Consider the following 55,336-nt stretch of genomic DNA (forward strand, 5'->3'; position numbering starts at 1 on the left):
GTATTCGGGACTGACAACATCACGAATCGCTTCTGTCAGCTGCGCATTGTCGGACGCGTCAATGTCCTTCAACGCATCCCATTCTGCGTCGCTCAGCATCGAATAATCGAAATTCTTGACCAGAGAATCGCCCCTGCTTAAAGCGGTGCCGCTGCGCTTCCCTGGCGGGCACAAGAGGCACGACATAAACTTGGGGTGTTCACGTTGCGATCGCGGTTTGCGGGGTAAGCGTGCGCCAGAACGGAGAGCGCCATGCTCAAGATCCTCCTGTGCAAACTGAATTTGCGCCACGCCTGGCACATAGAATCCGCAGAGGATGGCAGCGGCCGCTATAGACGGTGCACACGGTGCGGTAAGTACGACCGTGACAGGGATGGCAGTGGCTTTATGCACTGAGACCCGCCCGAGTCAACGTCCTTCTCCCCTGCCGAGCCGCCGCAAGACTAGACTTCTGAAGATGTTTCCACCTGGGTTATCGATGCTTTGGGAGTCGACCGAACCACAGAGCGCGCTGAAGAACAGATTTGGCCTGGGCAGCTTCGATGAAGCGGCCGGCTGGCTCACCAAAGTTCTGGCTGAAGCCTGGGCCATTGAAGTAAAGGCCTGCGAGCGAATCATCATCAGCGACCACAACGCCATCGCCTGGATCAGCACGGATCGCGGAGCCTTGGTGGCAAAGTGGTCCCGAGATGAGGATCAGTTCGCAAAATTTGCCGGAACCGCAGATCTGCTGGATGCGCTGCACAAAGAAGGGCTGCCAGTGGCGCCCCCGCTGGCGGCCACTGATGGCAGGCACCGGGTGGTCATCGATTCCTCGTCCGTCACAGTGCAGCCTCACATAGACGGCAACCTGCTTGACATCACTGCCGACACTGCGGTCCGAAGGGCCGGGGCCTCTCTGGCCCGCCTGCATCGCGCTTTGGCAACTCAGAAGGACAGCCGGCTGACCCGGCTAGGGCGGCACACAGGTGGAACCTTGGATTTGCGGCGGCGGATAGAGACTTGGCTGCAGCATGAGGACACCGGGAGGGCGCCGGAAGCGTCCACAAGACTTCGTGACCAGATAGCCTCGCTGCCGCCGATCGACAGCCAGCCTCAACTGATCCACAACGACTACAGGGCCTCCAACGTGGTCACCTGCGGTACAGAGGTCATCGCCGTTCTCGACTTCGACGAGGTCGCCTTGGACTACTGCGTCACCGACCTTGCCAACGCATTCGTCTTGCTCGGGACCCGGTTCACCAACTGGCAACCAACACCGCCCAGCGTCCGCGAGGCTTTTCTGCACGGATACGAATCTGTGCGGCCACTTACACGGCTTGAACGCCAATGGCTGCACGCACTCGCGCTGTGGCGCGGAATCACTGCAATCCCGCCCGGCGATGACCCGGCCGGCTGGGCACGAGCTGTGTGATGTCCCTCCCGCAGTCGGCTATCGTGGTGCCATGCCGAGCCGATTAGCTGTTATTGCCATCGATGCGATCCAGCCACAGGTGGTGGCCGATTTCTGGTGTGCCGTCCTTGACTGGCATGTTGTAGACGAGGATATGGACATCATCAGTATTGGACCACAGCATGGGAGCTCGCCTTCCATTGACATCATCGCGGTACCCGAGGGCAAGACCGTCAAAAACCGGCTGCATTTCGACCTCCGGGCTGACGGCGTATCTACCGCGGAGGAGCTTGAGCGCCTGCTCGCCCTCGGCGCCCAGCGGACAGACGTGGGCCAGGGGCCGGACGTCAGTTGGGTGGTTCTCAGCGATCCCGAGGGAAACGAGTTCTGTCTGTTATCCCGATCCGTCCAGGACGTCGAAGACGAAAAATTGATGTAGTCGGCGCGACCAGTGCCAACGTCAGGGTCTGAGTACAAAAACTCCTACCGGCCCTCCAGGCCGCAACTGACGCGGACGAAACGTTCGCCACCCTCAGCACGCGTGGCGAAGGCGCATCGGACATGCTGATGCAGGTTTCGGCCGGCAAGGACAGGCTGCTCGTCTGGGCTACGAAGAGCGGCGCCTCCCTCGGCGACGATGACCAGAACGAACTGGAGAAACTCATCAACGAGGTCCTGGACAAGGCCGACGACGGTTCCTCACCGACAGCCACAAGCTCACTCACCAGCACAGCAACCGTCTCCCCCGTCCCCGACAGCGACCGGACCCGACAACACCTCCGAGCCGTCGCCGTCGGGCACAAAACTTGAGGAAGCTACCGATGACCCCACATCTACGGCCTAGGGGCGGGAGGCAGCAGCTGAGCCGATAGAGTAGGCGGATGTCAAAAGCTGTGATTTTGGGGGGAACCGGGGTTATCGGACAGGCTGCGGCACGCCGATTGCTGGCCGCCGGCTGGCAGGTCGATGTGTGCAGCCGTAACCCTGGCCGGATGCCGGCCGATCTGGCAGCCAAGGGTGCACGGCACCGGATCCTGGACAGGGCGGATGCTTCGTCACTTCGGTCAGTCTTGGGCGATGGCGCGGATCTGCTGGTCGACTGCCTTGCCTTTTCTGCCGCAGACGCCCGGCTCGTGATCCCTTTCCTTGGGTCCGTCGGGTCGACAGTGATGATCTCAAGCAAGGCTGTTTACGTCGACGGCGCCGGCCGGCACGTCAACTCTGAAGTGCGCCCGCAATTCAACGGCCCCATCTCTGAGACGAACCCGACGCTGGCTCCCGGGAGCGGCGACCACAATACGGCTGAAGGCTATGGCCCCAACAAGGTGGCTGCAGAACACACCTTCCTGGACAGCGGGCATCCGGTTACCGTCATCAGAGGCTCAAAAGTTCATGGACAGGGTGCCGCTCCCGCACGCGAATGGTACTTCGTGAAGCGGATCCTGGACGGTCGATCCGCTATTTTCCTCCGGAACGGCGGAAGGTCAATCGATCACACCAGCGCCGCCGTTAACCTCGCAGTGCTGATCGAAACTGTCGCAGGCCTTCCTGGATCCCGCGTGCTCAATGGAGCAGATCCTGATGCGCCGACTGTGCTGGAGATTGCGCGCACCGCTGCCGGGCATTTTCGGCACTCCTGGGCCGAAGTGTTTTCGGAAGGGGACTCCACGTCCGACGTCGGACGCACGCCTTGGGATACCGCCTCGCCAATCGTGCTGGACATGAGCGCTGCCGCCAAACTCGGTTATATTCCCGTGGGAACATACGCGCAAACCGTGGCCGAAACACTCGATTGGCTCGCTGGCGCCTTCCGCAAGGATGGTGCAGGAGCCCAGGACCTGCCCTTCTTTGAAGGACGCTTCGATTACGCTGCCGAAGATGAGTACCTGAAAATACTTACGCCCTGACGTCGGGATCCCGCGGGGCTGCCGTGCTCTCGCGGACCACCAGGGTCGTGGGGACAAGGATCATGCCGGGTTCGGTGGAACTACTCCGGATCTGTCGGAGGATGTCGTCCACGCAGCGGTGCCCCACCTGCGCGAAGTCCTGGTGAACTGTAGTAAGGGGCGGGCTGTAGGACGACGCTTCCGGAACGTCGTCGAATCCCACCAGACTGATGTCTTCAGGGACTGCCTTGCCCTTCTCCCGGAACGCCCGCAGGACGCCAAGGGCCATGTGATCGTTTGCAGTGAAAACAGCCGTGCAGCCCTCCTGCCCGGCGAGCCAGAGTCCGGCTTCGTAGCCCGACTCGGCCGACCAGTCTCCCCGCACCACCGGCGGGACGTCCTTTCCGTGAGCCAGCAGGGTTTCCCGCCAGGCCCGCTGTCGCCGTCCACTCGCGAATGATTCCTCCGGTCCGGCCACATGCCAGACGGTCTGATGCCCCAGGCCAAGGAGATGCTCCACTGCCTTGTGCGCGCCGTCGGCCTGGTCCGTATCCACCACGCTGTACTTCTCACCGGCATTGGAGTCCACGACGACGACCTTGACTCCCGGGGGCACCGAGACTGTAGCGGCATCCAGGAGGTGGATCTCCATAATGGCGATAACTCCGTCGACGGCCAACTCCCCCATGCGTGAGAAAGCTCCCTGCACTTCCGCCTGAGTCGGTGCTGTCACCGGGATAAGGGTGATGGCGTAGTCCTTTTTTGCGGCGTGCAGGGCGATGGCCTCCAGCGTCCTGACGTTACCGATCGAGGAGAGGGAGAAGAGAATAACGCCGATAGTGCGGAAGCTGCCGCGTTTCAGGGCACGGGCAGCGCTGTTGGGCCGGTATCCGAGTTCGTTCATGGCGGAGATGACTTGCTGGCGGGTCGCTTCAATGACATCCGGGCTGCCGTTGGAAACCCTGGAGACTGTCTGTGAAGACACACCGGCAAGCTCTGCCACATCGGCCATGGATACCCGCCGCTTCCGGTCACGAGCCGGAGATCCCTGCCGGACTTCCGCGGCAGCAGGGCGAGGTTGACCAGACTTTGTGAGCATGCCAACATCGTACCCAATCATGTTTACGTAAACACTCCATTACGGGTCGAGGGATGTTTACGTAACCAAAGCCCTGCCCCACTCGCCTGAGAACGCAAAGGATCTTTCATGACAATGGCGTCCCCCACGTTGGCCGCGCCCGCGGCTTCCGCTGCAATCCAGCGAAGACCCCGCCGGCGACCGTGGACAGGATGGTGGTTCATCGGCCCTTTCATGGCGGTGTTTGCCTTGGTATTCCTCGCGCCAATCACCTACTCGATCTACCTGAGCGTCTTCCGGAACCAGCTCATCGGCGGAAGCGCCTTCGTCGGCCTCGACAATTACGTCCGCGCCCTGACTGATCCGCAGTTCTGGTCTGCACTGGGGCGGGTCTCACTGTTCCTCACCGTCCAGGTACCGGTGATGCTCTCTATCGCACTGCTTGTGGCCCTTGCGCTGGACAGCGGCCGCTTGTACGGGAAATCCTTCTTCCGCATCTCCATCTTCCTTCCCTACGCGGTACCCGCTGTGGTGGCCGCCCTCATGTGGGGATTCATGTACGGAACCCGCTTCGGGTTGGTCGGGAACATCAACCAGGCATTCGGGCTGTCACTGCCGAGCCCGCTGTCCGCGGACCTCGTCCTTCTCTCGATCGGGAACATCGTGACGTGGGAGTTCATCGGCTACAACATGCTGATCTTCTTTTCCGCCCTTACGGTGATTCCGAAGTCGCTCTACGAGGCAGCCGAAATCGACGGGGCGGGGCAGCTCAGGATCATTACAGCCATCAAACTGCCAGCCATCCGGGGCGCCATTGTTGTTGCGACGATTTTCTCCGTCATCGGAAGCTTCCAGCTCTTCAACGAACCGAGCATCCTCAAAAGCCTGTCGCCAAACACCATTTCCACATTCTTCACCCCCAATCTGTACGCCTACTCCCTCTCCTTCTCAGGCCAGCAGTACAACTACTCCGCCACAGTTGCCATCATCATGGGCCTGCTCACGATGGCAATCGCCTTCGCCGTTCAGGTTCGCGGCATGCGAAAGGAACGCTGACCATGAGCGCCCCCACGGCCACCCGCCCTGGCACCATCCCCCCGGCTGGACGAACCGCCTCCCCAGTGCGGCTCCGGTCCTCTCGAACTGCCCCGAAGCGCCGATCGCGGAGAAGTATAGGGCTGACTCTCGCCATGGGGCTGGTTCTCCTCTACAGCCTTGCCCCGCTGTTCTGGCTGCTCGTCAACTCCACCAAAACCCAGGAAGGACTCTTCAGCTCCTTCGGCCTCTGGTTCGACGATGACTTCGCCCTGTGGGACAACATCGCCCGTACCGCCACCTATGACGACGGAATTTTCCTCCGCTGGCTCGCCAACACCCTCCTGTACGTGGTTCTCGGCGCCGGGGGCGCCACCTTCCTTGCCGTGCTTGGCGGCTACGCGCTCGCCAAGTTCGACTTCCCGGGCAAGAAGGGGGTTTTCGCCGTAGTCATTGGCGCAGTGGCAGTACCAGGTACAGCGCTGGCTGTTCCAACCTTCCTCATGTTCAGCCAAATGGGCCTAACAAACACCCCCTGGGCCGTAATCATCCCCTCCCTCATCTCCCCCTTCGGCCTCTACCTCATGTGGACGTTCGCCTCCGAAGCAATCCCCACCGAAATCCTGGAGTCCGCCCGCATTGATGGAGCCAGTGAAGCGCGTACGTTTTTCCAGGTCTGCCTACCCTTGTTGACGCCGGGCATTGTCACTGTGCTGCTGTTCACCATGGTCGCGACATGGAACAACTACTTCCTCCCGCTGATCATGCTGAAGAACCCGGACTGGTACCCGCTCACCCTTGGCCTGAACGCATGGAACGCGCAGGCCGCCACCGCCGGAGGCGAAGCGATCTTCAACCTCGTCATTACCGGATCGCTGCTCACCATCCTTCCCCTCATCGCCGCCTTCCTGCTCCTGCAGCGCTATTGGCAGTCCGGGCTGTCGGCCGGAAGCGTCAAAGAATAACGTCCTTCTCCCACCATTGGTCCGTCCCAGCGGGCTCCGCAGAACGTACTGGGCACCACCGCACTCCGCACATGCACCACTAACGCAAGTAGAAGGAAGACCATGAATAAAACCCTGACCCGTCGCGGCCTGCTGCAAGGTTCGGCAGTCGCAGCAGCACTGGCACTGAGCCTTACCGGCTGCGGGGGCGGCGCCCCGACAGCCCAGCAGACCGTCAGCAGCAGCGCCGTCGAAGAAGCCCTCCAAAAGGGCGGCAAGCTCACTGTATGGGCTTGGGAGCCGACGCTTAAGAAAGTCGTCGAGGGCTTCGAAGCCAAGTACCCCAACGTGGACGTTGAACTGGTCAACGCCGGTACGGGCAATGACCAGTACACCGCCCTTCAGAACGCCATTTCGGCAGGATCCGGCGTCCCTGACGTAGCACAGATCGAGTACTACGCACTCCCCCAGTTTTCGCTTGCCAAGTCTGTAACTGATCTCTCCCAGTTCGGCGCCTCGGAACTGAAGGACACCTTCACCCCCGGCCCATGGGCTTCGGTGCAGGCAGCAGGCGGGGTTTACGGGCTGCCTATGGACTCAGGTCCCATGGCCCTGTTCTACAACAAAGAGGTGTTCGACAAACACGGGATAGCCGTGCCCAAGACCTGGGACGAATTCCTGGAAGCCGGCCGCGCCTTGAAGAAGGCGGATCCAAACGCGTACATCGCCAACGACACGGGCGACGCGGGCTTTACGACGAGCATGATCTGGCAGGCCGGCGGAAAGCCGTACAAGGTGGAAGGCAGCAACGTTACCGTCAACTTCTCCGATGAAGGCTCCAGCAAATTCACCGAAACCTGGCAGAAGCTTATCGACGAGAAACTCCTGGCTCCCGTCGGTTCCTGGAGCGATGAGTGGTACAAGGGCCTTGGCAGCGGCACTATCGCCACTTTGCCCATCGGTGCCTGGATGCCCGGCAACCTCTCCTCTGGTGTGGCCGAAGGAGAAGGCAAATGGCGCGCGGCGCCCCTTCCCCAGTGGGAGGAAGGCGGCAAGAGCAGCTCCGAAAACGGTGGAAGCTCACTGGCCATCCCGGCCGCGGGCAGCCAGGCTGCCCTTGCCTACGGCTTCCTCGAATACTCCAATGTCGACGACGGCGTGAAGACCCGCATTGACGGCGGCTCCTTCCCCGCCACGGCAAAGGAAATCTCTTCCCCCGAGTTCCTCAACGCGGAATTCAAGTACTTCGGCGGCCAGCAGGCCAACAAGGTCTTTGCTGAGTCCGCTCAGAACGTGGTCCAGGGCTGGTCCTACCTGCCATTCCAGGTGTACGCCAACAGCATTTTCAACGACACCGTTGGCCAGGCCTACGTCTCCGATACGAAACTCACCGATGGGCTGGCCTCCTGGCAAAAGGCAACGGTCAAGTACGGCTCCGAGCAGGGCTTCACCCTAAAGGAGTAGAAGAAACACAGTGGGGGCGCGGGCACAACGCCCGCGCCCCATCATTTCTCATCAGGCACGCCGGTAATCACGCGTCGCGAAGCGCCAGGGCCGCCTGGACCAGCCAGAGGGTGAATACGGCGGCGTAGCCCAAGGCGAACACCTGGCCCGGGGCGAGGTGGAGGAAGAAGCCGGCAGAGTGCACCGCTCGTTCAGTCAATCATCCAGGAGGCAACAGAGCAGCTAGAACAGAGCCTCCGCCGGCTCGACCGGTTCCACCCGTTGGATGAGTTGCGCGGAGTCGTTGCGCACGCTTCCCACCGCGGCTCCCACCGGATCGATTCTCCAGCCCTCCGCCACTTGGTGGGCCTGGGAACGAACCAAGTGGACCAGTGCGGCCGCATCAACAGCTCCGGGGCTCAGCCATTCGTCCATGGCGGCGGTGCTCATGGCGACGGGAACCCGATCATGGAGAGCTGCCAGCTTTGGCAGGGCCGGCGCTTCCGATCCTTCCCTCGGTGAGCCTTCCGCCGTCGGGCCTTCCATGGTCGAGGACGTAGTCAGGATGGAGGTCGAGAGGATCCAGCGGCCTGGATCACCCGCCGTCCTGGAAAGGTCCCTCCACCATTCGTACACACCGGCCAAAACCATTCCGCCGTCGTCCGCCGCGCGCACGTAGTACGGCTGCTTGTTCTTGCCGGAGCCTTTCCATTCGTAGTAACCGTCAGCCGGTACCGCGCAGCGCCTGGAGGTAACAGCTTCCCGGAAGGCGGGCTTCTCCAGGATTGTTTCGCTGCGCGCGTTGATCATCTTGGCGCCGATGCCTGGATCTTTGGCCCACGGGGGAACCAATCCCCAGCGCGCCAAATGCAACTGCCGTGCCACGCCGCCGTCGACCAGCCTTTCAAGCACAACGGGAACGTCAGCGGTAGGGGCAATGTTCCACGAGGGCCGCACCGTGAGTTCCTGGTCCAGCTCAGCATCAAACCCGGCAAGCAGGTCTCCCACCGCTCTGGCCATCACGTAGCGTCCACACATCCGATCAGCATGCCATCACTGCCCGTCCGGTGTCATGTAGGGCCCCCAGAGCTAAGGAATACTGGCCTGCAGGTTACGGTTGAAACAAAGGAACCCCCTGATTGAAGGAGAAACCCGTGGACTTTACCCCCGAAGACGGCACCATCACTATGTTTTCGACCACCTGGTGCGGTTACTGCAACCGGCTGAAGAAGCAGCTTGATGGCCAAGGCATCGGCTACACCGAAATCAACATCGAGGAAGTAGCAGGCACAGCCGAACTCGTGGAGCAACTCAACGGCGGCAACCAGACGGTCCCCACCGTCCTGTTCCCGGACGGTACGGCGGCCACCAACCCCTCACTTGCAGAGGTCAAGAGCCGACTCGGGGCCTTGGCGGCACTCTAGGAAAGTGCCCGCCTGAACGTCAAGGCCGGACGTCAGGGGTGGACGCTTGCGAAGGCCCTGCAGGTCAGTTCTGTGTAACCGGCATAGGTATTGATGACTGCTGCCTCGATGGCAGGCACATCAAGGCCGGGTACCAGATCGTTCACAGCTCCCGCCGTCCGGGGATCCCAGTCGAGCCCCAGGGCGGCGTAACTGGCCGTGAGGACCTCGCGGATCGGTTTTGAATTCTCCACCACGATCACCGAGCTGAACAGCCACCCGCCCGACACAACACGCTGTGCCGTGCCGATCAGCTTGACCTGCCTGCAGGGATTATCAGCAGCTTGTCCGTGAACACTGAACTCTCCGGGGCAATACTCCCCTGGAATCTCTCCGACCGCGGCCTGCACGCCGACGCTGCGCAGAGCCTCGGCAAGTAGCTCACCAAAAAATGCAAACCTTCCCTTTGCCCCGGCAATTGCGTCCCGGTGCGGTTCCACGTGATCGATAACCAGGGTGCCCTCGTGATAGGCGGCAGCCCGCCCCCCGGCCCTGCGCACCAGCGGTTCGAATCCAAGTTTCCGGCATGCCTCAGCCGCTGCCCCGAATCCGGGAAGGTTGGCATCCCGTTGGCCGAATGCAACTGTCGGTGCGGGGCGGTAAAGCCTAAGGCTTGGGCCGATCTCCCCGGTCTTGACCTTGCCAAGGAGCTCGATGCCGAACTCCAGGTCCCGCGCGGCTCCAAGTGACTCCTCCTGCCGGAACACTGTAAGCGTCTGCGGCGGCGCGTCTGTCATGAGGTTTTGCGCAGAGTCAGGATCTGTTCCGCCCGGCCGAAGGGACCCTGGAGATCGTGCAGCACCGTTGAGGTCAGCCCAATACCATCGGCACCGAAGGAGACGGCGTTATCCAGACCCAGCCACTCACCGGACGGCTTACGGTACATATGGATCTGCAGGTCCAGATTGGGAAAGGCATAGCTACCGGCGCCCGGAGGCACCCGTGCGGCGATGCCGTTAGCTGTGTCTATCAGGCCAACCAGCCGTGCGACATCGCCGCTATTCGCTGCATCGGTCAGCGGATGGGACGTGCGAAGCCACACCTTGCCGGAGCCGGGACGATGTCCCTCCGCCGCCCGCATTTCCAGGGAAGCGATAAAACCGCCCGGCCAAACGCTGGCGCCGTCGAAAGGCTTGCAGTCCTCTAACGCCGGGATCGGAGTTTCCTCGATGGCGGCTACGGCTGAAGTATCGCTTGTCATCATCCGCCAGCCCGTCGCCCGGATTGCGACCCGGCCACCCGCCACCAGCTCCGCCTGGACCAGCTCGATGGTGCGTCCGGGGCGCAGGGTTGTTGTAACGATGCTGAATTCGCCGCCGGGAATCAGTCCCAGGATCTCGTAGCTGAGGCGGGCCATCCTCAATCCGGTCCGCGGCTCGTGACGTTCCAGGCATTCCGCCATCAGCCCGGACGCCGGAGCCATGTGCTGTTCATGCTCATTCCAGGCCCCTTGGGCGTGAACGGTAGAGCGGAAGCGTCCGCCACCCAAGGACTGGTAGTAGAAGTTGCCTTCGGCAAGTTCCGGGAGAGCAGCAGTCAACGGTGACCCTTTCGCCTCGCTGTTGCAGATTCCAGAACACACTATCTCTTTCCGCGGCGTCCTTCCGCCGTCGGCGCCCGACGGGACCGCCGGGACCGCCGAGACGGGCCTTGGACACCCGGACGCGCTGAAGACATTTCCGGCACGCACGCTTTCGACTGGGTAGACTCGGTGACTGGTTTCCTATCCAACTTCCCTCCGAAGAGGTGCTCACCCTGATACGAGTCATCAGCTACAACCTCCGGAAGCACAAGGCCAGCGGTGAACTGCTCAACCTGACCCGGGACTTCGAGATCGACATCCTCTGCCTGCAGGAGTGCGATACGACGGACCTGCCTGAAACCCTGGGCCCTCTGCATCTGGCCGACGCAACCAAGGGCAACCGCCTTGGCCTTGCCATCTACTACAGAATGGACCGCTTCGCCTCCCATGAAACGAAGACGTTTGCGCTGAAGAAGTCCCTTCACGACCTCGTGCTGTCGCCTGCCCACGAGCGGCTGATCGGCATCCGCGTCACGGACAAGGACACGGACCACGAATTGGTTATCGGCTCCTTCCACGCCGCTCCCCTGACTGCGACTAACTCCCTGCGGCGCAACCAGATCCGCGCTGCCCATGCTGAACTGCTCAGTATGGGGGCGGGCCTGATGACCCTGATGGTCGGCGATTTCAACTACCCGTTCTTCACGAAGAACCTCACCGAACACATGAAGAACTCCGGGTATGAGTTGTCACTGAGTGACCGCAGAACGTACACGCGGTACAAGGTCTTCAAGGGTCACTTCGACTTCGCGACGTCACTGGGGCTCAACATCGAAAGCGTTGAGACCCTGCCCCGGGGCGCTTCGGATCACCTGCCCATCCTCGTCACGGCGCAGTACGGCGAAGACTACGGGCCCATCCAGGGGATTACTGAGTCCTGACAGGCTACGGCTGACGGTTTAGCCCCCGTCCTCCAGCAGCCTCATCCGAAGTTCAGGCCAGGATGAAGCGAAGCCCGGGTGAAGTTCCTTTTGGTGGACCGTGTCGAGTGGAACCCATTCCAGGGCAATACTCTCGGGATCGTTGATGGCGGGTTCGAAGGGCTCCAGCACGCGGGCCACCACAGTTGTGTAGGACCAGTAGCCTACGTCGAGCACTGATGTGAACAGAACCTTCACACCGTCAGGGGGAACGGCGGCTTCCTCGAACGCCTCACGGAGCGCACCCTCCACCGCATCCTCGCCTTGATGCAGGGCTCCCCCGGGCAGGCCCCAGGTACCGCCACGGTCACTCCAGACGGCCCTGTGCTGGAGCAGGATGCCGCGCGCAACGTCATGGACCAGCACTCCGGCAGCACCGAAGCGGCCCCAATACCTGCCGTGCTCCCCTTCCACCCAGGCGTCGCCGGGATCACGGGGACCAGGACGCCGGGGCGGACCTTCTGATGGCTGGTGAATGGATGCGCTCATTCAGCGGGTGGCTGTTTACGGTCGACGACGAAATCCCCTCCGGGAAAGACGATAGTCTCGTGACCGTCGTCGAACCTGACCTGGTACGGCGGGGCGCCGTCTGCCCCCCGGACTTCGATGATTTGGCCGTGCCGGTCCGCTGACTCGACGGTCTTGCCACGGATGGTAATGCGGTCGCCTTGGGTTGCTTTCATGGCAATTTACCTCCCAGCCATAGAGTACTTCGCGCCCACGTGCCGGGGGAACAGGGTGCTGGCAGGGAATCGAAACCCGTGAAACGATGCCCTATGACCGCCCGGCTTTTGTTGGTTTCAGACACGCATGTCCCCGTCCGCGCACGCAAGCTTCCCGACCAGATTTGGGCTGCTGTAGCCTCCGCCGACGTGGTTTTTCATGCCGGCGATTGGGTGTCAGTGGAGTTGTTGGACGAGTTTGAGCAGCGCAGCCGCCGGCTCGTTGGCGTCTACGGCAACAACGACGGCGACGACCTCCGCCTCAGGCTCCCGGAAACCGCAGCCGTCACTCTTGAGGGCGTCCGCTTCGCCATGATCCACGAAACGGGACAGGCGGCGGGCCGTGAGCAGAGATGCGAAGCGCTGTTCCCGGAAGCGGATGTCCTCGTATTCGGACACAGCCACATTCCTTGGGACAGCACCTCGCGGCATGGCCTTCGCCTGCTGAATCCCGGGTCGCCGACAGACCGTCGTCGACAACCCGTGTGCACCTACATGACCGCAACCGTGGCGGACGGCGCACTGTTGAACGTTGAACTGGTGGAAGTGCAGCGGCCCTGATTTCCACCTTTTTTGGGGTGAAGTACTGAGCATAAGATGTGCGCATGGAAAAGCTGCAGTTTTCAACCAGGATCAATGCGCCCGTCCAGACCGTATGGAGCACCATGCTCGATGATGCGACTTACCGAGACTGGACCAGTGCATTCCACGAGGGTTCCTACTACGAGGGCGATTGGAACCAGGGCAGTGAAATACGCTTCCTGGGCCCTGACGGAAACGGCTCGCTGGGAGGAATGCTCGCCACGGTGGAGGAAAGCCGCCCCCACGAGTTCGTTTCCCTCCGCTATCTGGGTCAGATCGTTGAGGGGGTAAATGACACCACCAGTGACGAAGCGAAGAGCTTCGCCGGAACGCACGAGAACTACACGTTCAGGCAGGCCGACGGGATGACTGCGCTCGACGTTGAGATCGAAGTGGACGCGGACAGCGACGACGAGTTCGTTCAGATGTTCAACGACCTGTGGCCTAAGGCTTTGGACAAGCTCAAGGCAATGTGCGAACGGGAAGCCACCAGCTAGTCCTGCAATTGGCTGCGGCGAAACCGCAATTCACGCTGGGCACCACGCAGCGGGGATCCGGAAAAGGGCAAGGACTCCAGATTGATGGCAGTCGCGGCCACCATCGCCAGACGGTTGGCTGACGCAGCCGCCTTGTCCGGCAAGCCGATGGATGCAGCAAACTCCGCCCAGTGCTTGGCCTTAAGGTTCTTCGTCTTCCCTGCGACCGGAAGGGCAAGGCTGTCATCCCCATAAACCAAGGTGCAGGGGATGTCATAGATGGGAGCCATCACAAAGCCCCTGCTTCCGCCCAGGATGGCGAGGTTCTTGGCGTGGAGATCTCCGTTGCCTGTGAGCCAGGCGAAGACGAACTGCAGATACAGGTTACGTCCCGCCACCATCGGTGCCTGGCAGATCCGCATCAGGGCCCGTGCCAGGTCTTCGGAGTTGACGGCGTACTTGGAAGCGGGCGGGAGGCCTAAAACCTGGGTTCCGTCCTCAAACGGCAACCGGACCCAGCTCCCGTCCGCACTCTTGACCCTGTCAAAGCGTTGCACGAGCAAACCCGGAAGCCCGTTCCTGTCCGAGATCACCGAGCTCACGGCCACCGGAATCTTCAGTGCCCTCGCGGCCGACAGGTGCGTTGACTCGTTCACCACCAGATGCGGATGTTCCGGCGGATCAAGCTTGAGCAGATATCGCTGGCCCCTCAAAGCCAGTGGCGTGGTGAGCATGGAGGCACTGGTCTTCCGCTGCACCCCTGGGAGTCCGTGAAGATCCACAACGTCCGCCAGAGCCGAGAAGTCGAGCTCCTCGGGGCGGGTGGTGTCGGCCAGGGGTGGAGGTTCCTCCGGCAATGCACCGGCCGGAACCACCTGCACATCGCCGGGGACATCTGCCCCTACCGCAAGCAGGAGGGTCAGTTCGTCGTCGAAGCTGGTCTTGGCGGCGTTCTTCAGCACGGTCAGCCGGTGCCCTTCAGGCAGCAGGCCCGCGAAGAAGGGAGGCAGGGCGCCGGCAGGGGTTTCCACAGGCGTTTCCGACAATGGCAACGAAATGGCAATGGGCAGTCCCTGTCCGTCCAGGTACTTCCGCTCATAGGAGAATCTCACGCCGCCGTGATCAGTCCTTGCGAGTTGACCGGCAAGGACGCCATTCTTGTAGACATCGGCCGTCCTGACGAACTTGAGCCGCTGCAGATCCTGGGGCATCAGCGGCGCTGTCATTCTGCAGCCAGATGGAGACCAAGCACATTGGCGATCGCCACGACAGCCCGCAATGACGGGTTTCCCGTTGCCGTTTCCAGGCCACGCACGGTCCGTTCAGACGTTCCAGCAAGATGCGCGAGGTCTTCCTGAGTGAGGCCGGCTTCTTTCCGTGCAGCACGAATGCTTGACGCGATCGACTGAACGTCCTCCATGGGGTTTCGCTCCTCAAAGGCCTCCGATAGGGGCAGAATTTTGCCGGTTGGGGCATCTTCTACTCCTATCCTTCCCTAAAGAGAGCATTTCGGCAATATTTTGCCGAATCAGTGGCAAAACCGGCACTGGAGCATGCCCGCAGAGCTGATCGGCAGGATACTACCGGTCACTCCTGCTGTTCAGCTTGAGGCGTCCTTCTCGATCTCCTCGGCGAGATCATCCACGTCTTCGGGGCGCATCTCTATGCCTGCCTCATCCAGGCGCTCTTCAAGAACGTGGCTGACGTCGTCCTGTACGTGGCCCAGCCTGACGTCGTCGCGAATATCCTCAGCGATTCTTTCCACGGCTTCAGCGGTGTCTTCACGAGCAGGGCGGACGGGATTCTCGACATCCAGGCCCTCTGTTACGCCTGAAGGGACGTCTCCGGTATCGGGTGCAGAATCACTCATACCTCATGGTGGCCGGACACCGGAGCAGGGTCAAGAAGCCGCCGGCAGGAGGATCAATCGTCGTGGAACGAGAATTCAAGTCCCGGTCCGTTTTTCGCCGTTTCCCCGACAACACGTGAGATAGCCGCCCTGACTGCCAGTCCGCCGTCGGACGCCTTAGAGTGTTCGAGCGCCAGGTTAGCCCTCCGGACAAAGGTGGTCCAGCTTTCCGCGCTCTGCCGAAGCTCACGAAGTTGGGACAGAACGGATGCCCGCCTCAGCCATTCGTCCGGGTCCCGTGCCCAGCGGTCCAGGACACTGTCAGCCCGAAGGCGACCCAGCACGTCCAGGTCCGTCACCAACGGGCCAACCACGTCGATTGCTAGCGGGTCCACCAATTCCGGCAGATGCGAGTCCCGCACAAAGCCCTCAAGCCGTGTCAGATCGGTATTCTTCAGGAGTCGGATATTGGACTGCAGGAGGACTATTGCAGCCAGCCGGCGCTCGAAGACCGGGACATCCCACAGTTCGGAGCTCAGCGCAGTGATGTCGTCATGGGACAGGCCAGGGTATCGGCGGGAAGCATCGCGGATGGCGCCTCGGACAGCGCCAACAGAGGCGCCATAGAAACGCAGGTCACTACCTAAGCGGTCCTGTGCATCCTGCGCGCGGGACCACGAGCCCTCCCGCTGCAGGGCTGCATCCACGAATTCGCCTGGATTTGTCACCGGTCCATTCTCGCTTCTTGGCAGAGCCATGGCACACTCGGATCCATGCGTGAATTCGTCGTCCTGGGCACGGCCTCCCAAGTGCCCACCCGGACCCGCAACCATAACGGCTACCTGCTGCTGTGGGATGGCGAGGGCCTGCTCTTCGATCCTGGCGAGGGCACGCAGCGCCAGATGATGCTCGCCGGCGTGTCGGCCAGCCAAATCACCCGTATCTGCATCACCCATGTCCACGGTGACCACTGCTACGGTCTGCCCGGTGTGCTTTCCCGCATGGTTCTGGACGGTGTGCAGCACCCGGTCCATCTGCACTTTCCCGCTTCCGGCGAGGACGTGGTCCGGGCGCTCGTTTCCCTCGCCTCCCCCGGCCTCGACCTTCGGCTGCACCCGCACGGGGTCGGCGGAATGGTAGCTCCCGGCCTGGAGGTGCGGCCGCTCAACCACAGGATTGAGACATACGGCTACCGGCTGGTGGAACCAGACGGCCGCACTCTGCTTCCTGAGCGCCTGGCCGCTGCCGGGATTTCCGGACCCGACGTCGGCCGGCTCCAACGGGAAGGACGCCTGGCTGGTGTGCGCCTGGAAGACGTCAGCGTTCTGCGGCCCGGGCAGCGCTTTGCTTTTGTCATGGACACGGCGGCCTGCACTGGGGCGGAGGAGCTTGCCGACGGCGTCGATCTGTTGGTGGCGGAGTGCACGTTCAGCGACGACGACGCCGCGCTCGCTGAGCAATACCGTCACCTCACAGCCGGCCAGGCGGGTGACCTGGCGGCCGGCGGGGACGTTGGCACTCTCATTTTGACGCACTTCTCAGCCCGCTACGAGGACGTTGAATTTCTGGCCGCGCAGGTAAAGGCTCGCGCCGGCGGGACCATCGTGCTCGCTGCGAACGACCTTGACCGGATCCCGTTCCCCAAGCGGCAGCGCATGGCGGGTTAGCGGAGCTGGATCAGTCCCGCATTCGTAGGGCGGAAACCGCAGGCCTCGAAGTAGAAGCTCTTGTGATGATCGTCGAAGTCAACATGGAGCCATTCACAGCCGGCCGCCCTGGCTTGCTCGGTTGCCACGGAGACGAGTTTCTTCCCGATGCCTTGGCGGCGCGCTCGATCCGCTACCAAGGTGTCTTCAATGAATGCATGCACCTGTCCGTCCCAGATCACGTTGACGAAACCCACCAGACCCTGCGCGTCGCGTGCTGCAACCCAACCCAGACTGAAGCGTGAGAGCAGGCCATTCCAATCGTCGTCGCCCGGTTCATGGTTGAAGCCCTCTGCGTGCAGTTGGTTGATTTCTTCGTTCTCAAAAGTGCCGCGCCATTCCAAGGTGGTGGTCATGCTGAACAGCATTGCAGATCGATGCTTGCTCGCGTACCGTTGCAACAAGTTCGTGAACGTTCACGTTTCGCCTGACGGTGGGGTTAGAAAGCAACCCGATCCCAACTGCCAGTGAAACCGCCAGCCGAAAAGAAGAATCGAACCCTATGTCACTTGCTCCGCTTCTGGATCAGCTCCCGACCAAGGCCATCCGTCATGCCCGTCTTGGGGTCAATGTACTGTTCTTCACCAACGGCGCCATCTTCGCCAGCCTTCTGCCGAGATATCCGGAGATCAAAGCCGATCTCGGGCTGACAAACGCTGCCTTTGGCTTCGCCATTGCTGCCTTTCCCGTGGGCGCGGTCCTTGCTGGCCTGAGTGCAGGCCCGCTGGTTCGCCGGTTTCGTTCCTCCAGAGTGGCAATCGTCGCAACAGTGTTGTCCTCGCTGGGGATCCTCCTCGCGGGAAACGCTCCAGCCTGGGCTGCCCTTGCCGTCGGTCTTTTCGTCGCCGGCGCGATGGATTCAATCACGGATGTTGCACAGAACTCCCACGGCCTTCGGGTCCAGAGGCTCTACGGCAGATCGATTCTTAACTCCTTCCACGCGGTCTGGAGTGTTGGGGCTGTTATGGGAGGCCTCCTGGGCGCCGCTGCAGCAGGGATGGCCTTACCCCGTCCCCTTCACCTCAGCCTGGCGGCCGTGATTTTCAGCCTCATGGCTGTCCTTTCCTACCGGCTGTTGCTTCCCGGGCAGGAACCAGCTGAGCCTGCCGCCGAAGGGGATGACCGCCAAGACCGGCATGGCGTGGACGTGAAGCGATCGGGTGATGCCTCAGGTCAATCCATGGCCAAGTATGGACTGCTTCTTGCCCTGGTGATGATAGCTTCAGCCGGGGCGCTCGTCGAGGATTCGGGCAGTACCTGGTCCGCCATTTACCTCGCGGGTCCCCTTGAAGCCTCTGCCTTTATGGCGGGCGCTGGTTTTGTGGCCTTGCAAGGAATGCAGTTTGTGGGGCGGATACTGGGTGACCGGATGGTGGACCGCTTCGGTCAGCGCGCCGTTGCGCGCACCGGGGGCTTCATCGTTCTGCTGGGAATGGGTTTTGCTCTCATGTTCCCCACAGTAATTGGGAGCGTCATAGGATTCGGCCTCGCGGGTTTCGGCGTTGCCACCCTTATCCCGGCGGCCATGCACGCTGCGGACGGACTGCCCGGGTTCCGTCCCGGGGCGGGGCTCACCATCGTCAGCTGGTTGCTCCGTCTCGGTTTCCTCTTTGCACCTCCCCTCGTCGGTGCCATTGCAGATTCCTCTTCCCTGCGCCTAGGCCTGGTCGTTGTCCCCGTCGCCGGCCTGCTGGTTATGGTGTTCGCTCGAGTCCTTGCGCCAAAGGCCATGCCTACGGATTAGCCAGGGAAGGGCCGGGGTCCGGCCCGGTTCAGGTTCCGCAGAAGGTCCGGTAGGCGCCGAAGTCCTCCGGCGCGGGGGCTGCGTAGCGCTCAAGACCAGGCCGCTCATCGTAAGGGTTGGTTACCGCAACCAGGAGCTTTTCGAGCGGCGCCAAGTCGCCCAGCGTCGCTGCGCCAAGCGCCTCCTCAACCAGATGGTTACGGGGAATATAGACAGGATTGACCCGGTCCATCGCGTCCGCGTCCGGGTCCAGAGCATGCCAACGGTCAACCCAGGCATCGAATGCCGCGAGATCCAGAACCATACCCCGTGCCGGCTCAGCGTCGCCGCGGGGGCTCTTGCCGAGGTTCCGGAAAAACGATGTGTAGTCGACGTGCCCCTCCTGAAGGAGAGCCAGGAGCTCATCGACGAGAGGCGACGTCACGTCGTCGTCTGTGTCTTTGTGTAGGCCTAACTTGGCCTTCATACCCGCCAACCAGGCGGCACTGTACTGTGAGCGGAAAGCCTCCAGTGACTCCACCGCCAGGGCGACAGCCTGCTCCTGATCGTCGTGCAGAAGGGGCAGCAGGGCCTCCGCGAGCCGGGCCAGGTTCCACTCGGCCACCAGCGGCTGGTTGCCGTAGGCGTAGCGTCCGGTCTGGTCGATGGAACTGTAAACAGTGGCGGGGTCAAAACCCTCCAGGAAGGCGCAAGGGCCGTAGTCGATGGTCTCACCGGAGATTGTCATGTTGTCGGTGTTCATCACTCCATGGATGAAACCCACGAGCATCCACTGGGCTACGAGGGACGCCTGTGCCGCTGTCACGTCTTGGAACAGCGCGAGATAAGGGTTCTCGGCTTCAGCGGCCCCGGGGTAATGACGGGCAATGGCATGGTCGGCCAGGCGGCGGAGCAGGTGGACGTCGTCCCTGGCGCGGGCATACTGGAAGCTGCCCACGCGCAAGTGACTGCTCGCTACCCGTGTGAGCAAAGCTCCTGGCAACTGCGTTTCGCGCTGCACCGGCCGTCCGGTTGCCACCACGGCGAGGGACCGGGTTGTGGGGATTCCAATGGCGTTCACGGCCTCACTCACGACGTACTCGCGCAACATGGGACCGACTGCTGCCAATCCGTCGCCACCGCGGGCAAACGGTGTGCGCCCGGAGCCTTTGAGGTGGAGGTCACGAAGCCGGCCCTCGGTGTCCACCACCTCACCGAGCAGGAGCGCCCGTCCGTCGCCGAGACGCGGGCTGTACCCGCCGAACTGGTGGCCTGCATACGCCTGCGCCACGGGAGTGGCACCCTCGGGAATGCTGTTACCGATCAGCAGAAGCAACCCCTCGGAAGTCCGCAGGGAGATCGGATCCAGACCCAGCTCGATGGCCAGCGGCTCGTTGAGCACGAGCAACCGCGGATCCGGGGCCCCGTCCGCCTGCCAGGGAATAGCCATTTCGGGCAGCTCTCGGGCGAAGCGACCGTCAAAAGCGACGTTTGTCTGGGCTGGAGAACTCATATATCCAGACTACCTTCGGCGTCCTGAGACCTCGACGACGGCGTCTGTCATTGATGCGGGACCGGCGGGGCGTCGTTCCCTGCATAACGGGACCGGCTTATAGGCGTCGCTGGACACCTTGTGCCCATGAACGAACCGCAGGGCCTCACTGGTGAGGACGTTCAAGTAGGTAGGGTGCTGTCACACAGGACATGCCGGCACTAGGTTGTTGACTCCCAGCAGGAGCTCGTGTGGGCAATCCTCGGACGGGCCGTCCGGTGCGCGAGGAATCCAGAAAAGTCTGGTGTAGTCTCGGCGGAACAAGAGCCTGAGGGGGAGGGCATGAATCGACACACGTTTCCACTGATTGCGGTAGTGCTTGCTGCAGGAGTCCTGCTTGGCGGCTGCACTGCCCAATCAGGAATCAAGGCATTAGATCGGCAGGTCAGTGCCGAGGACAGAATGCCGGAGGTCATCGGGTTTGCCGGGACCCAGGTTAAAGATGAAAACGCCCGTTTACTCGCCCAGAATGACGGCGTCAAATACTTTGCAGCTAAGGCCGATGCCACTAACGAGGCGTGTGTGGTCATCGTTCCGGACACGAACCCGTCACTGTGGGTGTCAGGTTGCGGAAGTCTGATGAACAGTGGCCGCGAGGTGGTCACGGTCAACAACGCAACCGGAGAATCGGCAGTCCTCGTTGAGGATGGAATCGACACGAAACAGTGGGAGTCAGAGGGCTGGACGAAGGTGCATGACAACGTGCTCATCCGCGGCGGCTAACCATCTGCCGCTCGCGATGTCGTCTGCAGGCGGCGTGGAGGACAACATGATCGTTAGACACTCTCGCCGCTCGGATTGGCACGCGATTGATTCCTGCCGCATAACGCTGGGCATATGGCTCTGCCTGGGCAGCTCAAGATAGCCTCCTCCCCCCCCCAAAGTCTTTCGGTCTTCGGGAGCGCTCAGGCCATGCTGCCAGCTCAGGGAAAGGCCAAGAAGACTGCGTCCGAGTCCCTGATCCCACTCTCCAGACTTGCCTACCAGCGGATCAGATGCCCGACCCGTGGAACGTGGGCCCGCCATATCCGGCACCGCCGGGGCCCGGTCCAGCTAACCCGGGTGCACCAAAACCACTCACGCCAGGGTTCTCGGAACTGTCGCCTGCTCCGCTTCCCAAGAGGCTCCGGGTAAGTGCTTCGCCGTCCTCCATCAGACCGTCCACAGCGAGGCTCAGGTGTCTATCATCAACGGGGATCCCCTCCGACGCGGCAGCAAGAACGGCACGCCGGACCAGTTCCCGGGCAAAGGAGGCGGTCGTTCCTTCGGCGCGAGATGCGGCATCTTCAACAGCGTCACTACTGAAGGGAATCCCGCGGGCGTAAAGTTTTACGAGATTAATGCGCTCCCCCAAGGCCGGGAGCGGGATCTCTACTGCCAGATCAACTCGGCCCGGACGCTGCGCCAAAGCACGTTCGAGCGTGTCGACGCGGTTGGTCGTGAGGACGAAAGCCACGTCTGCATCTCTGTCGAGGCCGTCCATGGCGTCCAGCACTTCGAACAGCAGCGGTTGCGGTCCGTGCCCGAAGCTACGGTCCTCGGCAACCAGATCGCAGTCTTCGAGAACAACGATGGAAGGCTGCAGCGCCCTGGCCATGGTAGCGGCCTCTGCAATTCTGGCCAGCGATCCGCCCGACAGGAGGATGGCAGTGGTTCCCACGCTCTGGCTCAGCAGATAGCGCACAGTATGGGTTTTGCCCGTTCCCGGCTTCCCGTAGAGAAGGATGCCCCGCTTGAGGTGTTGCCCGTATTGGCTAAGCGACTCTCGATGTTCGGCGATGCCGAGCGCATGGCCTGACACTTTCTGAAGTAACCCATCCGGCAGAATAACCTCGGGCGCTGTCAGGGAGGGCCTGGCGTGGAAGGTGACGCCCGCGGCGCTGGGACCGTACTCGCCCATAACCAGTGAAATGACCTGACCCTTGAGGACGCTCCGGTGCTGCAGTCGCCGACGGAACTCTGAGAGGAATTCCGCCGCGCTGCCGGTGTCACCGGCCAGGACCTCGAGGGAGGCTGACGGCCGCCCAAACCGCGGGTTTGCGTCCCGCTGCCAGACGGCAACCGGGCGGTTTCCCTGTCTGAACAGCCACAGGCCCATGGCGACGGCCTGACGTTGGTCATCAGGCCCGATAGCCAGGTTCTTATAATCGGGCTGCGACAGAGGGAATTGCGGGAAGAAAAGAGACTGTTGCAGTATGTCGCTTAGTGTGTGGTGATGGCGCTGGTCCCCGCCGCCGATGCCCAGTAGCCGGTAGTCCTCGCTCTCGGCGGCAAGTTCGGCCATAAGGATGTCGGCATCCACGAACCGGTGCAGGGGTATCTCCTCCACGACCACTGACAGCGTTTCAGCTGGAACACCGAGATGTTCAGTGAGAGTGGTCAGTAGTTGCGTTCCGGTCTGCACCCGCTGGTGACCGGACTGCGCAAGCTGCACCAGTTGAGCAAAATCGTCGATGAACTTCCCCAGGTTTTCATCCATGCGCAGACCCTACCAGCATCGGTAGTCTACGCCGGGGACACTTCGCCCTCGTGAAACATCGGAAAAGGGCACATCGAGGCGTGACACCGAATGATTTAGGGTTGGACGCCTTTTCCCATTCCTGCGAGGAAACCGAAGCTGACTCCCGGACCACCCGAGGAGTCGAGGACCTTCACGTCTTGGTGTAACAGCTGCGTGGGCGTAACGAGCCGCTTTGCCCGCCCAGTTTCGCGGTCGAAAGTAAAGGAGCCGAAAATGCTCTTGTCTTTCTGGTGACGAAGGATGAGTACGGTGTCGTTGTCATGATCCTCTACCGATATTGGATGGTACTGATCACGCTCCCGACCCCAAATCCGAAGAGACAGCGGGAAAGCCAACTTGACCGATTCCGGGAAAGAGCTCGGGATCCTGTCAAGACTTAGCTGCCTTGACTCCTCGCCGTCATGTAAGGACAGCGTGTTCGGATCGAAGGACTCGATTCGCCCTGTCCCAAGGCTCCTGGCTGACCAGTAGAACGTTCCCGGAATCACGACGATGGCCCACTGCTCGATGACATTCCCGTACTGACTTCTTGATGTCGCCTCGAACTGGTGAGGGCCGCCCCCATCTATCGCGGCACCGATAGCCATAGCCAGATACTCGGAAGAACTCAGCGTCATTGCTTCATCCTTGCATAGCGCGTCTGCAGGTGAGCATCCTCTGCTTCACCTATGGCCGCGCATGTGGAATAGTTCCGTCAATAATCGGGGGGTAGAAGTGACGAAACGCAGACGTTCATTCGACATCGCTGTAGCGACTTTTCTTTTGGCGGGCCCACTCACGGGATGTGCGGCCCAAGGGCACCCAACTGGCGAAAACCTACTAACGTTCAGCTCCATCGATGAGGCCTACACAGCCGTTGATGAGATCCTGGGATGCGAGTCAGATCCCGGTGGCGACCCAATTGTCCCTATGGGTAATGGCGGCCGGTTGACGTCAGCGCAGAAACTGTGCTTTGAAAATGTCCAGTTGGACCTTTACGCGGATCAGAACGCCCTCCAGGAAAGCTACCGCATGTTGTCCGACTCGAGTCAGGGCAAAGTCCCTCTCGTACATGGCAAGAATTGGATGGTTGTGGACTTCAGCCAAATGGCCACCGGCCAACCATCGACGTCGAATATTCAACGCCTGGCGAAGGAACTGAACGGCGAATACTCCGTTGTCGGTGGATAGCTTGAGCGAATCCCGGCCGCTCCAGGGGGCTTATGACTAAGCAGCTGCGTGTGAGCGGTCGGCTCGTGCCATGGAACCTCACGCTCAGTGTATTGTGCTGGCTCCTTCCAAGTGTGTAGTCCGGCCTTGGCACGCTGATCCCATCCCTATTCGTCCCGCCCCATTTGCCGTAATTGTCCTTGCTGCCCCTTCCACAGAGCCGATGTGGGCTTTTATCCCCGTCGTGCTCGGGACGGTATTGATGTGGCTTCCACCATCGAGTCAATTCCTCCGTAAGCGCATCATTGTTGGAAACGGTTCTGTGCTGTGAGCAAGACTGCAGGGCAGGAAAACGGCGCTGGGCAAAGGATGCTAGAAGTTTGCCGGCCAGGATAGATGCACGTGTGCTTCGCTGGCGTCAGCTCGCCCGTCCCCGCCTGAGGTATTCCAGGAGTCGGTGACGAGGGCGTTATTTGCGACGTCCTCCAGGGTCACCGATATTCCCTTGCTGGCCAGTCCGGCTTGCAGTTCCTGACGGGCCTTGATGATCGCCTGGTCGCGTGTATGGGGTGCCCCCGTTGCATCAGAATAAGGAACCGTAACTGTCCAATATGCGATCATGGCCCTTACTTTGACAGCCGGTCGATCAAAACTCAACACCCTGATGGTGGCCGAACTTGTGGTTGGCCGAACACCTCAGACGTACCTGCCGAACCAAGCCAGAGTGTCGTTCCAAGCGGCAGTTGCCTGCTCCTCGTTGTAGCGATCGGAGGTGTCATTGTGAAAGGCGTGGTCGGCGCCCGGATAGACCTTGAGATCGTGGCGGACGTCGGTGGCGGCCAGGGCATCCCGAAGCGCCGGCATTGCTCCGGTGATCCGTCTATCGCGTTCGGCATAGACGCCAAAGACCGCAGGCTTGATGTCCCGGACCTTCTCCAGATCGGGAGCAGGCCCGTAAAACGCAGACGTTGCCTTCAGTCCAGGCAGTTCCGTCGCTGCGTCCCAAGTGATGCCTCCGCCAAAGCCGGTCATGGCGATCCGCTCAGGATCAACGAACTCCTGCGAGCGCAGGTAATCGAACGCTGCCGAGAAGTCGGTGACATGGCGTTGAGTCCCGGCACGGGTCAGCGCTCCGGAGCCAGCGTCCGGGTCGAGGCTGGCGGTACCTCCCTCCCTGCTGAGAAGGTCCGGTGCCAGAGCAACGTATCCGGCCTTCGCGAAGCGGCGGGCCACGTCTTCAATATGTGGGGTCAGTCCGCGGTTCTCGTGGCAGATCAGCACCGCCGGTCCGGCGGCCCCCGCCTCTGGATGGGCAAGATAGCCACTGACATCGGATCCACTGGAAGGAAACCGTACCGTCGTCGTAATAAGGCCCGGGGAACCCTCAGGGACGGACAACGGGCTTTTCGCTGCCGGCACCGCCCCGGCAGCAGCGGTACCGCTCCCCCGGAGCGATGAGGAGGGTTCCGGCGTCGGCATGGGGTCTGTGCCCTGCGGAACTTCATCCGGGGTGCACCCGACCAGCAGCATTGCCGCCGAAGCTGCCGCCATACTTCCCGTGATGAATGCCACGCGCCGCGTAAAAGTCTGCTGGGTCATGGCACCGGCGCGGTAGTCATCGAGAAACTCCTCGATGAGGTACTTTTCAAACTTGCCAAGCTGGAGTATTTGAAACCTCCCGGAGTTGCCGCATATCCTCCTCCGAAGTACCTTCTACGGCAAGGGGATGCCTCAACCGGAGAAAGCGTGAATCAATGCGTCTCGAACGGCGCTGACACTTGCCTTTTGCAGCGCTGAAGAGCGGGCAATGGCAACGATGCTGCGGTGTGAGTTACCGGGAAGTGTGGCGACGGGGCTGTCTGTGGGACGCAAGCCCATCATGAGCGGCGTGGCCAGCGTAATGCCCCCGCCGGATTCTGCCAGAGCGATCGAAACGGCAGTGTCCGTCACCGTATGCTGCACTTTTGGCTCTATGCCGGCTTCCGCACAGGCGAAGCGGCATGCCCTGCCGAAATATGTCTCGACCGGCGGGAGCACCCAGTCCGTGGCGTTGGCGTAATCCACCAGCGCGCCGCGGTTATTGGCAATGTCCCTGGCTTCGGGAGGAAGCACCATCAAAAACGGTTCGTGATGGAGTACTTCCACCATCACGCCGCGGAGAGGTGGTTGGGGCGCGTTCTGATAGCTCAGGCCCAAGGCTATGTCGATCTGGTAGTCGAGGATCGCCTGCGGCATTATTTCGACGTCGACTTCCGTGGCCTGGATGACGACGTTCGGGGACGTAGTTCGCAGACGCTCAATGGCGGGGCCGATGGCCGAGACCGCTGCGGACCCAAAGACTCCGACCGAAACCACGGTTCTCTGCTCGGACTGGGGTCCGCTCAGGGCAATTGCAGCCCTTCGTTCATCCTCAAGAAGGACGCGGGTGTACCGAAGCAGAGTCACGCCTGCGTCGGTAAGGGTGACCCGCCGGCCATCGCGGGCAAAGATGGAATGCTGGAGGCCTGCCTGAAGTGCCGCCATCTGCTGGGACACAGCTCCGGGAGTCAATCCCAGTGCTTCGGCCGCTGAAGTCATGGTGCCCAACTCAGCCACCACTTTGAAGGTCTTCAGCTGCTCGAACGTCCACTTCATATAGCGATTCTATACAAATCGTTGACAATCTATCCATTGACCTAAACAGCAGTCACGCCGAAGCTGGACCAAGGGAACAGCGGAAGGATCACTATGGAGGTAAAGCACGTGGACAATGTCGTTCCCCTTGTGAGGTCCCCCGCATGCCCACTACCTTCAGCAGGAGATGTGGTTATTCTCGGCGGCGGAATCATGGGAGCCAGCATCGCCTTTCATCTGGCTGAGGCTGGAGTAAACAACATCGTCCTGGTCGAGCGTCACGCGCTCGGATCGGGATCTTCTGCGAAGCCGCTTGGCGGAGTGCGGGCAACCTTCTCAGATCCCGGTAACATCAAACTTGGCCAACGCAGCCTTGAAGCTTATGAACGGTTCGGAGACAAGTTCAAAACCGACATCGGTCTCCGTCAGGTGGGCTATCTCTTCCTCTGCCGGAATGAAGCTGAGCTTCTGCAGGTGGAAGACAGCACCCATATCCAAAACCATCTTGGCGGCTCAAGCCGGATGGTTTCCCCTTACGAAGCTCATCAAATCAATCCCTTCATTGATCCACAGGCGCTGGTCGCCGCCTCTTACTCCCCGCGGGACGGGTTTGCTCAGCCTTCCAAGGTGGTCCGCGCCTATGGGGAAGCCGCCCAGCAACTCGGAGTGACGATCTGCCAGGATACAGAAGTCCTGGACATCGACGCCTCAGGTGGTGAGGTAAGGGCTGTTCATACCAACCGGGGCTCGATCCTGACTTCCACAGTCATCTGCGCGGCCGGTGCCTGGTCAACCAGGCTGGGAGCGATGGCCGGCGTTCATCTGCCAATTGAGCCGGTCCGGCGCCAGATCGGAATGACTCCGCAGGGGGCCAAAGCACTCCCCACCGTTCCCTTCACCCTTGACCTCTCCACGACGCTCTATTTCCACAACTACCTGAACGGAATGCTCTTGGGGATTTCGAACCAGGACCAGGAACCGGGTTTCTGTCGGGAGTTCGACTACCAATGGCTGCCGGCCTTCAACACCGCCGCGGAAGTTGTGGCACCGTCCCTGGCAAACCGGGAACTGGAAGTCGGCTGGGCCGGACTGTACGAAAACACCCCGGACCACAATGCAATGATCGGCAGTTCTGACACCGTTGCCGGATTCATGTACGCCACAGGGTTCTCAGGCCATGGTTTCCTGCAGGGGCCGGCGGTGGGCGAACTCATCCGGGACGTCTATCTGGGGAGGGAGTCGTTCATGGACCCGGCCCATTTCAGCGCCGCAAGGTTTGCCGGCGAACTGTCCCGACTCAGGGAATTACACATCATTTGAGCCGCTCAGGCAAAGGCGGCACCAGAAAGGACAAAAAGCCCATGCCAACAAAAACCAAGCTGCAGCTGTGGGAACTGCGTGCCGAATTCGCCCTTCGCCTGGCCACGCTCTATGGCAACGAAGTTCCGGCCTACAACACCCTCGTTGACGTCTCCCGGGAGGTCAACGAGGACTTCATTAGCAAAAACGGGAAGGAAGCGGAACGGCTGGGGAGCATCCAGAGGGTTACTGCAGAACGCCATGGCGCCATCCGCGTCGGGTCAGCCAAGGAACTCGCCCAGGCAGCCCGGCTCTTCGCAGCCTTTGGAATGTATCCGGTCGGCTTCTATGACCTGCGGGACGCGTCCAAAAGCTCAGTTCCTGTTGTATCCACTGCGTTCCGTCCTGTCGACGCCGGAGAGCTGGCCAAGAACCCGTTCCGGGTGTTCACCTCAATGCTCACTCACGACGACCGGCGGTTCTTCGATGAGGAAACCCAGAAGCTGATTGAGTCTTTCATTGAAGCCCGCACGCTGTTCAGCGACGAGCTTCTTGCACTCGCGGACAAGGCGAGAGCACAGAAGGAATTGGGACTGGTGCAGGCCACTCGCCTCCTGGATCTGGCCACTGCGGCCTTCGAACTGTCCCGGAAGCCTGTTGACCATGACTGGTACTTCAGACTCGAACGCATCTCCGCGGTGGCGGCGGATATCGGCGGCGTACCCTCCACCCACATCAACCACCTCACGCCCCGTGTCCTGGACATTGATGACCTCTACGCCCGGATGGAAGCCCGCGGAATCGCCATGATCGACGAAATTCAGGGCCCGCCGAACTGGGAAGGACCCGATGTCCTGCTCCGCCAGACATCCTTCCGCGCCCTTGCCGAGGAACGGAACTTCCGCTATCCCGACGGCGGCATCCGCCCCGGATCGCTCCGCGTGCGCTTCGGTGAGGTAGAGCAGCGCGGCATCGCTTTAACCCGGCATGGCAGGGACATCTACGACCGGATGGTGGCCGACGTCGACACTCGCCTCGCCGAGGCCCCGCCGGGGGCAACCCGGGTAGAGGTGGCTGAGCAGGTGTGGCGCAAGAATCTTCCGGACAGTGAAAAGGAGCTGGCTCTTCAGGGGGTGGGATATTTCACCTACCGAGTGGCCGCTCCGCGACAATCCATTGCACAGCCATCCGCTTCCCTGCGTGAGCTCGTGGAGGCAGGTGTCCTGATCCCCGAGCCCATCGTCTACGAAGACTTCCTGCCGCGCTCGGCGGCCGGGATCTTCCAGTCGAACCTCAGTGACGACGGCTCACGTGACGACGAACAACTGGGCACCCCCTACGACATCGACCGCCTGTCGGAAGTTCTGGGAAGCAAAATCTTTGATCCCAATGATCTCTACGCGGCGCAGCAATCTGAGTCCCTCAAAGAGGCCGGGCGCCAACTCCGCATCACCATTACCTCCTGACCCCCTACCGAAAGAAGGCAACCATGACCACCCTCACCTCCTCCCTCCCGGCGACTGCTGAAATCGCCGAAGAAGTTCGCAAGAGCCTCGAGGCAATCGGAGTCGATCCGGTCTCGCTCATCGGGACGCACGAGACCCGCTCCCCCATTACGGGAGAAGTCATCCTGCACACCAAAATCCATAACGACGCCGAGATCGAATCAGCCATCGCGCAGGCCGCAGAAGCCTTCAAGACCTGGCGCAATGTCCCGGCTCCTGTGCGCGGGGCGCTGATTAAGCGCTGGGGTCAACTGCTGACCGAGCACAAGGAAGATGTCGCCACCCTCATCACCGCCGAAGTGGGGAAGATCCGTTCCGAGGCCCTCGGCGAAGTCCAGGAAATGATCGACATCGCCGATCTTGCCGTAGGGCAGTCCCGTCAGTTGTACGGCAAGACCATGCCCTCTGAGCGGCCAGGTCACCGTCTGGCTGAAACCTGGCACCCGCTCGGCGTCGTCGGCATTATCTCGGCCTTCAACTTCCCTGTGGCCGTTTACGCGTGGAACACCGCCCTCGCCCTGGTTGCCGGAGACACGGTTGTGTGGAAGCCTGCAGACGCCACACGCCTGTCCGCCCTTGCTGTCGACGCCCTTCTGGCATGGGCAGTCAAGGATGTTGGAGCGCCGGAAGGCATCCACCAGCTGATCCTGACCGACCGTGTGGGCGGACAGAAACTGGTTGAAGATCCGCGCATCGCACTCGTCTCAGCCACTGGTTCAGTGCGCATGGGCAAGGAAATCGCGCCGATTATCGCCGGACGCTTCGGCCGTATCCTGCTGGAACTTGGCGGCAACAACGGGGCGATCGTGGCGCCCTCGGCGGATCTCGAGCTTGCCCTGCGCGGTATTGTGTTCTCCGCTGCCGGTACTGCGGGCCAGCGCTGCACGTCACTCCGCAGGCTCATCGTTCACTCATCGATCGCCGACACTCTCGTCAGCAGGATCGTTGATGCTTACCGCACGCTGAACATTGGCAGTCCCACCCAGGAAGAAACCCTGGTAGGACCGCTCATCAACGCCGGCAGCTTCCAGGCCCAGCAAGCCGCGCTGGCCCAGGCAGTGGCCGAAGGCGGCGAGGTGGTTTACGGCGGCAACCGCGTCCTGGCCGAAGACCAGCCCGGGGCCTTCTACGTCAAACCGGCGGTCGTACGCATGCCGGCCCAAACCGCCGTCGTGCACGACGAAACCTTCGCTCCGATCCTGTACGTCATGACGTATGACTCCCTGGATGAGGCGATAGAGATCCACAACGGTGTTCCCCAGGGCCTTTCTTCGGCAATCTTCACCCAGGATCAGGGCGAAGCCGAACAGTTCCTTTCGGCCAGCGGATCCGACTGCGGGATCGCCAACGTCAACATTGGAACGTCCGGAGCCGAAATTGGGGGCGCCTTCGGCGGCGAAAAGGAAACCGGAGGCGGACGCGAGTCCGGCTCCGATTCCTGGAAGGTGTACATGCGCCAGGCCACCAACACCATCAACTTCTCCGGGGAATTGCCGCTCGCCCAGGGCGTGAAGTTCCTCTAGCGCTGTTGTGGGGCAATCTGTTGATTGGGAACAGAGAACTGGCGGAATCGCGCGAAGACCGGATCCTGCCGGACCCGCTCCCAGTACCAGTCAGCGGTGCTCGGTTCTCCAGGTGCACATCAGGGCTGCGGTGCCGCGGGTGCTGTCGCCAACGGAATCCGCGCCGCAAGTGATTCCGAATGTGACGGATCCGAAAGGTACGTCCATGCCGGCTGAATGTCCGGAGCCTTCATCGGCAGTCGGAGGGGCAACTGGGGTGACATGAACTGTTCGGTTCAGCACCGGTACTGTCTGGCACCCAGTCAGAAGCAGCGCCCCCGCTGCCAGGAGAAGGGCTGCTGCTCTCCGTGCGGACGGGTTTTTCCTCAGTGAGCTGGGGCTCGAAATCAGCCCCCGTACTGTCAACACAACTGCGGGAACCTGGGTTCGGGACAGGTGTCCACACCGAATGGTTGGAGTGAACTTCGCATATGCAAAAGCTGTGTAGGACGCATTTCTGAAGCTTATGGGAAGGGACTGACAATAAGCCGGGGATTATGCCCCACCGGGGCGGGCGCCGAGTTCGGAGCTGCTGACATCCTGGTGGGCGAGGCGCCGCAGCGCCGCGAGAATCGGTTCGTAGAGGGCTGTGCCGAGCACGGCGTACTGGATGGCAGCCTTTGCGTCGCCGGAAGGAACCTGAGCAATATCAATCTGCGCAATGGCACGCAGGTGCTCACCATAGCCTCGCAGCCTTTCCGCGCTCATTGGCATCCCTACAGACTCGGCAGCAGCGAGGGCGCGCTCGAGCTGGGCAACAGCGGGATACGAGGGGTCGTAGAGCCAACCGAGCGTCTCGATCGCCGATCGCGCCCTCGCTAGGTCTTCGACGTCGTCCTGGGCATAGGGCGGAAGCGCCGCAACGGCCTCCCCAAGCGTTACATACAGGTCGGTCCGTGGGGAGTCGATGAGGCCCAGCACCACTTTGGTCTTCGCGACGCTCAGCCCCACGACGTCTGTCAATGCCCGGATCAAGGCGAGTCGACGGACGTGGTCCTCTCCATAGAGCGCCGACGTCGCGCCGGTCGACTCGCCCGGAGGCAGCAAACCCTCACGCAGGTAGTACTTCACGGTTGCCACTGGCACGCCGGACCGTTCGACTATCTCTGACATGCGCAAAGTGTTCCCCTTGATTAGATAGTTCTAATATCCAATACTGGATACTATGACTATCCAACCACAAACTGTCCTGCTTATTGGAGTCCTGCTGCTGTTCCTTGTGACCGTGGAGTCGGGCGGATACTTCCTCACGAAGGTTGTACGCCAGCACGTTCCGGCGAACGACTTGCAGAAGGGCTTCTTCCGCGCGGGCCACGCCCACGCGGCGGTGCTGCTGATGCTGAGCATCTTGATCCTGCTGGTCTTGGACCAGGTTCAACCAGTGACGCCGCTGGAACTCGTCGCGCGCAACGGTGTGCCCCTCGCGGCGATCCTCATGCCTGCGGGCTTCTTCCTCTCCGTGACGGGCAAGGATCCACAGCGGCCCAACAGACTTATAGCCCTGTTGTGGCTTGGTGCTGCCAGCCTCACGGCAGGCCTGCTCGCTGCCGGGATCAGCCTGGTGATAGCCGGAGCCAGCGGACTTCAGGGCGTGGCCTCTTGACGCCGTGAGCTAGTGGCTTTTCTGCCCCACACGTTCCGCTTCCCCACCGGCGGGGCCTTCAGCTACGTGGGAGGCGATGACCCGCCAGGCCGGGCCGACAAGCTGCACGGATCTAGGGTTCTCTACAACCCGAACCCACCCCGGTCACCAGGCACATGTGGACGACACCACCCGTTCGCAACGGTTGTCGAGGCATCGACCGACCGCGCGCTTAGCCCTTGACCGCCCCGGACAACGCGAACGATCCGCCGGCCCCGCGCGCGACCAGAACGTACAGGACCAGGACCGGCACCGAATAAAGGATGGAGAATGCGGCCAGCTGGCCGTAGGCGATGGCTCCATGCTGGCCGAAGAAGCTGAAGATCGATACGGACGCAGGCTGTTTCGACGGGGACAGCAGGAGTATGAAGGGCACGAAGAAGTTGCCCCAGGTCTGGATGAAAACGAAGATGAATACTACGCCCAGCCCCTGGCGCATTAGGGGCAGCACCACGGTGCGCAGGGCCGTCAGCCCGGAGGCACCGTCCATCCAGGCGGCTTCCTCCAGCGAGACGGGAACCGTGTCCATGAAGTTCTTGGTCATCCAGATAGCCATTGGCAGCGCCGTTGCCGCCATAAAGAGAGCGGTTGACGGCACGGAGTCCAGCAGCCGCAACTGGACGAACAGGCCGTAGACCGGAACCATGATCGCGGTGATGGGCAGGCAGGTCCCGCACAGGATCGAATATAGGAACGGCTTGTTGAACCTGGACTGGAACCGGGAAAGCGGGTAGGCGGCCAGCACGGCAGCCGCCACGGTCACCGTTGCCGTCCCTCCGGAGAGCAGCAGGCTGTTCCATAGCGGCCTGAGCAGCAACTCCGGCGTGAGGACCGCCGCAAAGTTGGTGAGCGAGGGGTTGGCGGGCAACTGTGTCTGGTAACCGGCGTTGGTATCCAGCGAAGCGAAAACCAGCCACAGTAACGGCAGCAGAAAGCAGGCGCCGATCAGCAGCAGCGCGGCATCTGCCGGAGCACTGGACCGGCGGCGTTCCGGCGGGGTTAACCTCCGGTTAGCGGTCCGCCGGACCGCCTGTTCCGCCGTCGTCATCGATTGGCCCCCTTGAGCAGCCGGACGTATGCAATCCCGAACACCAGGCCCAGGACAATGAGCACGGAGGCGATGGCGGTGCCGTAGCCTATGTCGCCGAACTTGAAGGCCTCCTGATAGGCAAGGACCGGCAAAGTGGTGCTGGCATTGGACGGTCCGCCGGCCGTCATCACCCAGATCAGGGTGAAGACCGCCAACGTCTGGAGGGTCACGAGCATCAGGTTGGTGGCAATGCTGGACCGGATCAATGGCAGCGTGATGAACACCAGCCGCTGCCGGTTGGATGCGCCGTCCATGAGGGCGGCTTCGGAGATGTCCTGCGGCACGTCGGCGAGGGCCGCCCGGTAAACCAGCATAGAGAAAGCGGTGCCGCGCCAGATGTTGGCGAGCACCACGGCCACCATGGGGAACGCGTACAGCCAGTCGGCACCGGCCCAGCCCGCACCCGCGAGCAGCTGGTTGAGCGTCCCGTCCTTGCTGAAATAGGCGTAAGCGGCGAAAGCAGCAACAATCTCGGGAAGCACCCAGGCCGCCACCACGGCGGTTCCCACGACGGCGGAAACAGGCTTCCGGGCACGCGTCATCAGTCCGGCAATCAGCAGTCCCAGCAGGTTCTGGCCTACTATCGCGGACGCCACCACGAAGACGATCGTCAGGACAGCTGAGGCCGGGAACGCGGAGTCGGTCAGCAGCCGCGCGTAGTTGTCGACGCCGGTCCAGGCCGGATTCCTGGCGTTCCGGCCGGTAAGGGCCGCATTCGTGAAGGAGGCGTGGAAGGACCACAGGACGGGCGCCGCGAGGAAAAGAAGGAGCAGCAGGACGGACGGCACAACCGGCAGCAGCCGGAGCTGCTGCCGGATGGACTTGCGTGCACTCATGCGTTATTTCTGCAGAACCTTGGCGTCACCCACCAGGTCCCTGACTGTCTTGTCGTATTGCTCGGCTGCCTCCCGCGGCGAGAGCGTACCCGTGATCACTGCTTCAGTGGCAACCTGCACGGCCGCGGAGATCCGTGGGTAGTCCGCTGTTGCGGGCCGGTAGTGGGTGACGGAAACGAGTTCTGACACGTCCTTGACGAACGGGTTGGCCGCCAGATAGTCGGGTTCGGCGGCAACGTCTGACCGGACTGCGATTTGGGAACTCGCAATGGTGAACGCCAGTGAGTTCTTCTTGCTCAGGGCCGTGGCAAGGAACTGGAACGCCTGGTCCGGATTCTTGGAGTCAGCACCGACGGCCAGGGTCCAGCCGCCCGACATGCTGACGCCGCCCGGCTCCTGGCCGCGCTGGGTGGGGAACTTAGCCACGCCCATATCTTCGGCGTAGCCTGCCCACTCGTAACTGCCGCCCTTCTGCCAGAACGACGGCGAGTAGGAACCTTCCACGACGGCCCCCATTTTGCCCTGCGGCAACCATTCGCCGAAGACCTTCTTCCAGACATTCGCGTCGAGCGCCTCGGCAGGCGTAACAGCCAGTTTTTCGTCGTAGAGGGTTTTCAGGAAGGCCAGCGAATCGGTGAAGCCCTGCGAACCGACCACCCACTTCTTCTCCTGCCGGTCATACAGCTCACTGTCCGTGCCATACAACAGCTCGTAGAAGCTTTGCATCACGCTACCTTCACCGGACGCCTTGCCGGCGTACATGTTGAAGGGAACCACGGACGGATCCGCAGCCTTCATTTTGCGGGCAGCGTCGAGGATTTCACCCCAGGTCCGAGGCTGCCAGGGCACGGCGATCCCTGCCTTTTGCAGGACCTTCTTGTTGTACCAGATGCCGCGGGTGTCAGTGCCCAGCGGGACAGCGTAGATTCCGCCGTCGTCACCGGTGCCGGCAGCTTTGACGGCTTCACTGTAGGCCTCCCAGTCGTCCCACTTCTCGAGGTAACTGTCCAGCTTCAGGAGGTATCCGGCGTCGACGTCCGATCGCACTTTGAAGGTGTCCTCATAAAAGACGTCAGGTGCGGTTTCCGGGGACCTCAGGGCCAGTGCAAGCTTGGTGCCATAGTCGTCGTCGTTCGCCTCGATGGGCTGCAGCTCAACGGTGGTGCCTTGATTGACAGCTTCAAAATCCTTCTTGGCATCCTTGAACAGGGTGTCGAGGGCGGTAAAGGAGTCTGTCTTTTGGTAGACGATCTTCAATGTCCGGTTTTCTGCGGCCGGCTGTTCCGGGGAACAGGCCGATGATGCCAGCAGCACTGCCGCAGACAACAGTGCCACGAGTAATCTGGCAGGGCGGTGCACGACGCTCCAATCTTCGAGCGGCTGCAGCCCCCAATATCCTCCAGCTGGCCCCCGCCCGTATTGCAATTTCAGTTGAATATCACCCACAAACAAAGCGGCGGGAGCCGGTCCTCAGCCTTCAAGCACTCAGATAAAAAGAATAGACCGGGAAGAACCTGGGAATCATCGATTCTCTCGCGCCGGAACCCGTGTCCTCCAGCGCATGGCCGTTGTTCGGACCCGAACTCTCGCGGAGTTCATTTGGTTCCAGCTCCGGAACGATGTCCGGGAACCTGTCCCCTGAGTCGTTCCCGGTTTGACTGTCATGGACATTCCCGCACTACTTGGCACCAGCTGGCCCCCTCTAGCCTTCAGCCGGGAACCGTCCCAGGGCCTCTCTGACAAGTAGGCCTTTCGGGTCAGTTTGCGGCCGCCCCTGGAAGTCCAAGCAGCAAACGCGCCCCGAAGTAGGACGTAAAGCGGTGCTCAAAGTGGCCAATCGAATAAGCTGGCCAAGTTAGTTGGCCGCGCCAATCAAAGAAACACAAGCTCGAGGGTAGCTACGATCCTCTGCCTCAGTCCATGCGAGGATCCCCCTTCCCCAGGCTGGCCATCATCGCATCGGTACTAAAGCCGGCACGACTGGCGGGTACAGTCGCGAGCAACCAGCCCTCACATCTTCAGCCTTGCGAGTCCTGCCTGTTTGCGAACTCCGCCAATGAGCGCAGGGTTGGCACCACGATACGATGCCGCAGTGCCAACTGCTGCGTCTTATTGCCCCGAGCTAACAGGGGAACTAGAAGTCCCAGTCCTCGTCTTCAGTGTTAACAGCCTTGCCGATCACATATGAGGATCCGGACCCAGAGAAGAAGTCATGGTTCTCATCAGCGTTCGGGGACAGAGCCGAGAGGATGGCCGGGTTCACGTCGGTAACGGAAGCAGGGAACATCGCTTCGTAGCCCAGGTTCATCAGCGCCTTGTTCGCGTTGTAGTGCAGGAACTTCTTGACGTCCTCGGCCAGGCCAACGGAGTCGTAGAGGTCGTGCGTGTACTGGACTTCGTTCTCATACAGCTCGAAGAGCAGCTCGAACGTGTAGTCCTTGATCTCCTGCTTGCGCTCCTCGGACAGACCTTCCAGGCCCTTCTGGAACTTGTAGCCAATGTAGTAGCCATGAACAGCCTCGTCGCGGATGATGAGGCGGATCAGGTCAGCCGTGTTCGTCAGCTTGGCCCGTGAGGACCAGTACATGGGCAGGTAGAAGCCCGAGTAGAACAGGAAGCTCTCCAGCAGAGTGGAGGCCACTTTCCGCTTCAGCGGGTCATCGCCCTGGTAGTAGTCCATAACGATCTGAGCCTTCTTCTGAAGGTTCTCATTCTCTGTAGACCAGCGGAACGCCTCGTCGATCTCCTTGGTGGAGGCCAGCGTGGAGAAGATAGAGGAATAGCTCTTGGCGTGAACGGACTCCATAAACGCGATGTTGGTGTAGACGGCCTCTTCGTGCGGAGTGAGGGCATCCGGAATCAGCGAAACAGCGCCGACAGTTCCCTGGATGGTGTCCAGGAGGGTCAGCCCGGTGAAAACGCGCATGGTGAGCTGCTGCTCGTCCGGGGTGAGGGTTGCCCAGGACTGAATGTCGTTGGACAGCGGCACCTTCTCCGGCAGCCAGAAGTTGTTGACCAGGCGGTTCCAGACGTCAACGTCCTTGTCGTCCTGAATACGGTTCCAGTTGATGGCTTCGACGTGCGTCAGCAGCTTGACCTTCTCGGTCATTTCGTCCCCTAATGGTTGGGTTTCTTCTTAAGGTAAAGCGTACGACGGCGGGCGGTGGCCCGCCGTCGTACTCAACCGATTTCGGTTACAACATGCACGAGACGCAGTTTTCCACCTCAGTCCCCTCCAGCGCGAGCTGGCGGAGACGGATGTAGTAGATGGTCTTGATGCCCTTGCGCCATGCGTAGATCTGGGCCTTGTTGATGTCGCGGGTGGTGGCGGTGTCCTTGAAGAACAGCGTCAGGCTCAGGCCCTGATCCACGTGCTGGGTGGCGGCGGCGTAGGTGTCGATGACCTTCTCGTAGCCGATCTCATACGCGTCCTGGTAGTACTCCAGGTTGTCGTTGGTGAGGTAGGGCGCCGGGTAGTACACGCGGCCCAGCTTGCCTTCCTTGCGGATCTCGATCTTGGACGCCACCGGGTGGATCGAGGAGGTGGAGTTGTTGATGTAGCTGATCGAGCCCGTCGGCGGAACGGCCTGCAGGTTCTGGTTGTAGATGCCGTGCTCCATGACCGAAGCCTTCAGCTCGCGCCAGTCATCCTGAGTGGGAATATGGACGTTCTTGAAGAGCTCCTTGACCTTCTCGGTCTTCGGAACCCATTCCTGCTCGGTGTACTTGTCGAAGTACTCGCCGGTTGCATACTTGGATTTCTCGAAGCCGCCGAAGGTCTGGCCGGTCTGGATGGCCAGCTTATTGGACGCGCGAACGGCGTGGTAAACCACCGAGTAGAAGTAGATGTTGGTGAAGTCCAGCCCCTCTTCGGAACCGTAGTGAACCCGTTCGCGGGCAAGGTAACCGTGCAGGTTCATCTGGCCCAGGCCGATGGCGTGCGACTGGTCATTGCCCTTCGCGATGGAGGGAACCGAGGTGATGTTGGACATGTCCGATACGGCTGAGAGTGACCGGATGGCCGTCTCGATGGTCAGGCCGAAGTCCGGCGAATCCATGGTCTTCGCGATGTTCAGCGAGCCCAGGTTGCAGGAGATATCCTTGCCGGTCTCCGCATAGGAGAGGTCATCGTTGTACGTGGTGGGCTGGGAAACCTGGAGGATCTCCGAGCACAGGTTGGACATGATGATCTTGCCGTCTATCGGGTTGGCCCGGTTCACGGTGTCCTCGAACATGATGTACGGGTAGCCGGATTCGAACTGAATCTCGGCGAGGGTCTGGAAGAACTCACGCGCCTTGATCTTGGTCTTCTTGATCCGGGAATCGTCCACCATCTCGTAGTACTTCTCGGTGACCGAAACGTCGGAGAACGGCATCCCATAGACACGTTCAACGTCGTACGGCGAGAACAGGTACATGTCCTCGTCCTTCTTGGCCAGCTCGAAGGTGATGTCCGGAATCACGACCCCGAGGGAGAGGGTCTTGATGCGGATCTTCTCGTCTGCGTTCTCCCGCTTGGTGTCCAGGAACCGGTAGATGTCCGGGTGATGAGCGTGCAGGTACACGGCTCCGGCGCCCTGGCGGGCACCGAGCTGGTTGGCGTAGGAGAAGCTGTCCTCGAGGAGCTTCATCACGGGGATGACACCGGAAGACTGGTTCTCGATCTGCTTGATGGGCGCGCCGACTTCGCGGATGTTGGTCAGCGCAAAGGCCACGCCACCGCCGCGCTTGGACAGCTGGAGAGCCGAGTTGATGGAGCGGCCGATCGATTCCATGTTGTCTTCGATGCGGAGCAGGAAGCAGGACACCAGCTCGCCGCGCTGGCGCTTGCCGGCGTTAAGGAAGGTGGGAGTGGCGGGCTGAAAACGCCCCTCAATGATCTCGTCCACCATCTGCAGGGCAAGCTGCTCATCGCCGCGGGCAAGGTGCAGGGCCACCATGCAGACGCGGTCCTCGTAGCGCTCCAGGAAACGCTTGCCGTCGAACGTCTTCAGCGTGTACGAGGTATAGAACTTGAACGCGCCGAGGAAGGTTTCAAAGCGGAACTTCTTCTGGTAGGCCCGCTTGTAGAGTTCGCGGATGAAGTTCATCGTGTACTGGTCGAGAGTTTCGCGCTCGTAGTACTGGTTCTTCACCAGGTAGTCGAGCTTCTCCTCAAGGTCATGGAAGAAGACCGTGTTGTTGTTCACGTGCTGCAGGAAGTACTGGTGCGCCGCTTCACGATCCGCCTCGAACTGGATCTCTCCGTTGGGACCGTAGAGGTTCAGCATCGCGTTCAGTTCGTGATAGCCAAGGCCCTTGTACGCAGCCGGCAGGGCCTTCTTCTCGGGGGCGACGGCGGTTACTTCTGTATCTGCGACAGTCGTGTCCAAAACTTGTCCAATCCTTGGTTGACCAGGCGGACGTCGTCTGGCGTCCCCATAAGTTCAAATCGATAGAGGTGTGGGACCTTGCACTTGGCGGCGACGATGTCGCCGGCCATGCAGTAGTTGTCCCCGAAATTCGTGTTTCCGGCGCCGATGACACCGCGGATCAGCTTCCTGTTCTGCGGATTGTTGAGGAAACGGATAACCTGCTTGGGAACCGAGCCCTCTCCCCCGGTTCCACCGTACGTTGGCAGCACCAGCACAAAGGGCTCAGTAGCGACCAAAGGACTCTCACTCGCGTAGAGCGGGATCCGCGCCGAGTCCCTTCCAAGCTTGTCGACGAAGCGCTTGGTGTTCTCCGACGTGGAGGAAAAATAGATCAATGCGCTGTGGGTGGTGTTGATGGCCTGAGCCTCCAGCGGAGCATCGGCCACTGCCAGTGCTGCCATGGGAGTCACCTCACCTGTGCTCGTTTCGGGCGCTTGAGCCCGTGCTATGCGACGGAGGAAGTGGCCAGCATGGCCAGTTCCTCGATCTTGTCCGGACGGAAGCCGGACCAGTGATCCTGGTCGGTGACCACAACTGGTGCCTGCATGTAGCCGAGGGCCTTCAGGCGCTCGAGTGCATCCGCATCCTGCGAGATGTCAACGCTCTGGTATGTGATGCCCTTCTTGTCCAGCGCGCGGTAAGTCGCGTTGCACTGAACACAGGCCGGTTTCGTGTAAACCGTAACGGTCATGGTCCCTGTCCCCTTTGTTGAACTCTTAGCTCTTCGTTATCCGTAGGCCGCAACCGGAACTGGGATTCCTTGTCCGTTACTGCCCCTGGTTCAAGCTGCCTGAGCCACACTGAACCAGTTTTGTTGTCTTCGCTGATTCCCCGATCAATCAGTAACTCGATACTACATGTAGTGCACGTTGCTCTGTGGAACCCCAAGATGATGTATTACAAGTATGTCATTTAATGCACCGTTAATCCACAGGCAAGGTCCTTCAAAATGTCCGGATTTCTCCTGTTTTGGCGGACTTAATCCACACCCTGTGGAGTACTTAGCCACATTTAAACCCCAGCGTGTCGCTTCGTGGACGGCGTGTCGCGGCACTCCCTGAAAGCGCTGGACGCCACTCTTGCCCTGACCTAGGGTCGAGCCACCTGCACAAGCCTGCAGCGGACAAGCCTGCAGCAAATAAGGAAGGCCGAGTGGCCATGGCGAAACTGATTTATAGCGGGATCACCTCCCTCGACGGCTACATAGCGGACCGCAAGGGCAACTTCGACTGGAGCGCTCCCGACGAAGAAGTCCACACGTTCATCAACCGGAATGAAGGGCTCCTTGGCACGTTCCTCCTGGGACGCCACATGTATGACGTGATGGTCTGGTGGGAAACTCTTCCGCTTGCCGACGAATCCCCTGCCATGCAGGATTTCGCCCGGATCTGGAAGGAGGCGGACAAGGTGGTCTACTCCACTACACTCGACGCCGTATCCAGCACCAGGACCAGAATCGAGCGGAGTTTCGACCCCGAGGCAGTCCGGCAGCTGAAGGAAACAGCTGACCGGGATATTTCTGTGGCCGGCCCGGTTCTTGCTTCCCATGCCATCAAGGCAGGGCTGGTGGATGAATTCCATGTTTACGTCATGCCGATGATTGTGGGAGGGGGCAAACAATTCCTTCCCGACGACGTCCGCCTCAGGGTCGAACTGCTCGAGGAGCGCCGCTTTGCCAGCGGCGTCGTCTATCTCAGATACCGCAACAGGTCCTGAAGCGAACGCTTTTTCACATTCGGCAGGTGACCCACCTCGCCGGACCGCTCCTTTCCCCAAGCCCTTCCTACATGCCTGCAGCCAGCATTACCCCTTGACGTAATTCCCGTCACGTTTTATGTTGGTAAACAGTAAACGGTTAACCGTAAACCGAGCGCCAAGCCAAGTGCGATCGAGGAAGTAGTCAACGATGACGAGCCTGCTTTTTACCAATGGGGAACGCTCCATATCCCAAGCAGAAGGCCTGGGCGCCCAGGTGGTTTCACAATTGCGCCAGGCAATCGTGGCAAGCGAAATCCCTCCCGGAACTCATCTGGTTGAGTCGCAAGTGTCCGCCAGCTTCGGCGTGAGCCGCGGCCCCGTCCGCGATGCATTCCGTCAGCTCGAAGCGGAAGGACTGGTTGAGAGCCGGCGGCGGGGTGTCTTTGCCGTTGGCCTGCGTGCCTCCGATGTTGAGGAGCTCTACGAGCTGCGGGAGCTTCTGGAGGTCAAAGCGCTGGAACTGGCCCACGCACACTCCGAGGATGCCGATTGGGAACCAGTGCTGCAAAGCCTGGCGGCCATGAAGGACCGTGCACAGGCGAAGGATTCTCTTGGATTCGCACGGGCCGACCTCAGCTTCCACTCGGCGTTTTACACAGTTGGCGGCACCAAGCGATTGGAGACTATGTGGAAGCAATACGAACCCACGTTCTCGGTGATGCTTCAGCTCACCAATGCTGAAGAGCGGGACCTTGAACCCATTTATCAGGACCACCTCGATCTCTACACGACGCTGCGCGAGGGCGAGTTGCAAAAGGCTGTAGACATGCTTCGACTCCATTTGCAGGGTTCCCGCGACCGTCTTACCAAGGCCTTCAGCCGGCTCCATAACGAATCCTGAAACACCGGCTCTCAGAGCCAAGCACCACCCGCACCGCAACAACAAGGAAGTTGGATCATGAAAAAGTCTCGCAGTCTCACCTTAGCCAGCGTTTTTTCCGCTGCTGCCCTTGCGCTCACAGCATGCCAGGGAGGAGGTGGCGGAACCGGTGGCGCACCCGCTGCTGATAACTATCCGGAAAAGGACATCACCTTCATCGTCCAGGCTGCGGCTGGTGGCGGGTCCGACCTTGCCTCCCGCGCCCTCGCCGCCGAGCTTGAGAAGGACCTCGGTGTGTCCGTAATCGTGGAAAACCGTCCAGGTGCCTCGGGCTCAACAGCTATGCAGTATGTGGCCGATGCCAAGCCGGACGGTTACACCATCGGCTTCGTCCCGGTGGAAATCTCCATGCTCGGCCATCAGGGCTTCGACGTCGATCCCGCGAACTATGACTTCCTCGGACAGATCATGCTCGCCCCCGGTGTCGTCTCCGTACCGGTGGACAGCCCGATTAAAACAATGGACGACCTGGTCGCTGCCGGCAAGAAAGAGCCCCTGAATATGGCTAACTCAGGCCCGGGCTCCATTTGGGAAGCAGCAGAGCGGGGCATCGCCGACGCCACCGGCGCCCAGATAGTTCCCGTACCGTTCGACGGCGGTGCTCCCGCCGTGGCAGCTGTCATCGGCAAACAAGTAGACGGGGCAGTAGGTGGAACCTCTGAATCACAGGCTGCACACAATGCTGGCCAGATCCGTGCCCTTGCCGTGCTCCACAACGAGCGCCACCCCCTGATCAAGGACGTTCCCACCGCGAAGGAACTCGGCTACGACCTTGAATTCGGCGGCTGGGGCGGCGTTTATGCTCCCAAGGACCTGCCCGCTGAAGTCCGTGACCGCCTTGCCAGTGCAATTGAGAAGTCTGCCAAATCTGAAGGTTTCATCAACACGATCTCCAAGGGCGGGGCCCTGCCGGTCTACAAGTCGCCTGAGGACTTCACCTCCTTCATTGACAGCGAGTACGAGCGCTTCGGCAAGCTTCTGAAGAAGAGCTGATCATGAACGCCAGTCCCCTCAATCGCCGGGACCGTAAGGCGGAAGCGCCGGTGCGTAACGACGTCGAGCCGGCTGGTATGAATGCCGCTCCGGGCGAGGAGGCAGACGCACCGGCTGCTTCTGCCTCCGCCAACCCCTCAAAGTGGCTTGAAATCGCCGTAGCCACGGCCGCCGTCGCGCTCACCGCCGCGGTGTACCTGCTTGGCGGAGAAATCCAGCTCAGGGCTGAACAGCCGGGCATGACTCCGCGGTCCTGGCCGCAGTTGCTCGGCGGACTGGGACTTGCTCTCTCCATCATTCTGCTGCTCATTGCGGTACTCCGCCCGCCACAGCCGCGATCCGATCTCGAAGCCTCTACCCGGCCAGGATGGCTTCGGCTGCTCCTCACAGTAGCCGCCACCATCGCGTTCCTCGCGGCATGGCCCCTTCTCGGCTTCGTCTTTACGGCCCCGGTGTTCATTGCCGTGGTGACCGCCATCGGGGGCGGACGGGGATTCCGTGCGCTGCTCATCTACCCCGTTGTGATGGCCGCTCTGATCTACGCGCTGTTCAACCTACTCCTGAAAGTGCCGCTATGAATTCACTGGAAGCAGGACTGAGCGCAGTCACGGATCCGATAACCCTCCTATGTCTGATCATCGGCCTCGCGGTTGGAACGCTCGTGGGCGTATTCCCCGGTGTCACCGGATCAATGGCAGTTGCACTGGCATCCGGGTTCACCTTGACTCTGGAACCCGTGCAGGGTCTGGCCGTACTCCTCAGCATCTACGTCGGAGCCAACTATGGGGACCGCGTCCCGTCCATCCTGGTCAACACCCCGGGAACTCCGGCGGCCATAGCCACCACCTTCGACGGCTATCCCATGGCCAAGGACGGGCGCGCCGGCCTTGCTCTCGTCATCTCATCGATCGCTTCGACGGTGGCAATCCTGGCGTCGATCGTGGTTTTCATTCTGGCGGCTCAGCCTGTGGCATCTTTGGCACTGAACTTTGGCCCGCCGGAGATGTTCGCCCTGGTGGTCTTCGGTTTGACCATCATGGTCTCCATCTCCTCGAAGTCCCTGGTCAAGGGTCTTCTTGCCGGCATCGTCGGCCTGGTGCTAGGAACCATTGGACGGGACCCCATCACCGGGGACCGCCGTTTCACTTTCGGCGTCAATGACCTTGCCGGCGGACTGGACTTCATCGCCATCATCATCGGCCTGTTCGGCATTGCGGAGCTTTTCGACCAGCTCCTGACGCACCATGAGCACAAGATCAAGCCCATATCCTCTTTGGGCAGGTGGTGGCCGAGCAAGGCCGAGTACAAGCAGATGGGCAAGCCCATGGCCCTGGGCACGGGAATCGGGATTTTCACCGGAGTCGTGCCGGCAGCCGGCGGCGACATCGCAGGCTTGATCGGATGGGACCGGGCTCGGGCAATATCCAAGGAAAAGGATAAGTTCGGCAAAGGCTCCATTGAAGGGATCACGGCGGCGGACAGCGCCTCCAGCGGAACGCTCGGCGGCTCCCTCACCACCACTATGGCACTGGGCATCCCGGGCGATTCAGTGATGGCGGTGATGATTGGATCCATGGTCATCTGGGGCCTCCAGCCCGGCCCGCAGCTCTTCACCAACAACCCCGAACTCGTGGTGTCGATCGCCGCGATCATGATCATTGCCACGGTGGTCTCTCTGGTCGTGAGCCTCGTGCGCATGCGGGGAATGGTCAAGCTCATGGATCTGCCAAACCACTATATTTGGTCAGCTATCCTGATTTTCTGCCTCGTAGGCACCTACACGGTCACCAACAACATGTACACAGTCATCGTCATGCTCATAGCCGGCGTGATTGGCCTGGTCATGAAGCGGACCGGATTCCCGGCGGGCCCGGTCGTGCTGGGGCTGCTCCTCGGTCCTCTGGCCGAATCAAACCTGCGCCGTGCACTCCTGATCGACGGGCCGGCCATCCTCGTCACCCACCCCATTTCTCTGGTGCTGCTGTTGCTTGCCGCTGTCTCGCTTGCTCTGCCCATCATCGCCAAGGTACGCAGTGCGCGCCTGGGCGAGGGCGGCGCAGCCTCCCTTGAGGAGCGCCTCGCAGAGCGGACGCGGCGGGAGGCAGCCAGCCCGGTGAAGGAACCGAAATGAGTTCCTCCGCCATCACCCAGGGTGTGTCGCGTGAGTGGGTTGCTTCTCCCCACCACGCGTTCGGGCGGCTCTGGCACCAGTGCCATGCGTCCACCGTGCTCGCCCTTGGGGATGGGCTGTTGTGCGCCTGGTTCGCGGGAACTGAAGAAGGCACGGCCGACAACCGGATCTGGAGCTCCAAGCGGGACACTGACGGGGTCTGGAGCTCCCCGCGCATCATCGCCGGAACAACGCACGTTGCCCATTGGAATCCAGTGCTTGCCCACGCCCCTAACGGCGAGGTCTGGCTCTTCCACAAGCGCGGGGATCGCATCTCGTCCTGGAGCACATGGGTGTGCACAAGCCCCGATGAAGGCGCCACCTGGACCGAGGCCCGTGAACTCGTTCCCGGTGATACCGGTGGGCGCGGCCCGGTTAAGAACCCTCCCATCCAAATAGAGGACGGCGCTTGGCTGGCACCGGGCTCCACAGAGAAGTGGGATCCGGACGGTGCTGTATGGGAATGCTTCGTTGACCGCTCCACCGACGGAGGCTCGACGTGGGCCTCCTCGCCGATACCACTCCCCCGCAACGGGGTGACAGGTGCAGGCATCATCCAGCCCGCGCTCTGGGCCAATGGCAGCTCAGTCGGTGCCCTGATGCGATCCACGGAGGGCCGGGCCTACGTCTCGTTCTCGGACGACGACGGACGGACCTTCTCGTTTGCAGAACCGAGCACACTGCCCAACAACAACAGCGGCCTCACGGTCGCCCAGCTGCCTGACGGCACCCTCGCCTGCGTTCACAACCCCACCACCGCAAACTGGGGCTCCCGGTGCCCGCTTGCTGTCTCCGTCTCATCAGACGGGCGCAACTGGCGTTCCGCCGTCGTCGTCGAAGATGGCCTGACGCCTTTGGACGGCTTCGAACCCAGCCTCCCCGCCGAATCCGTCACCGGCTTCCAGCCTAGGGACGAAGGGGTACGCACGGACGGCACCGGCGAGTACTCCTACCCCGCCGCAGTGGTGCTCGACGACGATCTGGTCATCACCTACACCTGGCAGCGTAGGGCCATCGCCTGCGCGACAGTTCCCCTGGATCTGCTCGCCCTTCCTGAAACACACCATCCTGAAACACACCGAGAGGCTTCCTCATGACCGCGCAGATTATCAGCGCCCTCCCCGTTCCCTTCACTACTGAAGGCAGCATCGAGTGGGACAGCTACGACGCCCTGCTGCAACGCATTTCCCCGCATGTGCACGGAGCCCTGGTTGCCGGCACCACCGGCGAGTTCCCGGCTCTCGACGACGACGAACGGCTCGAAGCCTTCCGCCGCGCCTGCCTCGTCCTCGGGACCGAACGCGTGATCGCCCACATCGGCCACCCCAGCCCCCGCCAAGTGGTCCGGCTCGGCAAGGCCGCCGCGGCGCTCGGGATTACCCGAATGGCAACCCTCAGCCCCTATTACCTGCCTGCCGATGACGCAGCCGTCGTCGAATTCTTCCGCGGCGTCACAGCTTCCCTCCCCGGGATCGATCATTACGTCTACCTCTTCCCCGAGCGCACGGGCATCACCGTCTCCACTGGTGCGTTCCGGGAAATCATGGCACTGCCGGGGGTTCGCGGCACAAAGCTCTCTGGAGCCGCCACGTTGGACCTGGTGGCCTATTCCGCTGAGCTTCAACCTGGCCAGGAGGTATATTCCGGAGACGATTCCACTCTGCCGCAGGTCCTTGAAAACGGTGGCACCGGAGTTGTGTCCGGCGTTTCCGCAGCTTTCCCGGAGACCTTCGCCCGCCTGGCGGCTGCGCTTGACACTTCGCCGCAGAAGGGTGAGGGAATCAGCGACGAAGCGCAATCCCTGCAGAAGACTGTAGTGGAACTGGTCCGTCTGGCGGGGCCGTCCATCATCCGCCTGAAGGAGGCAGTTTCGGTAAACGTCGACGGCCAATGGGCTTCGCGCATGCCGATGCCGGCAATCGATGACTCTCTGCGCAGCGAGCTCCACCAGGCCGCTGCCCTCAATTCCTGAACCCTGCGAGCGCCTAAACCGTTCCAAACCCGAGGAGATTTACGTGACCACTTACGCATTCCCCGAGCAGCTCCAGTTGCCGGACCTTCTGGAAAAGACCGTCTACACGGTAGCCAGCGGGGACCTCCGCCTCAGCGCCAACACGGCCGGCTGGCCCACCCAGCAGAAGCTGGAAGCGGACTTCGCCGCCGCCGTCGAACGCTTCGGTTTCCAGGTCCACCGGGCACACGAAGTGGATCCTGAGACCGGCCACGGTTTTATCGACAGCCAGCGCGCCGGACTGGAGGTTTTCCGGAACGTTCCCGCCACGGCTCCCCTTGTGGTGGTTGATGCCGTGTGGCAGTACAGCCATCATGTATTGGCCGGGCTGCGCACACACCAGGGCCCCATCCTGATCGTGGCCAACTGGGCCGGCGATTTCCCGGGCTTGGTCGGCCTGCTGAACCTGGCTGCTTCGCTAACCAAGGCGGGTGTGCCTTACTCCTCGCTGTGGAGCAAAGACTTCACAGACGAGTGGGCAACGGAAAAAGTGGGCGAGTGGCTTGAAACAGGCACTATCCGGCACGACGTCAGCCACGTTCGTGATCTGGCAGGACTGCCGGACACGGACGAGGCACGGTTGGGCCAGGCGCTGGCACAGCAGCTGCGACAGGAGAAAGCCATCATCGGTGTTTTCGATGAAGGCTGCATGGGTATGTACAACGCAATCATCGACGACGAGCTGCTGAACCCGCTGGGTATTTACAAGGAACGCCTTTCACAGTCGGGGCTGGTGGCCGAAATGCAGAAGGTTGCCGACGATGAGGCGCAGAAAATCCGTGCCTGGCTGGACGATGCGGGATTCACTTTCCACTTCGGCAGTGACGACGCCACTGAGCTCACCGAAGCCCAGGTACATGAACAGCTGAAGATGTACATCGCGGCAATGAGGATTGCCGACGACTTCGGTGTTGACGCGATTGGCATCCAGTACCAACAGGGCCTCAAAGACATGACCCCGGCTTCGGACCTGGTGGAAGGGTTGCTCAACAACGTTTCCCGCCCGCCTGTGATTTCCCGGGACGGAGCCCGGGAACTATACGAGGGCGCGGCGCTGCCTCACTTCAACGAAGTGGACGAGGGCGTGGCGGTGGATGCGCTGATCACCAACCGCATCTGGACGGCCATGGGCCTGGATCCTGCGACGACCCTTCATGACATCCGCTGGGGCGAGGACTACGACGGCGAATTCGTATGGGTCTTTGAGATCTCCGGTTCGGTGCCTGCCTCACACAACGGCGGCTATGACAAGTCCCACGGCCTCAGGCAACCCGCCATGTTTTTCCCCAAGGGCGGTTCCACTCTGTCCGGAACCTCGAAACCCGGCGAGATTGTCTGGTCCCGGGTTTTTATCATGGACGGGGCACTCCATGTGGACCTTGGCCGGGGACACGCGATTGAGCTGCCCGACGAGGAAACCCAACGCCGGCTCAATGCCACAAACAAGGAATGGCCCATCATGCACGCCGTGCTGCATGGCGTCTCGCGCGACCAGCTCATGGCTCGGCACAAGGCCAACCACGTCCAGGTTGTTTATGCACCGGACGCCGAGACGGCCGACCGGGCCCTGGTGGCCAAGGCCGCACTCTTCCGGGAACTGGGCGTCCGCGTGCACCTTTGCGGCGACGTAAACCTTTAGGGCATCCGTCATGGCGGATGTAGTACTCGGCGTCGATATCGGCACTTCCAGCAGCAAAGGCGTGCTGGTCGACCTTGCCGGCAATGTGCTGCGGAGTGAGACCCTGGAGCACCGCGTCGACCGGCCGCAACCAGGCTGGGTTGAAATGGACGCACGCGTGTGGTGGGAGGAGTTCGTGGCGATCACCCGCAGCGTCGTCACGCCCGAGGACTCTGTTATCGCCGTCGGCGTCAGCGGGATGGGGCCGTGTGTCCTTTTGGCCGACGCCGGCGGCACTCCCCTGCGTCCTGCGATTCTCTACGGGGTGGACACACGGGCCACTGCCCAGATCGCGGAGCTGACGGAACGCCTCGGCGGCGCCCACAAGATCCTGGACAGGTGCGGTTCCGTGTTGTCCACGCAGGCCGTAGGGCCCAAAATCGCCTGGATTGAAGACCACGAGCCGGAGGTTGCCGGGGAAGCACGGTTGCTATTCATGCCGGCTTCCTGGTTGGCTTACAAGTTGACCGGTAAATACGTGCTTGATCACCACTCAGCCAGCCAGTGCACGCCGCTTTACGATGCCGGAGCCCTCGACTGGTACCAACCTTGGGTCAAGGAGATTGCACCGCGCCTTGCCCTGCCGCCGTTGCGCTGGCCTTCGGAAACGGCCGGACAAGTGACGGAGAAGGCGGCTGCACGAACCGGGCTGCCCCAGGGAATTCCGGTGATAACCGGGACCATCGATGCCTGGACGGAATCGGTCAGTGTTGGAGCGCAGGAACCGGGTGACCTCATGCTGATGTATGGCACCACGATGTTCCTCGTCCACACCACGGCCAAACGCATCTCCGTCCCTGAGTTGTGGGGAACGGTGGGCGCTTATGAGGGAACCCGTTCCCTTGCCGGCGGGATGGCGACGTCGGGAGCAATCACCAGCTGGCTAAAAGAACTTTTCAGTGCCGTGGATTACCCGCAGCTGCTTGCTGAAGCACAAGAGTCCGGACCAGGTGCGAAGGGTCTACTTATGCTGCCCTACTTCGCAGGGGAGCGGACGCCCATCGCCGACCCCGAAGCGCGCGGGGTTGTGGCCGGGCTGACGTTGTCCCATGGTCGCGGAGATCTCTACCGCGCAGCGCTGGAGGCCACGGCCATGGGCGTACGCCACAACATCGACAGAATGGAGGAGGCCGGGGCATCAATTACCCGCGTGGTAGCCGTTGGCGGTGGCACCCAGGGCGGCCTGTGGACCCAGATTGTCTCCGACGTCACGGGACGCGAGCAGGTTGTTCCAGCCAAAACCATCGGTGCAAGTTACGGTGCAGCTTTCCTCGCAGCCCAGGCCGTCGCAGGACGGTCTTTCACGGGCACCGCCGGTGAGGCTGGAACCGCCGCTTCGATCGCTGAATGGAACCCCGCGTCCCATGTTGTGTACCCGCAGCCTGCACTCAGGCAGAACTACGACGAGCTCTATGCCCTGTACCGTGAACTGTATCCGGCAACCCGTGAGCTCCAGCACCGCCTGGCGGAGCGCCAGCAGCGCCTGTCCAGCAATCGCGAAGCCCACCATGCAGCGGCCAGCCAAGCACCACTAGGGGGAAACAAGCTATGACAATGTCAAACGGAACCGTTGCCGTTGTCGGCTCCATCAACATCGACCTTCTGCTGATGGTGGACCGCCTTCCTGCAGCGGGCGAAACCGTCTTGGGAACTGGCGGGACGCTTTCACCAGGCGGGAAAGGCGCCAACCAGGCGGTTGCTGCTGCCCGCCAAGGGGCCACGGTGCTGATGGTGGGCGCAGTGGGCAGTGATGCCCACGCGTCCGAAGCAACGAGGCTGCTTCAGGACAGCGGAGTAAGCCTTGACCTGGTTGCTGCCGTTGAAGGCCCCACCGGGTTGGCGGTAGTAAGCGTGGACAGCAACGCAGAGAACAGCATCGTGGTGATTCCCGGGGCGAATAACCACGTGGATTCCAACATGGTAGCGGCCGATCTTCCCCGCCTGCGATCCTGTGGCGTTGTGGTGCTCCAAGGCGAACTGCCTCTGGCCACGACGGATTTCACGGTCCGGGAATTGCGGGACTCGGAAGTCCTGGTTGTTTTGAATCTTGCTCCGGTGATCCCACTCTCAGCCGAAAGCATCCGGTCGGCTGACGTCCTGATCGTTAATGAACATGAGGCCATCGAAGCCCTGCGGTTGCTCTCCAAGGAGCCGCAACCCCAGGTGGGGCCTGAAATGCACGACGCCGACACCGTGCGGAGCGCGTTGGCCCTGGCGGACTCGCTGGTTTCCGCCGGCGTTCAATCCGCCGTCATCACGCTGGGCGCCTGCGGAGCAGTCGTCGGCGAAACAAGGGGCTCCGTACACGTTCCGCCGGTAGCCGTTGATGCCGTTGACACGACCGGCGCAGGCGATGCCTTTGTAGGCGCCGTTGCTGCAGGACTGGCAGAAGGTCTGAGCCTGCACGCAGCTGCGGAATTGGCCGTTGCCGTCGCCGCGCAGTCGGTTATTTCGTATGGCGCCCAGGAGTCCTACCCTTGGCGGACGGGAAGCTCACCGGCTCTGAGCTAACGCGCCGCGTCTTTGAACTAGGATGATCGGACGGCGCGTTGCATCAGCATGTCTGGTGCAAGCAGGTCGCTAAGGAAAGGACTTCTGATGGTCAACCCGGTCCACCTCCGCACCTTGGTCGAAGTGGTTCGGCTGGGATCTTTTGCGGCGGCCGCCACCCGCCTGGGCTACACGGCGTCCGCCGTCTCCCAGCAAATGTCCGCCCTGGAGCGCGACACAGGGGTGGACCTGTTCCATCGTTCAGCCAAGAGCATCCTACCCACCGAGGCTGCAGTGGTCATGACCCGGCATGCTTCCAAAGTGCTGACCGACATTGAAGCCCTCATGGCGGCAGCCACCAGGACGCACGATGTCACGAGCCAGGAACTGAGGCTGGGCATCTTTCCCAGCCTGGCCACCTACGTTCTTCCCAAGATCCTGCAGAAGCCGGCCTGGAAAGACCTCGGCATCGATCTGCGCGTCTCGGTGGCAGAACCGTCGCAGACTATCCAGGGCCTGCGGACCGGCGGCGAGCTGGACCTTGCCCTCGTCTATCAGGTGGGTCAGTCCGGGCTGGCCTGGCCCCACACTTTGAACCGCCAATGGATCGGTGACGACAACTTCAGGGTTGTGCTCCCTGCCGCCTGGGGAATCCGCACGGACGCGAAAATGGCCGCCGACCACCTGTCGGAGATGCCTTGGATCGTGCACCACCCTGGAACCAGCGACGCCACGGTCATCGAGCGGCTGTTCGCCAGCTGCAACCTGCATCCGAGAGTGGTGGCCTACAGCGACGATTTCCATGCCAGCCTGGAGATGGCCGCTGCCGGTCTTGGTGCCGCGCTGGTTCCGGAGCTCGCCCTCCTGCGCCGGCCGCCGGGTGTGGTCGTGCTGGACGTCCCCGAAATCCGGCTGGCCCGGAACGTCTTTGCCCTGTTGTTCAACGAAAAGAAGACCGCCCGCGTCCAGCTCTTCGTGGATCTTCTGGCCGAAACACTCAGCAACCTGGGCTCGAAGGGGAAATAATCCCGGATGCTGGAAATACGGGGCTTTTGAGGACTATGTTGAACTCATGAACAAGGTAGCGAGCCAGCACTTTGGTGAGATTGAACTCAATCACGGCCGGGATCACAACATCGCGGCCAGACACGAGCTGGCGGGTCAGACCCTTGAGCTGGACCTGAACATCAACGCCCATGACCATTTCGACGAAGCCGCCATGCACAAGGTGGACTACCGGCTGCGTTTCCTTCCCGAGCTCGTAGACGAGGTGCGGGACATGATCGCCATCGAACTTGAGCAAGAGGGAACCAGCCCCCAGGAATACCTCCGCTTCCACAGCAACGCACTCAAACAGGAGCACCTCCAGAAAGTGTTCGGCGTCTCGGATAAGAGCGAGCTCACCAACGCCGTTTTCCTCAAGGCGCTGAAATTGGGCCACGTGGGGATCTACCCTGGGCAGCCCGAGCGGTATTTCGTCCTCGATTTCACCCTCGGCCAGCACTTCACTGATGAGGTCCTGGTTGCCTCGGCGGATGAAGACGGCGTGGTGGACGACGAGATCGTCTGGGAGTCCTGACCTCAACCAGTCACGTTGAAGTACGACGCCGGCCGGTCACCGTGTGAGGTGACCGGCCGGCGTCGTACATAGTCAGTTACTACTTGGCGGTTTCCAGCAGCTCGGCGCGAACGGTCCTGGTGGCCTCAACCAGGTTGCGCAGGGACTCTTCGGTCTCGGCATAGCCACGGGTCTTCAGGCCGCAGTCCGGGTTGACCCAGAGCTGGCGGGACGGGACGTGCTTGACGGCGGTGGTGAGGAGTTCGGTGACTTCCTGCTTGCCCGGAACGCGGGGCGAGTGGATGTCGTAAACGCCCGGGCCAACGCCGCGGCCGAAGCCGTGGGACTCGAGGTCGTGGACGACCTCCATGCGTGAGCGGGCAGCCTCGATGGAGGTGACGTCTGCGTCCAGCCCGTCGATGGCATCAATGATGGCGCCGAACTCCGAGTAGCACAGGTGGGTGTGGATCTGCGTCGCATCCGCAGCGCCGGCAGTGGACAGGCGGAACGAGTTCACGGACCAGTCAAGGTAGGCGGCCTGGTCTGCCTTCCGCAGCGGCAGGAGCTCACGCAGGGCGGGCTCGTCCACCTGGATGACCTTGATGCCTGCGGCTTCGAGGTCGGCGATCTCGTCGCGGAGTGCCAGGCCAACCTGGTTGGCGGTCTCACCCAAGGTCTGGTCATCGCGAACGAAGGACCAGGCCAGGATGGTGACCGGACCGGTGAGCATGCCCTTCATCGGCTTGCTGGTCAATGACTGGGCGTACTTGGCCCATTCCACCGTGATGGGGGCGCTGCGGGTGACGTCACCCCACAGGATGGACGGACGCGTGCAGCGTGAGCCGTAGGACTGGACCCAGCCGTGGACGGTCACGTCGAAGCCTTCGAGGTTCTCGGCGAAGTACTGGACCATGTCGTTGCGCTCGGGCTCGCCGTGCACCAGGACGTCGTAGCCGAGCTCTTCCTGGAGCTCCACAACGCGCTTGATCTCGTCCTTCATAAGCGTCTCGTACTGCTCGTTGGTGAGGTCGCCCTTGTTGTTGCGGGCACGGGCGGATCGGATTTCGGACGTCTGCGGGAAGGAACCGATGGTGGTGGTGGGCAGCGGCGGCAGGTGCAGGGCCTCTTCCTGGGCTGCTTCGCGGACCGGATACTCGGAGCGGTTGAAGTCAGCGGCGGTCAGGGCTGCAGTGCGCGCACGGACGTCGGCCCGGCGGACGCCTTCGGCCTCGGCGCGGGAAGCAATGATGCGGGTGGCTTCGTCGATGGCGGGCTGAACAGCGGCGGCGTCGGTCAGGAAGCCGGCGAGGGTAACAACCTCTACTGCCTTCTGGTCGGCGAATGCCAGCCAGCTGCGGAGCTGTTCGGACAGCTGGGCCTCTTCCTCGACGTCGTGCGGGACGTGCTGGGTGGAGGTAGAGGTGCTGATGGTTAGCTTGGCCACGGACTTCTTCAGCTCGGCGATCTTGTCTGCGGAGGCCTGAAGGTCATTGCGCCAGATGTTGTGGCCGTCAACGACGCCGGCAACGAGGGTCTTGCCGCCCAGGGCGGCGAGCTCTTCAGCGGACGGAACAGCGCCCTTGAAGGCGTCAATGTGCAAGGCGTCGATCCCGGTGGCCGCAAGCGTTGCGAACTGGCCGTTGAGGGCACCGTACGGGGTGGAAACGAACAGTTGCGGGCGGTTGGCCGCCGCGGAAAGGACCTCGTAGGAGCGGGTGACGGCGGCCTGGATCTCCTCGGCCGAGGTGTCCTGATCCACCACCAGGGCGGGCTCGTCGAGCTGGATCCAGCTGGCGCCGGCAGCAGCCAGCTT

General features: G+C 61.5%; 59 protein-coding genes (1 of these 59 only partly in view). 31 read left to right on the forward strand and 28 right to left on the reverse strand.

Features of this window, described 5'->3' with window-relative positions; genetic code table 11:
• Positions 1-291: hypothetical protein (locus tag RIN13_RS00050; RefSeq protein ID WP_309105300.1), on the reverse strand; the 291-nt coding region annotated here is incomplete at its 3' end.
• A 166-nt stretch (positions 292-457) separates the two neighbouring features.
• Between RIN13_RS00050 and RIN13_RS00055 the strand changes: the two genes are divergently transcribed.
• From RIN13_RS00055 to RIN13_RS00070, 4 genes are all read left to right on the forward strand, one after another.
• Complete coding sequence (locus RIN13_RS00055) at positions 458-1,414, forward strand: phosphotransferase (protein ID WP_309105301.1); 957 nt, start codon at positions 458-460, stop codon at positions 1,412-1,414.
• Positions 1,415-1,445: 31 nt separating this feature from the next.
• Positions 1,446-1,832 (forward strand): VOC family protein, encoded by a 387-nt coding sequence (locus RIN13_RS00060; RefSeq protein WP_309105302.1) that lies wholly within the window; start codon positions 1,446-1,448, stop codon positions 1,830-1,832.
• A gap of 122 nt (positions 1,833-1,954) precedes the next feature.
• A complete protein-coding gene (locus tag RIN13_RS00065; RefSeq protein WP_309105303.1) occupies positions 1,955-2,203 on the forward strand; it encodes a hypothetical protein in 249 nt (82 codons plus the stop codon).
• 71 nt (positions 2,204-2,274) lie between these two features.
• Entirely contained in the window at positions 2,275-3,300 is a 1,026-nt protein-coding gene (locus RIN13_RS00070) for an NAD-dependent epimerase/dehydratase family protein (protein ID WP_309105304.1), read from the forward strand.
• Here RIN13_RS00070 and RIN13_RS00075 read toward each other — a convergent pair.
• Positions 3,290-4,378, reverse strand: a complete 1,089-nt coding sequence (locus RIN13_RS00075) for a LacI family DNA-binding transcriptional regulator (RefSeq protein ID WP_309105305.1) — start codon at positions 4,376-4,378, stop codon at positions 3,290-3,292. The two genes, RIN13_RS00070 and RIN13_RS00075, sit on opposite strands and share 11 nt — an antisense overlap.
• Positions 4,379-4,486: 108 nt before the next feature.
• Between RIN13_RS00075 and RIN13_RS00080 the strand changes: the two genes are divergently transcribed.
• The 3 genes from RIN13_RS00080 (at position 4,487) to RIN13_RS00090 (ending at position 7,800) form a co-directional block, all read left to right on the forward strand.
• Entirely contained in the window at positions 4,487-5,413 is a 927-nt protein-coding gene (locus RIN13_RS00080; RefSeq protein WP_375164628.1) for a carbohydrate ABC transporter permease, read from the forward strand.
• Between the two features lie 2 nt (positions 5,414-5,415).
• Complete coding sequence (locus RIN13_RS00085) at positions 5,416-6,357, forward strand: carbohydrate ABC transporter permease (protein WP_309105306.1); 942 nt, start codon at positions 5,416-5,418, stop codon at positions 6,355-6,357.
• A gap of 102 nt (positions 6,358-6,459) precedes the next feature.
• The gene (locus RIN13_RS00090) at positions 6,460-7,800 is read left to right on the forward strand and encodes a sugar ABC transporter substrate-binding protein (RefSeq protein WP_309105307.1); all 1,341 of its coding nucleotides are present in this window, start codon (positions 6,460-6,462) and stop codon (positions 7,798-7,800) included.
• Positions 7,801-7,867: 67 nt separating this feature from the next.
• On the opposite strand, the gene RIN13_RS00095 is transcribed toward RIN13_RS00090, so the two are convergent.
• On the reverse strand, positions 7,868-7,999 hold the full coding sequence (locus tag RIN13_RS00095; RefSeq protein WP_309105308.1) for a hypothetical protein: 132 nt from the start codon (positions 7,997-7,999) through the stop codon (positions 7,868-7,870).
• Between the two features lie 23 nt (positions 8,000-8,022).
• Positions 8,023-8,817 (reverse strand): SOS response-associated peptidase, encoded by a 795-nt coding sequence (locus RIN13_RS00100; RefSeq protein WP_309105309.1) that lies wholly within the window; start codon positions 8,815-8,817, stop codon positions 8,023-8,025.
• Between the two features lie 116 nt (positions 8,818-8,933).
• Between RIN13_RS00100 and RIN13_RS00105 the strand changes: the two genes are divergently transcribed.
• The gene (locus tag RIN13_RS00105) at positions 8,934-9,203 is read left to right on the forward strand and encodes a mycoredoxin (RefSeq protein WP_309105310.1); all 270 of its coding nucleotides are present in this window, start codon (positions 8,934-8,936) and stop codon (positions 9,201-9,203) included.
• 32 nt (positions 9,204-9,235) lie between these two features.
• Here the strand turns inward: RIN13_RS00105 and RIN13_RS00110 are convergent, their stop codons facing one another.
• On the reverse strand, positions 9,236-9,979 hold the full coding sequence (locus tag RIN13_RS00110; RefSeq protein WP_309105311.1) for a lipoate--protein ligase family protein: 744 nt from the start codon (positions 9,977-9,979) through the stop codon (positions 9,236-9,238).
• On the reverse strand, positions 9,976-10,782 hold the full coding sequence (locus RIN13_RS00115) for a thioesterase family protein (RefSeq protein WP_309105312.1): 807 nt from the start codon (positions 10,780-10,782) through the stop codon (positions 9,976-9,978). The genes RIN13_RS00110 and RIN13_RS00115 overlap by 4 nt, the downstream gene beginning before the upstream one ends.
• 218 nt (positions 10,783-11,000) lie before the next feature.
• Between RIN13_RS00115 and RIN13_RS00120 the strand changes: the two genes are divergently transcribed.
• Entirely contained in the window at positions 11,001-11,705 is a 705-nt protein-coding gene (locus tag RIN13_RS00120; protein ID WP_309105491.1) for an endonuclease/exonuclease/phosphatase family protein, read from the forward strand.
• An 18-nt stretch (positions 11,706-11,723) separates the two neighbouring features.
• Here the strand turns inward: RIN13_RS00120 and RIN13_RS00125 are convergent, their stop codons facing one another.
• Both RIN13_RS00125 and RIN13_RS00130 read right to left on the reverse strand, forming a co-directional pair.
• Entirely contained in the window at positions 11,724-12,233 is a 510-nt protein-coding gene (locus RIN13_RS00125) for an NUDIX hydrolase (RefSeq protein WP_309105313.1), read from the reverse strand.
• Positions 12,230-12,427: a DUF1918 domain-containing protein gene (locus RIN13_RS00130; RefSeq protein WP_309105314.1), complete on the reverse strand. Its 198-nt coding sequence runs from the start codon at positions 12,425-12,427 to the stop codon at positions 12,230-12,232. The genes RIN13_RS00125 and RIN13_RS00130 overlap by 4 nt, the downstream gene beginning before the upstream one ends.
• Positions 12,428-12,520: 93 nt before the next feature.
• Here RIN13_RS00130 and RIN13_RS00135 point away from each other — a divergent pair, with 93 nt between their 5' ends.
• A complete protein-coding gene (locus tag RIN13_RS00135; RefSeq protein ID WP_309105315.1) occupies positions 12,521-13,027 on the forward strand; it encodes a metallophosphoesterase in 507 nt (168 codons plus the stop codon).
• A gap of 44 nt (positions 13,028-13,071) precedes the next feature.
• Complete coding sequence (locus RIN13_RS00140) at positions 13,072-13,545, forward strand: SRPBCC domain-containing protein (RefSeq protein WP_309105316.1); 474 nt, start codon at positions 13,072-13,074, stop codon at positions 13,543-13,545.
• Here RIN13_RS00140 and RIN13_RS00145 read toward each other — a convergent pair.
• From RIN13_RS00145 to RIN13_RS00160, 4 genes are all read right to left on the reverse strand, one after another.
• Complete coding sequence (locus RIN13_RS00145; RefSeq protein WP_309105317.1) at positions 13,542-14,735, reverse strand: HipA domain-containing protein; 1,194 nt, start codon at positions 14,733-14,735, stop codon at positions 13,542-13,544. The two genes, RIN13_RS00140 and RIN13_RS00145, sit on opposite strands and share 4 nt — an antisense overlap.
• 11 nt (positions 14,736-14,746) lie before the next feature.
• Positions 14,747-14,944, reverse strand: a complete 198-nt coding sequence (locus RIN13_RS00150; protein WP_309105318.1) for a helix-turn-helix transcriptional regulator — start codon at positions 14,942-14,944, stop codon at positions 14,747-14,749.
• A 180-nt stretch (positions 14,945-15,124) separates the two neighbouring features.
• Positions 15,125-15,394: a hypothetical protein gene (locus tag RIN13_RS00155; protein ID WP_309105319.1), complete on the reverse strand. Its 270-nt coding sequence runs from the start codon at positions 15,392-15,394 to the stop codon at positions 15,125-15,127.
• Between the two features lie 53 nt (positions 15,395-15,447).
• Positions 15,448-16,101 carry a DNA alkylation repair protein gene (locus RIN13_RS00160; protein ID WP_309105320.1) on the reverse strand — a complete coding sequence of 218 codons (654 nt, stop codon included), beginning with the start codon at positions 16,099-16,101 and terminating at the stop codon, positions 15,448-15,450.
• Between the two features lie 45 nt (positions 16,102-16,146).
• Here RIN13_RS00160 and RIN13_RS00165 point away from each other — a divergent pair, with 45 nt between their 5' ends.
• Entirely contained in the window at positions 16,147-17,040 is an 894-nt protein-coding gene (locus RIN13_RS00165; protein ID WP_309105321.1) for a ribonuclease Z, read from the forward strand.
• Here RIN13_RS00165 and RIN13_RS00170 read toward each other — a convergent pair.
• Positions 17,037-17,435, reverse strand: coding sequence for a GNAT family N-acetyltransferase (locus RIN13_RS00170; protein ID WP_309105322.1), 399 nt, complete (start codon positions 17,433-17,435; stop codon positions 17,037-17,039). The two genes, RIN13_RS00165 and RIN13_RS00170, sit on opposite strands and share 4 nt — an antisense overlap.
• A 146-nt stretch (positions 17,436-17,581) precedes the next feature.
• On the opposite strand from RIN13_RS00170, the gene RIN13_RS00175 reads away from it, so the two are divergent.
• Entirely contained in the window at positions 17,582-18,823 is a 1,242-nt protein-coding gene (locus RIN13_RS00175) for an MFS transporter (protein WP_309105323.1), read from the forward strand.
• Between the two features lie 28 nt (positions 18,824-18,851).
• On the opposite strand, the gene RIN13_RS00180 is transcribed toward RIN13_RS00175, so the two are convergent.
• Positions 18,852-20,315, reverse strand: coding sequence for a protein adenylyltransferase SelO family protein (locus tag RIN13_RS00180; protein ID WP_309105324.1), 1,464 nt, complete (start codon positions 20,313-20,315; stop codon positions 18,852-18,854).
• Positions 20,316-20,636: 321 nt separating this feature from the next.
• Between RIN13_RS00180 and RIN13_RS00185 the strand changes: the two genes are divergently transcribed.
• Positions 20,637-21,077: a hypothetical protein gene (locus RIN13_RS00185; protein ID WP_309105325.1), complete on the forward strand. Its 441-nt coding sequence runs from the start codon at positions 20,637-20,639 to the stop codon at positions 21,075-21,077.
• A gap of 268 nt (positions 21,078-21,345) precedes the next feature.
• Here RIN13_RS00185 and RIN13_RS00190 read toward each other — a convergent pair whose 3' ends face one another.
• Positions 21,346-22,833: an ATP-binding protein gene (locus tag RIN13_RS00190; protein WP_309105326.1), complete on the reverse strand. Its 1,488-nt coding sequence runs from the start codon at positions 22,831-22,833 to the stop codon at positions 21,346-21,348.
• 95 nt (positions 22,834-22,928) lie between these two features.
• Complete coding sequence (locus tag RIN13_RS00195; RefSeq protein WP_309105327.1) at positions 22,929-23,492, reverse strand: hypothetical protein; 564 nt, start codon at positions 23,490-23,492, stop codon at positions 22,929-22,931.
• Between the two features lie 97 nt (positions 23,493-23,589).
• Here RIN13_RS00195 and RIN13_RS00200 point away from each other — a divergent pair, with 97 nt between their 5' ends.
• Complete coding sequence (locus RIN13_RS00200; RefSeq protein ID WP_309105328.1) at positions 23,590-24,045, forward strand: hypothetical protein; 456 nt, start codon at positions 23,590-23,592, stop codon at positions 24,043-24,045.
• A 351-nt stretch (positions 24,046-24,396) separates the two neighbouring features.
• On the opposite strand, the gene RIN13_RS00205 is transcribed toward RIN13_RS00200, so the two are convergent.
• The 3 genes from RIN13_RS00205 to RIN13_RS00215 all read right to left on the reverse strand — a co-directional run bounded on the left by RIN13_RS00205 (position 24,397) and on the right by RIN13_RS00215 (position 26,658).
• On the reverse strand, positions 24,397-24,645 hold the full coding sequence (locus RIN13_RS00205; RefSeq protein ID WP_247045912.1) for a hypothetical protein: 249 nt from the start codon (positions 24,643-24,645) through the stop codon (positions 24,397-24,399).
• Between the two features lie 75 nt (positions 24,646-24,720).
• Positions 24,721-25,623 (reverse strand): dienelactone hydrolase family protein, encoded by a 903-nt coding sequence (locus RIN13_RS00210; protein ID WP_309105329.1) that lies wholly within the window; start codon positions 25,621-25,623, stop codon positions 24,721-24,723.
• A 132-nt stretch (positions 25,624-25,755) separates the two neighbouring features.
• Positions 25,756-26,658: a LysR family transcriptional regulator gene (locus RIN13_RS00215; protein WP_309105330.1), complete on the reverse strand. Its 903-nt coding sequence runs from the start codon at positions 26,656-26,658 to the stop codon at positions 25,756-25,758.
• A gap of 168 nt (positions 26,659-26,826) precedes the next feature.
• On the opposite strand from RIN13_RS00215, the gene RIN13_RS00220 reads away from it, so the two are divergent.
• From RIN13_RS00220 to RIN13_RS00230, 3 genes are read left to right on the forward strand one after another with little or no spacing between them, the layout of a single operon-like run.
• Positions 26,827-27,957: an FAD-binding oxidoreductase gene (locus RIN13_RS00220; protein ID WP_309105331.1), complete on the forward strand. Its 1,131-nt coding sequence runs from the start codon at positions 26,827-26,829 to the stop codon at positions 27,955-27,957.
• A 41-nt stretch (positions 27,958-27,998) separates the two neighbouring features.
• The gene (locus tag RIN13_RS00225) at positions 27,999-29,402 is read left to right on the forward strand and encodes a VOC family protein (protein ID WP_309105332.1); all 1,404 of its coding nucleotides are present in this window, start codon (positions 27,999-28,001) and stop codon (positions 29,400-29,402) included.
• A gap of 23 nt (positions 29,403-29,425) precedes the next feature.
• The gene (locus tag RIN13_RS00230; RefSeq protein WP_309105333.1) at positions 29,426-30,964 is read left to right on the forward strand and encodes an aldehyde dehydrogenase family protein; all 1,539 of its coding nucleotides are present in this window, start codon (positions 29,426-29,428) and stop codon (positions 30,962-30,964) included.
• 534 nt (positions 30,965-31,498) lie between these two features.
• On the opposite strand, the gene RIN13_RS00235 is transcribed toward RIN13_RS00230, so the two are convergent.
• Positions 31,499-32,116 (reverse strand): MerR family transcriptional regulator, encoded by a 618-nt coding sequence (locus tag RIN13_RS00235; RefSeq protein ID WP_309105334.1) that lies wholly within the window; start codon positions 32,114-32,116, stop codon positions 31,499-31,501.
• 52 nt (positions 32,117-32,168) lie between these two features.
• Here RIN13_RS00235 and RIN13_RS00240 point away from each other — a divergent pair, with 52 nt between their 5' ends.
• Complete coding sequence (locus RIN13_RS00240) at positions 32,169-32,606, forward strand: hypothetical protein (protein WP_309105335.1); 438 nt, start codon at positions 32,169-32,171, stop codon at positions 32,604-32,606.
• A gap of 211 nt (positions 32,607-32,817) precedes the next feature.
• Here RIN13_RS00240 and RIN13_RS00245 read toward each other — a convergent pair whose 3' ends face one another.
• The 7 genes from RIN13_RS00245 to nrdH all read right to left on the reverse strand — a co-directional run bounded on the left by RIN13_RS00245 (position 32,818) and on the right by nrdH (position 40,676).
• Positions 32,818-33,693: a carbohydrate ABC transporter permease gene (locus RIN13_RS00245; RefSeq protein WP_309105336.1), complete on the reverse strand. Its 876-nt coding sequence runs from the start codon at positions 33,691-33,693 to the stop codon at positions 32,818-32,820.
• Complete coding sequence (locus RIN13_RS00250; protein ID WP_309105337.1) at positions 33,690-34,571, reverse strand: sugar ABC transporter permease; 882 nt, start codon at positions 34,569-34,571, stop codon at positions 33,690-33,692. The genes RIN13_RS00245 and RIN13_RS00250 overlap by 4 nt, the downstream gene beginning before the upstream one ends.
• A gap of 3 nt (positions 34,572-34,574) precedes the next feature.
• Positions 34,575-35,930: an extracellular solute-binding protein gene (locus RIN13_RS00255; protein ID WP_309105338.1), complete on the reverse strand. Its 1,356-nt coding sequence runs from the start codon at positions 35,928-35,930 to the stop codon at positions 34,575-34,577.
• Positions 35,931-36,705: 775 nt separating this feature from the next.
• Positions 36,706-37,680 (reverse strand): class 1b ribonucleoside-diphosphate reductase subunit beta, encoded by a 975-nt coding sequence (gene nrdF, locus RIN13_RS00260; RefSeq protein WP_247045865.1) that lies wholly within the window; start codon positions 37,678-37,680, stop codon positions 36,706-36,708.
• An 85-nt stretch (positions 37,681-37,765) separates the two neighbouring features.
• The gene (gene nrdE, locus RIN13_RS00265) at positions 37,766-39,886 is read right to left on the reverse strand and encodes a class 1b ribonucleoside-diphosphate reductase subunit alpha (RefSeq protein WP_309105492.1); all 2,121 of its coding nucleotides are present in this window, start codon (positions 39,884-39,886) and stop codon (positions 37,766-37,768) included.
• Between the two features lie 26 nt (positions 39,887-39,912).
• The gene (gene nrdI, locus RIN13_RS00270) at positions 39,913-40,386 is read right to left on the reverse strand and encodes a class Ib ribonucleoside-diphosphate reductase assembly flavoprotein NrdI (RefSeq protein WP_309105339.1); all 474 of its coding nucleotides are present in this window, start codon (positions 40,384-40,386) and stop codon (positions 39,913-39,915) included.
• Positions 40,387-40,430: 44 nt separating this feature from the next.
• Positions 40,431-40,676 carry a glutaredoxin-like protein NrdH gene (gene nrdH, locus RIN13_RS00275; RefSeq protein ID WP_247045862.1) on the reverse strand — a complete coding sequence of 82 codons (246 nt, stop codon included), beginning with the start codon at positions 40,674-40,676 and terminating at the stop codon, positions 40,431-40,433.
• Between the two features lie 467 nt (positions 40,677-41,143).
• Between nrdH and RIN13_RS00280 the strand changes: the two genes are divergently transcribed.
• From RIN13_RS00280 to RIN13_RS00335, 12 genes are all read left to right on the forward strand, one after another.
• On the forward strand, positions 41,144-41,701 hold the full coding sequence (locus RIN13_RS00280; protein ID WP_309105340.1) for a dihydrofolate reductase family protein: 558 nt from the start codon (positions 41,144-41,146) through the stop codon (positions 41,699-41,701).
• Positions 41,702-41,891: 190 nt separating this feature from the next.
• Positions 41,892-42,584 (forward strand): GntR family transcriptional regulator, encoded by a 693-nt coding sequence (locus RIN13_RS00285; RefSeq protein ID WP_309105341.1) that lies wholly within the window; start codon positions 41,892-41,894, stop codon positions 42,582-42,584.
• Between the two features lie 57 nt (positions 42,585-42,641).
• Positions 42,642-43,616 (forward strand): tripartite tricarboxylate transporter substrate binding protein, encoded by a 975-nt coding sequence (locus tag RIN13_RS00290; RefSeq protein ID WP_309105342.1) that lies wholly within the window; start codon positions 42,642-42,644, stop codon positions 43,614-43,616.
• Between the two features lie 2 nt (positions 43,617-43,618).
• Entirely contained in the window at positions 43,619-44,194 is a 576-nt protein-coding gene (locus RIN13_RS00295; protein WP_309105343.1) for a tripartite tricarboxylate transporter TctB family protein, read from the forward strand.
• Positions 44,191-45,747, forward strand: coding sequence for a tripartite tricarboxylate transporter permease (locus RIN13_RS00300; protein ID WP_309105344.1), 1,557 nt, complete (start codon positions 44,191-44,193; stop codon positions 45,745-45,747). The genes RIN13_RS00295 and RIN13_RS00300 overlap by 4 nt, the downstream gene beginning before the upstream one ends.
• Positions 45,744-46,883, forward strand: a complete 1,140-nt coding sequence (locus RIN13_RS00305; protein WP_309105345.1) for a sialidase family protein — start codon at positions 45,744-45,746, stop codon at positions 46,881-46,883. Before RIN13_RS00300 ends, RIN13_RS00305 begins: the two co-directional genes overlap by 4 nt.
• A complete protein-coding gene (locus RIN13_RS00310; RefSeq protein WP_309105346.1) occupies positions 46,880-47,758 on the forward strand; it encodes a dihydrodipicolinate synthase family protein in 879 nt (292 codons plus the stop codon). The genes RIN13_RS00305 and RIN13_RS00310 overlap by 4 nt, the downstream gene beginning before the upstream one ends.
• A 43-nt stretch (positions 47,759-47,801) precedes the next feature.
• Positions 47,802-49,436, forward strand: coding sequence for a fucose isomerase (locus RIN13_RS00315; RefSeq protein WP_309105347.1), 1,635 nt, complete (start codon positions 47,802-47,804; stop codon positions 49,434-49,436).
• 10 nt (positions 49,437-49,446) lie between these two features.
• Complete coding sequence (locus RIN13_RS00320) at positions 49,447-51,027, forward strand: FGGY-family carbohydrate kinase (RefSeq protein WP_309105348.1); 1,581 nt, start codon at positions 49,447-49,449, stop codon at positions 51,025-51,027.
• Positions 51,028-51,029: 2 nt separating this feature from the next.
• The gene (locus tag RIN13_RS00325) at positions 51,030-51,986 is read left to right on the forward strand and encodes a ribokinase (RefSeq protein WP_309105349.1); all 957 of its coding nucleotides are present in this window, start codon (positions 51,030-51,032) and stop codon (positions 51,984-51,986) included.
• An 87-nt stretch (positions 51,987-52,073) separates the two neighbouring features.
• Positions 52,074-52,991 (forward strand): LysR family transcriptional regulator, encoded by a 918-nt coding sequence (locus tag RIN13_RS00330; RefSeq protein ID WP_309105350.1) that lies wholly within the window; start codon positions 52,074-52,076, stop codon positions 52,989-52,991.
• A 46-nt stretch (positions 52,992-53,037) separates the two neighbouring features.
• Positions 53,038-53,544: a DUF2004 domain-containing protein gene (locus RIN13_RS00335; RefSeq protein WP_309105351.1), complete on the forward strand. Its 507-nt coding sequence runs from the start codon at positions 53,038-53,040 to the stop codon at positions 53,542-53,544.
• A gap of 79 nt (positions 53,545-53,623) precedes the next feature.
• Here RIN13_RS00335 and metE read toward each other — a convergent pair whose 3' ends face one another.
• Positions 53,624-55,336, reverse strand: partial view of a 5-methyltetrahydropteroyltriglutamate--homocysteine S-methyltransferase gene (metE, locus tag RIN13_RS00340; protein WP_309105352.1) — the 3' portion only. It continues 630 nt past the right edge of the window; only the last 1,713 of its 2,343 coding nucleotides appear in the window; its start codon lies off the right edge, out of view; its stop codon occupies positions 53,624-53,626.

It is taken from the genome of Arthrobacter sp., assembly GCF_031179985.1.
GTDB lineage: Bacteria > Actinomycetota > Actinomycetes > Actinomycetales > Micrococcaceae > Arthrobacter.

What these genes read in the sequence shown, in the direction of transcription:
- RIN13_RS00055 (WP_309105301.1), top strand. Translation starts at nt 458, where the DNA reads ATGTTTCCACCTGGGTTATCGATGCTTTGGGAGTCGACCGAACCACAG.
- RIN13_RS00060 (WP_309105302.1), top strand. Translation starts at nt 1,446, where the DNA reads ATGCCGAGCCGATTAGCTGTTATTGCCATCGATGCGATCCAGCCACAG.
- RIN13_RS00065 (WP_309105303.1), top strand. Translation starts at nt 1,955, where the DNA reads ATGCTGATGCAGGTTTCGGCCGGCAAGGACAGGCTGCTCGTCTGGGCT.
- RIN13_RS00070 (WP_309105304.1), top strand. Translation starts at nt 2,275, where the DNA reads ATGTCAAAAGCTGTGATTTTGGGGGGAACCGGGGTTATCGGACAGGCT.
- RIN13_RS00075 (WP_309105305.1), bottom strand. Translation starts at nt 4,378, where the DNA reads ATGCTCACAAAGTCTGGTCAACCTCGCCCTGCTGCCGCGGAAGTCCGG.
- RIN13_RS00080 (WP_375164628.1), top strand. Translation starts at nt 4,487, where the DNA reads ATGACAATGGCGTCCCCCACGTTGGCCGCGCCCGCGGCTTCCGCTGCA.
- RIN13_RS00085 (WP_309105306.1), top strand. Translation starts at nt 5,416, where the DNA reads ATGAGCGCCCCCACGGCCACCCGCCCTGGCACCATCCCCCCGGCTGGA.
- RIN13_RS00090 (WP_309105307.1), top strand. Translation starts at nt 6,460, where the DNA reads ATGAATAAAACCCTGACCCGTCGCGGCCTGCTGCAAGGTTCGGCAGTC.
- RIN13_RS00100 (WP_309105309.1), bottom strand. Translation starts at nt 8,817, where the DNA reads ATGTGTGGACGCTACGTGATGGCCAGAGCGGTGGGAGACCTGCTTGCC.
- RIN13_RS00110 (WP_309105311.1), bottom strand. Translation starts at nt 9,979, where the DNA reads ATGACAGACGCGCCGCCGCAGACGCTTACAGTGTTCCGGCAGGAGGAG.
- RIN13_RS00125 (WP_309105313.1), bottom strand. Translation starts at nt 12,233, where the DNA reads ATGAGCGCATCCATTCACCAGCCATCAGAAGGTCCGCCCCGGCGTCCT.
- RIN13_RS00130 (WP_309105314.1), bottom strand. Translation starts at nt 12,427, where the DNA reads ATGAAAGCAACCCAAGGCGACCGCATTACCATCCGTGGCAAGACCGTC.
- RIN13_RS00135 (WP_309105315.1), top strand. Translation starts at nt 12,521, where the DNA reads ATGACCGCCCGGCTTTTGTTGGTTTCAGACACGCATGTCCCCGTCCGC.
- RIN13_RS00140 (WP_309105316.1), top strand. Translation starts at nt 13,072, where the DNA reads ATGGAAAAGCTGCAGTTTTCAACCAGGATCAATGCGCCCGTCCAGACC.
- RIN13_RS00145 (WP_309105317.1), bottom strand. Translation starts at nt 14,735, where the DNA reads ATGCCCCAGGATCTGCAGCGGCTCAAGTTCGTCAGGACGGCCGATGTC.
- RIN13_RS00150 (WP_309105318.1), bottom strand. Translation starts at nt 14,944, where the DNA reads ATGGAGGACGTTCAGTCGATCGCGTCAAGCATTCGTGCTGCACGGAAA.
- RIN13_RS00155 (WP_309105319.1), bottom strand. Translation starts at nt 15,394, where the DNA reads ATGAGTGATTCTGCACCCGATACCGGAGACGTCCCTTCAGGCGTAACA.
- RIN13_RS00165 (WP_309105321.1), top strand. Translation starts at nt 16,147, where the DNA reads ATGCGTGAATTCGTCGTCCTGGGCACGGCCTCCCAAGTGCCCACCCGG.
- RIN13_RS00170 (WP_309105322.1), bottom strand. Translation starts at nt 17,435, where the DNA reads ATGACCACCACCTTGGAATGGCGCGGCACTTTTGAGAACGAAGAAATC.
- RIN13_RS00175 (WP_309105323.1), top strand. Translation starts at nt 17,582, where the DNA reads ATGTCACTTGCTCCGCTTCTGGATCAGCTCCCGACCAAGGCCATCCGT.
- RIN13_RS00180 (WP_309105324.1), bottom strand. Translation starts at nt 20,315, where the DNA reads ATGAGTTCTCCAGCCCAGACAAACGTCGCTTTTGACGGTCGCTTCGCC.
- RIN13_RS00185 (WP_309105325.1), top strand. Translation starts at nt 20,637, where the DNA reads ATGAATCGACACACGTTTCCACTGATTGCGGTAGTGCTTGCTGCAGGA.
- RIN13_RS00190 (WP_309105326.1), bottom strand. Translation starts at nt 22,833, where the DNA reads ATGGATGAAAACCTGGGGAAGTTCATCGACGATTTTGCTCAACTGGTG.
- RIN13_RS00195 (WP_309105327.1), bottom strand. Translation starts at nt 23,492, where the DNA reads ATGACGCTGAGTTCTTCCGAGTATCTGGCTATGGCTATCGGTGCCGCG.
- RIN13_RS00205 (WP_247045912.1), bottom strand. Translation starts at nt 24,645, where the DNA reads ATGATCGCATATTGGACAGTTACGGTTCCTTATTCTGATGCAACGGGG.
- RIN13_RS00210 (WP_309105329.1), bottom strand. Translation starts at nt 25,623, where the DNA reads ATGACCCAGCAGACTTTTACGCGGCGCGTGGCATTCATCACGGGAAGT.
- RIN13_RS00215 (WP_309105330.1), bottom strand. Translation starts at nt 26,658, where the DNA reads ATGAAGTGGACGTTCGAGCAGCTGAAGACCTTCAAAGTGGTGGCTGAG.
- RIN13_RS00225 (WP_309105332.1), top strand. Translation starts at nt 27,999, where the DNA reads ATGCCAACAAAAACCAAGCTGCAGCTGTGGGAACTGCGTGCCGAATTC.
- RIN13_RS00230 (WP_309105333.1), top strand. Translation starts at nt 29,426, where the DNA reads ATGACCACCCTCACCTCCTCCCTCCCGGCGACTGCTGAAATCGCCGAA.
- RIN13_RS00235 (WP_309105334.1), bottom strand. Translation starts at nt 32,116, where the DNA reads ATGTCAGAGATAGTCGAACGGTCCGGCGTGCCAGTGGCAACCGTGAAG.
- RIN13_RS00240 (WP_309105335.1), top strand. Translation starts at nt 32,169, where the DNA reads ATGACTATCCAACCACAAACTGTCCTGCTTATTGGAGTCCTGCTGCTG.
- RIN13_RS00245 (WP_309105336.1), bottom strand. Translation starts at nt 33,693, where the DNA reads ATGACGACGGCGGAACAGGCGGTCCGGCGGACCGCTAACCGGAGGTTA.
- RIN13_RS00250 (WP_309105337.1), bottom strand. Translation starts at nt 34,571, where the DNA reads ATGAGTGCACGCAAGTCCATCCGGCAGCAGCTCCGGCTGCTGCCGGTT.
- nrdF (WP_247045865.1), bottom strand. Translation starts at nt 37,680, where the DNA reads ATGACCGAGAAGGTCAAGCTGCTGACGCACGTCGAAGCCATCAACTGG.
- nrdI (WP_309105339.1), bottom strand. Translation starts at nt 40,386, where the DNA reads ATGGCAGCACTGGCAGTGGCCGATGCTCCGCTGGAGGCTCAGGCCATC.
- nrdH (WP_247045862.1), bottom strand. Translation starts at nt 40,676, where the DNA reads ATGACCGTTACGGTTTACACGAAACCGGCCTGTGTTCAGTGCAACGCG.
- RIN13_RS00280 (WP_309105340.1), top strand. Translation starts at nt 41,144, where the DNA reads ATGGCGAAACTGATTTATAGCGGGATCACCTCCCTCGACGGCTACATA.
- RIN13_RS00285 (WP_309105341.1), top strand. Translation starts at nt 41,892, where the DNA reads ATGACGAGCCTGCTTTTTACCAATGGGGAACGCTCCATATCCCAAGCA.
- RIN13_RS00290 (WP_309105342.1), top strand. Translation starts at nt 42,642, where the DNA reads ATGAAAAAGTCTCGCAGTCTCACCTTAGCCAGCGTTTTTTCCGCTGCT.
- RIN13_RS00295 (WP_309105343.1), top strand. Translation starts at nt 43,619, where the DNA reads ATGAACGCCAGTCCCCTCAATCGCCGGGACCGTAAGGCGGAAGCGCCG.
- RIN13_RS00300 (WP_309105344.1), top strand. Translation starts at nt 44,191, where the DNA reads ATGAATTCACTGGAAGCAGGACTGAGCGCAGTCACGGATCCGATAACC.
- RIN13_RS00305 (WP_309105345.1), top strand. Translation starts at nt 45,744, where the DNA reads ATGAGTTCCTCCGCCATCACCCAGGGTGTGTCGCGTGAGTGGGTTGCT.
- RIN13_RS00310 (WP_309105346.1), top strand. Translation starts at nt 46,880, where the DNA reads ATGACCGCGCAGATTATCAGCGCCCTCCCCGTTCCCTTCACTACTGAA.
- RIN13_RS00320 (WP_309105348.1), top strand. Translation starts at nt 49,447, where the DNA reads ATGGCGGATGTAGTACTCGGCGTCGATATCGGCACTTCCAGCAGCAAA.
- RIN13_RS00325 (WP_309105349.1), top strand. Translation starts at nt 51,030, where the DNA reads ATGTCAAACGGAACCGTTGCCGTTGTCGGCTCCATCAACATCGACCTT.
- RIN13_RS00330 (WP_309105350.1), top strand. Translation starts at nt 52,074, where the DNA reads ATGGTCAACCCGGTCCACCTCCGCACCTTGGTCGAAGTGGTTCGGCTG.
- RIN13_RS00335 (WP_309105351.1), top strand. Translation starts at nt 53,038, where the DNA reads ATGAACAAGGTAGCGAGCCAGCACTTTGGTGAGATTGAACTCAATCAC.